Origin of the sequence: Acinetobacter sp. B51(2017), assembly GCF_003711395.1 — a bacterium.
Classification (GTDB): Bacteria; Pseudomonadota; Gammaproteobacteria; order Pseudomonadales; family Moraxellaceae; genus Acinetobacter.
Genome location: NZ_PJRJ01000021.1, coordinates 1 through 47,780, shown reverse-complemented (window position 1 = coordinate 47,780; position 47,780 = coordinate 1). Strand labels below are relative to the sequence as shown.

Below are 47,780 nucleotides of genomic sequence, written 5' to 3'. Positions count from 1 at the left end.
CATCGTTCTATTTCAGGTTATTTCGCAGGGATTTATGCATCACTCTGTGCTTATCAAATCTGTCATGAAAATAAGCCTCAATTTATAAAGATGTAAAATCAGGCTTATCCATGATTCGGGTTATTTATTAAAAAAACAGCCAATCAATATCATCAAATTAAATAAATACTTATGCTATTTTATATAAAAAAAAGTACTTCTATTTTAGATTAAAAGTTATACATCAGCCAACCAAAGCGCGATATTTCGTGCATTTTTTAATCTTTTTTTAAATACTGATCAGCTACTTTTTAGCCAAACGATTTAATTTTCAAAATTGGCTTAGTGCTTTTTGTGATGAGAAAATTTGCCAATGATTGAGTGGCACATTCAACCTAAGTTATGAAAACTCTACTATTTTACCGCATTATTCATTTCACCTATGCTGTGATAGCTAGAGCTTTTGACAATTAAAAATCGTCCAAATTTAAGCCATTAGACTTATTTTTTTCTGCACAAGCATAGTTTTTGACTTATTATATCGCGTCGGTGTAAATCGCCTGTTTTGTCATATGCATAATTTTTGACTCAATCAACTATAGAGAAGTCATTTTTATCCATAAGTATAATTGACAAAACTTGCACACCCTCTAATCTTATAGCAATTTTTTGACCGGTCTGATTCTACTATTAATTAAAAATGTTGATGAATCAGACCTAACATTCACCAGGACAGGAGATCAATTGAATGTCTGAAGTAACTGGCAAGAAAGCCGTATTACAGCTTGATGGCAAAGAAATTGAATTACCGATTTACAGCGGCACTTTAGGCCCTGACGTAATCGACGTTAAAGATGTATTGGCTGCAGGTCATTTTACTTTTGATCCTGGTTTTGTCTCTACAGCTGCTTGTGAGTCTAAAATCACGTTCATTGATGGTGGTAAAGGCGTACTTTTACACCGTGGTTACCCAATTGACCAATTGGCAACTAAAGCTGACTACTTAGAAACTTGCTACTTACTTTTAAATGGTGAGCTTCCAACTGCTGAACAAAAAGCTGAATTCGACGCTAAAGTTCGTAACCACACAATGGTTCACGATCAAGTAGGTCGCTTCTTCAACGGTTTCCGTCGTGACGCGCACCCTATGGCGATCATGTGTGGTGTTGTTGGTGCGCTTTCTGCGTTCTATCACAACAGCCTTGATATCGAAAATATCGACCACCGTGAAATCACTGCAATTCGCTTAATTGCAAAAGTACCAACACTTGCTGCTTGGACTTACAAGTACACTGTGGGTCAGCCATTCGTTTACCCACGTAACGACTTAAGCTACGCGGAAAACTTCTTGTACATGATGTTTGCTACTCCTGCAGACCGTGACTACAAAGTTGATCCTATCCTTGCTAAAGCAATGGACCGTATCTTCACACTTCATGCTGACCACGAACAAAATGCGTCTACGTCTACAGTACGTTTAGCTGGTTCTACTGGTGCTAACCCGTATGCATGTATCGCTGCTGGTATCGCTGCACTTTGGGGCCCTGCGCACGGTGGTGCAAACGAAGCGGTTCTTACAATGCTTGACGAAATCGGCTCTGTAGAAAACGTGGCTGGCTTCATGGAAAAAGTGAAGACTAAAGAAGTTAAACTCATGGGCTTCGGTCACCGTGTTTACAAAAACTTCGATCCACGCGCGAAAGTAATGAAAGAGACTTGTGACGAAGTGTTAACTGCACTTGGTATCAACGATCCACAACTTGAGCTTGCGATGGAACTTGAACGTATTGCGTTATCTGACGAATACTTCATCAAACGTAACTTATACCCTAACGTAGATTTCTACTCAGGTATCATCCTTAAAGCGATTGGTATCCCAACAGAAATGTTTACGGTAATCTTCGCTCTTGCACGTACAGTAGGTTGGATCAGCCACTGGTTAGAAATGCACAGCGCACCTTACAAAATCGGTCGTCCTCGTCAGCTTTACACTGGCGAAACTCAACGCGACATCCAAGGTCGTTAATTCTTTAAGAATTAAAGATTCTGAAAAACCGCCCCTTCGGGCGGTTTTTTTTATGCCAACTTTGCGCGTGTTAAAAAAGGAATACAGGCTTCATAAGCAGCACATTCTTGTCCTTTGGCACGTCTTAAAAAATAGTCTTGCACCATTTGCGCTTGTTGTTCAATGCCGTATTTAAAAAATAGTTTGCCTTCTTGCAGTACATAACTGTATTTACGATTAAACAGGGCGCGCAATAATACTTGCATCCCCTGTTGCACTTGCCATACATGGGTTAATTCATGGATTAACCAGCTTTGCTGCGCCAGTGATTGGCTGGAAAAATCTGCACACCAATTGGCAACATTAAAATAAATCTTACCATTGGGACTCACAGCATAATTTTTAAGCACTAGGCGATGTGCGATAATTTCTACGCGCTCTAAATTAAGACTCTCGCCAAATACCGACTGTGCCAACACTTTCTCACCTAAAGTTTAACCTCGACGTTTGAGAATCAACCACTGTCCCAATTTGGCCTGTGTCATATTGCACCTACACATTATTAACTCTGACTAACAATACCTATTATGCAAAGAAAGACGCGCTTTTTTTGTGGGATTGGGCTTTTTTTTACGATTTCATTACGCAGCGTGCAGCAATTCGTATATAGTAGAACCCGCAAATTACTTATTTTAAGACTTTATTTTGCTGTTCAACACTTCTACATAACCTTGGACTTATAGCAATAACAAACTCAAGTTATGTACATATCCTGATAGGTATAGGATTTTATTGGAATGAAAAATTTTAACATTGCCCTTGCACAGTTCTCTCCGCATATTGGCAATATCGAAGCCAATACTCAAAAAATGCTGGAACAAATTCATGCTGCGAAACAACAACAAGCTGATCTCATTGTTTTTCCTGAGTTAGCAATTATTGGTTATTCAGCCGAAGACTTATTATTACGTCCAAGCTTAAGTAAGCGTACCGAGCAAGCTTTTGCTGCCTTAAGCGCAGTTAAAGACATCGTGTTGGTGTTTGGTTTTGTCCATCAAGCAGAAGATGGTCAACGCTATAACTCCGCAGCGGTGATGAAAGATGGTCAAGTGCTTGGCATCTACAACAAACAGAATCTACCTAACTACAGCGTATTTGATGAAAAACGTTATTTTAACGAAGGTCATCAACATTTAGTGTTTGAATATTTAGGTCACAAGTTTGGCGTACTGATTTGTGAAGACGTGTGGGCATTGCCAACCGTACAACAAATCGCTCAGCTCAATGTTGAAACTGTCTTGGTACTCAATGCGTCACCGTATGAAGTGGGTAAACCGCAACATCGCGTGATCACCATGCAAGAGTTAGCCAAGCAATTGCAGCTTAATCTGGTGTATGTCAACCAAGTCGGTGGTCAAGATGACATTATCTTTGACGGTACCAGCTTCGTCATTAATAAAGATGGCTCGGTTGCGCTACAAGCAGCAACTTACCAAGAAAAGCTTTATATCGCTGGATACGATGCCAATCAGCAGCGCTATAACCAAGGTGAAATTGTTGCCCCATTAGACACTATGGCAGAGATCTATCAAGGTCTGGTGATGGCTACGCGTGACTATGTACAACGCTCAGGTTTTCCAGGTGTGATCTTAGGTTTATCAGGTGGGATTGACTCAGCTTTAACCTTAGCCATTGCTGTAGATGCCATTGGTGCAGATAAAGTCCAAGCGGTGATGATGCCTTATACCTATACTGCGCAAATCAGCGTCGAAGATGCCGCAGCACAAGCCAAAACCATGGGTGTTACCTTTGGTATTGCCGAAATCAACCCAATCGTGAATAGCTTTATGCAAACCCTATTCCCATTCTTTGGTGAAGCAAAAGCGGATACCACAGAAGAGAACTTACAAGCGCGTTCACGCGGTACCTTATTAATGGCACTGTCGAATAAGTTTGGTAATTTAGTGCTGTCTACAGGCAATAAATCTGAATTGTCTGTTGGCTACTGTACGCTTTATGGTGACATGGTCGGTGGTTATGCAGTACTCAAAGACGTGTATAAAACCATTGTCTTTGAACTGGCCAAATACCGTAATACACTCAGCGAGACACCTGTGATTCCTGAGCGTGTGATTACTCGTCCACCTTCAGCAGAACTTAGTCCTGATCAAAAAGACCAAGACTCATTACCTCCTTATGAAGTACTTGATGCAATTTTGTATGCTTACATTGAAGAAGATTTAAGCCAAGACGATATTATTGCGAAAGGCTTTGACAAAGATGTGGTCGAAAAAGTGATTCGACTTACTGACCGTAGCGAATATAAGCGTCGTCAAGGCGCGATAGGCCCACGTATTTCATCGCGTGCTTATAGCCGTGAACGTCGTTATCCAATTGTGAATGGTTGGAAGCCTGGTATTTAAGCGCTTGCAGGCCTAAAAAAACCCAAACTTCGGTTTGGGTTTTTTTATATCTGTGTATGCTCAATTGTTTAATTTTTCTAATACACAAAAAAAAGAGACCAAGCTGAGAGCTTGGTCTTTAAAATGGTGGCTATGACGAGACTTGAACTTGTGACCCCCGCATTATGAGTGCGGTGCTCTAACCAACTGAGCTACATAGCCGTAAACTGTGAGCGCATTATGTAAATATTTTACCTCTACGTCAAGCAGTTTTACTTACAAATGTTCACAATTCAAACAAATCGATAGAATTTGTGATGTTTTTGTGCAAAAACTCGTAAAAGGATGCTATTTCATTTAAATCATTGAATAAAAATGGATGCTATTGGGATATGAAATTTTTAATCTTGACGAACGTGTGTTTAATTTTACTAACAGGTTGCCAATTGATCTCACCGATTTTAACCAATTACAATGGCGTCCGTATGGATGTCGCATCTTATATTAATCACGCATGGCGCTTTAGCTTAAAAGAGCGTGAGGTCTTAGTCGCTTATGCCAAGCAGCAGCAAAAAATTAGCAGCTGGCACAATTTGAATAGCGCTAAACAACACAGCTTAGCAGAGCATCGTTTGATAGGACGCTACTGTGCAGAGCAAAAAATCAGTGCTAAAAAACTCGACTTAATCGATCAACAAATTTTTTCAACAATCGAGCTACAGACAAAATTACAGGCGATGTATGCACGACAACAACACATACAGCTCGATTACAGCAGCTTAAATTGTGAAGCTAAATTTTAAATAAAAAAAGACCACATTAGTGAATGTGGTCTTAAAAATGGTGGCTATGACGAGACTTGAACTTGTGACCCCCGCATTATGAGTGCGGTGCTCTAACCAACTGAGCTACATAGCCGTAAACTGTGGGCGTATTATGTACCTGATTAAAATATTCGTCAAGTACTTTTTTCACAATTTTGTAAAAAATTTTTGAAGTGAGCCGATAAGCCGGGTTCTGTCGTGAACGATCATTCCTCTAGGCGCACAATCACTCATGCGCTCAAGCGACCTACCCGAATCCAGCATGGGCCATGCCTAATGGATTCCTATTTGGTCTTGCTTCCGGTGGGGTTTACCTCGCCATGAACTGTTACCAGCCATGCGGTGCGCTCTTACCGCACCCTTTCACCCTTACCTTCGATTCTAATTGCTTAGAAACATATTGAAGGCGGTCTTCTCTCTGCTGCACTTGCCGTCGGTTTACACCGCCCAGGCGTTACCTGGCACCTTGCCCTATGAAGCCCGGACTTTCCTCCCCTGCTTCAATCACGGAGATTTCCACAGCAGCGATCGTCTGGCTCACTTCGAGCGGCATTCTAACAAACTTTGCAATTAATTGCTTGCGCTTTTTTGAGCAGTTAGTCGTTTATATTTATCCATGAGCTCATCATTGCTTTCTACATGATTGGGATCATGCGGAATACAATCCACTGGACAAAATAATTGACACTGCGGTTTATCATGATGTCCAACACATTCGGTACATAGGTCAGGGTGAATCTCATAGATCACCTCACCCATAAAAATCGCCTCATTGGGACATACAGGCTCACACACGTCGCAGTTAATGCATTCATCGGTAATATATAGGGACACGCTACCAACCTTGTTGTAGTTTGCGTTCAAAGGCCTCGACCACCACTGGCGGTACAAATCTGGTCACATCACCTTGTAAACGCGCAATTTCACGCACCAACGTCGAAGAAATAAATGAATATTGCTCCGACGGGGTTAAAAACACTGCTTCAAATTTAGAGTCCAACTGGCGATTCATATTGGCCAATTGAAACTCATATTCAAAATCGGAAACAGCACGTAAACCACGCAGTACCGCAGTTGCCTGTTGCTCACGGAAAAAATTTACCAATAAACCATCAAAACCAACAAATTCTACGTTAGATAAATGACTTAAAGATGCCTGTGCTAAAGCTACACGCTCGTCTAAGGTAAACACTGGGTTTTTATGATGACCAATTGCAATCGCCACCACTACCTCATCAAACATTCTTGCTGCACGAGTCACAAGATCGATATGCCCATTGGTAATCGGATCAAATGTGCCTGGGTAAATCACGCGAGTTTTAGACATCCATTGTACTCTAGTTTATTTTGTTCGAGCCTTATTCTAGCAAAAAGCGGCTTTTTTAGTGAACCAAAAGTTAAGCCACATAATTTTTTTCAAACATTTATGAATTGTCAGCATGGCGCGCTTGGGGCACAATAGTCTTTAAGTTGGGAAGTGTCTTATTATGGCAAAAGTATCGGTAGTGAAAAAAAATAATGGCGGGACCATTGCACAGAATAAACGTGCACGTCACGACTATTTTATTGAAGAAAAATTTGAAGCAGGTTTGTCGCTACAAGGTTGGGAAGTGAAATCTTTACGTGCAGGCCGTATGACCTTGAGCGAAAGCTATGTGACCTTTAAAAATGGCGAAGCTTATCTGTTTGGTGCACAAATTCAGCCACTATTATCTGCATCGACGCATGTAGTGCCTGAAGCGACGCGTACCCGTAAGCTGTTACTTAGTCGTCGTGAATTAGATAAGCTGTTAGGTGCAGTCAATCAAAAAGGTTACTCCTGTGTACCTTTAGCCTGTTATTGGAAAGGCCCTTTAGCTAAGCTAGAAATTGCTTTGGTGAAAGGTAAGCAATTACATGATAAACGTGCCACGGAAAAAGACCGTGATTGGCAACGTGATAAAGCCCGCATTATGCATAAATAATAAAAAACCTCCATTTTGGAGGTTTTTTAGTTTTAAGCGCATTAAAAGCTTAAGTTTTAGAGGCTAAACGCGCTAATGTTAAGGCAATATATTCACCAAACCAAATCGCAGTGTCTAAATCGCCTTGTGGTGGTGTGATTTCTACAGGTGCATTGTCGGATTGAGTCATTAAACCTAAACAGCTCGATAGGCGGTTTAAATCGGTTTCACTTGAACCGGTTGCCATTAAAGGTAAACCACACCACAACATGCCATGCTGCATGGCAAATAAGTTGATTTGCTGTAATACCATCAATTTATCGCCACTTAAGCCACCTGAATTGGTAAAACCTGCCGCGAGTTTGCCCTGCCAACTACGTTTTTGCCAACGTTTTGATGAACCATCCATAAAGGCTTTAAATGCAGCAGGTGCACTGCCCATATAAGTTGGGCAACCAAAGATAATGGCATCGGCTGCATCTAAAGCATCCCAATCTAAATGCTCAATTGACATACTAACGACATGAATACCCGTTTCTGCAGCCCCTTTAGCAATATAGCTCGCCACTTTAGCGGTATGTCCATAGGGACTGTGATAGACAATTGCGAGTGATTTATTAGATAAAGACATAGCCATCAATGCAGATTATTTTGCTCAAGTTTAACAGTTTTTAGCCATAAACACGAATGTTGCCATACGGCCAGTTTTGGCTTCACGGCGATAAGAAAAATACTCATCCGCCTGACGATAGGTACATTGATCACCGCCATAAACCTGAGTTACACCATGCTTGGCTAAAATATAGCGCGCAATGGCATATAAGTCCGCATAGAACTTATCTGCTTGTTTGCCAGGCATAAACGCTGTTTCCAAAGCGGGATATTTATCGCAAAATGCCGCTTTTACTTCCGCACCAATTTCAAAATTGGCTTGGCTAATTGCAGCCCCGAGCCATGCCCAAGTCGGTTTAGTGTGCATAGCAGCAATGGTGTTTTCTACAATTCCATGGGCTAAACCTTTCCAGCCGGCATGTAAATTCGCCACTTCTGTACCCGCAGCATTACCTAACACTACGGGTAGGCAATCGGCCGTCATCATCATCAAAGCATGGCCTTGGGTGTTGGTGACTAAAGCATCGCCCTCTTGTGCCACTAATGTGGCTTCATCTTCAACACGATGACACAAAGTACTATGGGTTTGATTCATCCACGTAATTTTGGTCACGCCAAAAGGATGCAGTTGATTCAGCAATTGCATACGGTGCTGTTGCACACGCTTGGCATCATCACCGACATGAAGGGCTAAGTTAAAGCCACTTAGGCTTGGATTATCTGTAGGTATAACCGCTGCATGCGCAATGCGCGTTTGTGCTACATAAACGCCCTGAGGCAAACCCGATACAAATTGCATGTTTTTAATCCTTGCGACAAAAATGGCTATCCGAAGATAGCCAACTTTTTATTAATATGCTTTATTTTCGCTACGCAACACTTCAACCAAAGCATTGAAGTCTTCTGGCCACGGCGCTTCAAACATCATTTCTTCACCGCTACGTGGGTGAATTAGACCCAATTTCGCTGCGTGTAGTGCTTGACGTCTAAAACCACGTAAAGTCGCATTGAGTAATTCAGATGCACCGGCAGGGACACGTACACGCGGCATATAGACTTGATCACCGACTAAACCAAAACCGATGTAGCTAAAGTGCACACGGATTTGATGGGTACGACCTGTTTCTAAGCGCGCTTGTACACGGGTAAAGTGTTGGAAGCGTTCTTTCACGTTATAGTGCGTGACTGCATCTTTACCGCCCGGTAATACGGTCATTTTGACACGATCTACAGGATGGCGTTTAATTGGCTCATCTACCGTACCGCCTGCAATCATGTTGCCATACACAATCAAATCATAAACACGGTACACTGACTTTTTGGCAAGCTGTTTACTTAACGCAAATTGCGCTTCTAAGTTTTTCGCCACGACCAACAAACCAGAGGTATCTTTATCAATACGATGCACTAAACCGGCACGGGTGAGTTCGGCAGATTTTGGATAGTGATGCAATAAGGCATTGACTAACGTACCTGAACTATTACCAGCACCCGGGTGTACCACCATACCCACTGGTTTATTCACGACTAAAATATCATCATCTTCATAGACGATATCGAGTGGAATATCTTCTGGTAGGCTACGTGTTTGCGCTTCAAGCTCAACATCTAAGCTTAAAACTTCATTGCCTTCACATTTGTATTTTGGTTTAACTACTTGGCCATTGACCAATAAATGGCCTTCTTTGAGCCATTGTTTCAGTTTTTCGCGGGAGAAATCGTTCCAAACTAAAGCGGCTACTTGATCAATACGCTGACCCAAATAGCTCTCATCTAGTTGAACTTGCAACGTTAAACGTGTTGCAGTTGTTTCTGAAGTATGGTTATCTGCATCCTCTGAATCTTCAAGCAAATTGAAATCAGTTTCAGGGATATTAGAATCGGAAGATTGTACTTGGGTCATTTGCTCATTCAGACAAAAGTGATTTAATAGTGCAATTGTAGCTTATTGCCCGTATTAACAGAGGAATTTTTATGTCGCTGCCACGTTATAAAATTACAATGCTTGCGCTTACGCTTGGCGCTGCATCTGCAATCGTGGGTTGTAGCAGTAATCCAAAAAAACAAGTGGTCGATACTGGGCCACAATCGAGTGAACAAGTTTATATTCAAAAAGCTGAAAAAGCACTTGAACGCGGTCAATATGTCGAAGCTGCAAAAAATTTAGAAGCGATTGATACATACTTCCCGACGGGCGATTATGCCACTCAGGCGCAGCTTGAGTTGATGTATGTCAAGTTCCAGCAAAAAGACTATGAAGGCGTTGTGGCACTTTCAGAGCGTTTTATTCGCAGTAACCCTGAGCATCCACAAGCAGAATATGCGTACTATGTGCGTGGCGTGGCCAACATGGAACAAAATTATCACACCATGTTGCGTTATACCTCACTTAAACAAGCGCATCGTGATGTCAGCTATTTAAAAGTGGCCTATCAGAACTTTGTTGATTTTATTCGTCGCTATCCATCGAGCACGTATGCAGTCGATGCAGCGCAGCGCATGCAGTTTATTGGGCAAGAGCTAGCAGAAGCGGAAATGAATGCGGCACGTTTTAACTTAAAACGTAAAGCATGGGTTGCAGCATTAGAGCGCGGTCAATGGGTGGTTGAGCACTATCCAAAAACCCCGCAAATTCCTGAAGCGCTGGCGACCATTGCTTATAGCTATGGCAAATTAGGTGATCAAGCTTCGGCACAGCAATATATTGAGGTGTTAAAGCTGAATTACCCACATTTGGTTAAGGCCAATGGTGAGGTGAATTTACGTGCGGCACGTTCTGAAGAAAGCTTCTTAAATCGTGCCACATTGGGGATTTTTGGTCGTGAAGCCAAAACCAATTTAGACCAAGATACAGCAACGCAAGAGGCGCCAAAACGTAGCTTAAGCAATCGTTTAAGCTTTGGTTTACTTGATCGCCCAAGCCAAGACTAATCTTAAGGTTCGCATTTTTGTCTAGGGCAAGTTATCATACTTGCCCTTTTCGTCTGAATCGACATTGATTGGACGCACAAATTGGTTTAGTTTTTAAACGCATCTTTTTTCTTGTTTGGTTAAATGGCACTGACACACGATGGCAATTCCTCAGCATATTATTGATCAAGTCGTGGATCGCACTGACATTGTCGATTTAATTAGTCAACGGGTAAAACTGAAAAAAACTGGCCGTACTTATTCGGGCTGTTGTCCATTCCACCAAGAAAAAAGCCCATCTTTTCACGTTTATCGTGACAAACAGTATTTCCACTGCTTTGGCTGTCAGGCCAACGGCAATGCCATTCGCTTTTTAATGGACATCGACAATCGTAATTTTGTTGATGTGATGAAAGATTTAGCCTCACAAGCCGGTATTGAGCTGCCTAAAGACGATATCGACAATAAAAAACGCATTGCCTATAAACGTGAAATTAAAGCACCAGCACCGATTGCCAAGGCAGCTACGCCAGCGGCAAATGTGGCGGCAGCAGCGTCTGAAGAAGCCAGTTATTTTGACTATCCACCCTCAGATGATGAGATTGATTATTCAGCGCAATTTGCGGACTTTGACCCCTTTAGTGCCCAAGCACAAGTAGAACAAGAAGGCGACTTATACACCCTACTTGAAAATATTGCCCAGTTTTATCAAGCCCAATTACCGCATAGTCAAACTGCGCAAAACTACTTTAAACAACGTGGATTAAGCCAAGAGACCATCGCCTATTGGCGTTTGGGGTATGCCCCTGAAGATTGGCAACATCTTGAAAAAGCCTTTCCCCAAGATGTTGAAGGCTTACGTTTACTCGGTTTAATTCGTACCAGTGACAAAGGTCGTGATTTTGATTTACTGCGTGATCGGGTAATTTTCCCCATTCGCGATGCCAAAGGTCGGGTGGTAGGTTTTGGTGGCCGTGCCTTAAATGACGAGATCAAGCCGAAATATATCAACTCGCCAGATTCTGAAGTGTTCCATAAAAACCAATTGCTTTACGGCTTATATGAAGGTCGTAAGCAAAAAGCCCATGATTGGCTGATGGTGGAAGGCTATATGGATGTCATTGCGCTACAGCAATATGGCATCTATGGCGCTGTGGCGACCTTAGGTACGGCAAGTAATACTGAACACCTGAATATTTTATTTAAGCAAAACTCGTGTATTACCATTGCCTTTGATGGTGATGCTGCTGGACAAAAAGCCGCACGGCGCACCCTTGAAATTGCTTTACCGCTGCTCAATGATGGGCGTGAACTTAAGTTCTTTGTGTTGCCTAATAACCATGACCCTGACTCGCTCATTCGTCGTGAAGGGATTGAGAATTTTCAGCGCTTACTGAAACAAGCGCCCCTATTATCTGATTTTGTCTTTGCGCATCTGACGCAAAATCATGACGTTAATACGCCGGAAGGTAAAAGTCAGGTGATGGCAGAATTACGTCAACTGACAGACCTTTTGCCAAAACATGGCTCATTCCGTTATTTGCTCAGTCAATCCTTTAAAGAAAAGCTTGGTTTTGGGCGTAAATGGACACCTAAGCTCAATAATGATGCTTCCTTGTCATTTAATATTCATACCCGTGATGAAGACTTTGCCGTTGCAATATTAATGCATCATCCGTTTTTATATATTCATTTTGAAACCTTACGTGCCTTCATGCAGCAAGATGAATTATTATCACGAATTTTAGATCGCTTAGATGCCATTTTTGATCAGCTGCCCGATGATCAAGAACTCGCAACCTATTATGTGTTAGGTGCGTGTAGCAGCTATGCCCATGAAATTGCCGATATTATGCAACGCACCAATATTGAAGCTTTAACCGAAGCACCCGAGATGGCCGATAAATTAGCGGCAGAATATGCATTATCACTGCAAGAAAAGTATTTAAAGCAAAAATTGAAATCACCAAAATCTTTGGTGGAATCAAGCAATTTACGTCAGCAACTGAATGAACTGACCAAAAAAATCAGCTTAAGATTAGTGTCTTAAGCTGATCATGTTAACGCTTGGGCTTACGTAGATGCTGTATGCTGTCATCCAAGCTGTCGCGAATAAAACTAAAATGCGCAGGATCATCCGCTTTGGCTGCATCACGCAATAAAATTGAGGTGGGATGCAGTAATTTTTGCGCCAAACGATGCGAGAAATCCTGCATCACCGTGGCAGCATCTTCACCTTTGGCAATCCGCGCTAAAGCCAAATCTAATTCTTGCTGACGCAAACTTTCGCCATGTTCACGATAAGCATGAATACTACTGCCGGCTTCTTTGACTTTTTGCTGGGTCATTAACTCTGTTGCCAGCTGATTGACCATCACTTCCGCTTCAACTGCCGCTTGACGACGCTGCGCTAAGTTTTCATCAATCACTGTTTGTAGGTCATCAACACCATACAAATATACGCCATCTAAGCTTTCTACTTTCGGGTCAATATCACGCGGTACGGCTAAATCCACCAATAACAGCGGTTGATAACGACGCTTCTTTAAAGCAGCTTTGACTTCAGCAAACTGAATCACTTGATGCAAACTGCCAGTACAGCTTGAAATCACATCAGCACGATGTAAATGTTCGGCTAAATCTGCAAAATCAATAATTTCAACTTCAACGCGATGTGCAATTTCTTGGGCAAGGGTTTCAGCACGGCTGCGAGTACGGTTACAAATGATGATTTTACCCACGCCCATTTCAGCCAAATGCTTCGCGACTAGGCTATTCATTTCACCAGCAGCCACCACCATCACGGTGAGTTTTTCAGGGTGACTAAACACCTGTAATGCAAGCTGCGCCACAGCATAGCCCATCGACACGGCATGACTACCCACCGCAGTTTCTGAGCGTACCCGTTTGGCTGCGTAAAACGCATATTCAAAAATACGGTTTAAATTTTTAGATACAGTCGCGCAGTCTTTGGCTAAAGATAGCGCAGTTTTAACCTGACCTAAAATCTGTGGCTCACCCAACATTAAGGAATCAAGACCGCTCGCGACACGCATTAAATGCGTTACCGCTTGCGCATTTTCATGGCGATAAACGTGGTTTTGTAGCTGTTTGACCTCTAAACCATTCACTTGTGCCAACCAATTGAGTACCACGTCTGCATTTTCAGACATGGCATACACTTCGGTACGGTTACAGGTCGACACCACCACCAGATCGTTTAAATGCGGGTCGTGACTTTGCCCTGCCAAGAGCTGGCTTAACTTTTCAGGGTTAAACGCAATTTGCTCACGCAGTTCTACAGAGGCGGTTTGATGGTTGACACCCAATGCAAAGAAAGACATATCAGATCATCATTTCGCTAAATTTATGCTATTGTGCAACATCGGTGTCATAAAAAGCATTACTTGGATTAAGAAAAATTGCGTCAAATAAATGGCCAAAACAGCACTTCGACAATAAAGCAATATTCTAGCACATTGTTACTCATGGGTAGCATGCTATGCAGCACCCATCTTTTGGCGACTACTACAGCTACAGCCTATAATGCCAACAATTACAATGCAATCCAACAAACAATGCTCGCTGAATTTGCTTTGGCCTATGCTGACACTGCCACCGCCCTACATAACTATACCGTTTTAGCCATTAAGAGCAATTCCACCACCGTTAAGCAACGCGCACTCAATGTGGCACTCGAACAACATGATTTCAAGGCCGCGCTGGATATTGCCACGCATTGGGTGGTACAAGAGCCAAGCGATGTACCCGCTTTATTTTATCTGGCGCATATTGCCTTACAAGCGCATGAGTATGAACTTGCCGCAGAAAGCATTGATAAAATTTTAAGCCATGACCCAAGTGCCGACCTTGAGAAAATTTTGGCGGGTATTGCCCCAGAATCTAAAGAAGATCAAACGGTATTGGTCGATGCCCTGCAAAACAGCCAAGCCAAAGACAATCCATCGATTTTAGTGATTATTGCCGCTTTAGAAGCGCAAACTGGACAATTTGAGCAAGCGCTTGCCACCATTAACCGTGCTTTAAAAAAACGTCCCAATGCCAGCAATTTCATCTTAATGAAAGCTAATTTACTCAGCGCCTTAGGCGATGAGGAGCAAACCCGCAAGTGGTATAGTAAAGCGTCACGCCAACACAAGTCCAATTTAGAAATACGTTTAGCAGAAGTGAAATATCTGATTAAGGTCAACGATTCAATGTTAGCCTTAGAAAAATTAGAAAAAATCCTACAAAAATGGCCCAAAGCCGAAGAAGCCTTGTTTATTGCTGGCTTAACCAGTATTGACTTAAAACAATATGAACGTGCCGAACGCTATTTGGTGGAGCTGCGTAACTCCAGTCAATATCAAAACGATGCCTATTACTATTTGGCTTTAAATGCCGAACGTAAAGGTCATTATGAAACGGCTAAAGCCTATTATCGTTTGGTTGATGGCAGCCTATATGCTGTATCACGACAAAATTTAATTAATATTTACACTGAGCAACAACGCCTGAACGATGCACTGCGTTTTTTAACTCAAGAAAGAGTCAATTACCCGCAACATGCGAGTTTTTTATATCAAGCACAGGCGGAAATTCTTAAAAAAATGGGCAATAAGCGCGCGGCAATTGGTTTACTTGAAGAAGCCATTCAACATTTAAGCGACGACCCTGAGCTGATTTATGCCGAAGTTTTGCTGTTAGATCCTTTTGTACAACGCGACCGTTTAGATCAATTACTTACCCTATTGCTGGATTTAGAGCCTAATCATCCTGCTTATTTAAATGCTTATGCCTATACCCTAGCACTGCAAAATCGTCGTTTAGATGAAGCGCGTGACTATGCAGAGCGAGCCTTAGAAATGGCACCTGACCAAGCCTCAATTATGGATACCTTGGGCTTTGTGGCTTATTTACAAAATGATTTTAGCACAGCAGCCAAAGTGCTCGAACAGGCTTATCTACTCAATGACAGCGTCAGTATTGGAGTACGTTATGCCCGTGCCCTCTATATGCAAGGCGATTTAGGGCGTTTTGCTCAAATTTTAAAACAATTACAACAAAAGCATCCTAACGATCCGCAGTTAGCGCCTTTAAATTCATTATTAATCCCCCCACCCATGCCAAAGAGTTCTTAATTTATGTTACAGCTCCCACATTTTGCTTTAATAAGCAGTTTAGCTGCCAGTTTAGCGCTCACAGCTTGTCAGCCTTTTAGCCAACCTCAACTTAAGCCCACCCCACAATTACAAGATAGCCAAAATTTTAGTTTGCAAGGCAAAATTGGCGTACGCACCCCACAGCAATCAGGCAGTGCTTTTTATACGTGGGTACAGCAACATAATCAGTTTGAGATTGAACTCAGCGGTATTTTAGGTATCGGTAAAACCCAAATTAGTGGACAAAAACACGGTCCAGTCAGCTTAAATAGCAACCAAACAGGTTTAATTAGCGCATCAAGTCCAGAAGAATTACTCAAACGTGCTACAGGTTGGGATGCGCCTATCACTTATTTAATGGATTGGATTCAGGCTAAACCCGCCACGCAAAACGCACAAATTAGTAGAGATGATCAGCAACGAATTCGCCAAATTAGTGAAGTGGGCTGGGTTGTCGATTTAAGTTATAACCAAAGTCAGCTACCAAATCGGTTAATTTTAAAGCAAGCGCTTGAAAATGGTCAGGAAAACCGTATTACTATGCTGATTCAAGATCGTTAAGTGAAAGTTATGTTACGTGTTCCTTCTCCTGCCAAACTGAATTTGTTTTTACATATTACTGGTCGTCGTGCTGATGGCTATCACGAACTGCAAACCATTTTTCAGCTGATTGATTTATATGATTGGCTCACTTTCGAGCAAACAGAACATTTAGACATTCGCATTGAGGGTTTAAACAATGTTGATCTTGAGCAAAACTTAATTTTTAAAGCCACGCAAATCCTCAAGCCCTTTGCAAAAACGCCAACTGGTTTAAAAATCAGCATCGAAAAACATATTCCGATGGGTGCAGGCTTGGGGGGTGGCTCATCCAATGCCGCCACAACGCTGATCGTGCTCAATCAATTATGGCAATGTGGATTAACAATTGAACAATTAGCAGAGCTTGGACTCAAACTGGGTGCCGATGTGCCTGTCTTTGTGCATGGTAAAAATGCATGGGCCGAAGGGATTGGAGAACGCTTAACTTGGGTAAATTTAGCTCAAAAACAGTACATTGTGCTCAAACCTGATTGTTTTATCAGCACCCAATTACTTTTTTCACAAAAAACGTTGACAAGAAACGAAAAGGCCTTTAAATTCTGCGCCTATCAGCAAACGCTATCTGATTTTAAGAATAACTTTGAGCCTCTGGCACGAAGCTTATACAAAGAAGTCGATGAAGCGATGCAATACTTAGATCAGTTCGGTGTTGCAAAACTTACAGGTACAGGTGCTTGTGTTTTTGTTGAAGCGACTTTAGACATGCCAATTGATGACATTCTAGCGAACGCACCATGTAAAGCTTACTTGGTGAATAGCTTAAACGAATCGCCATTGATTGATTTTAAAGTAGATTAGGGGTATCGCCAAGTGGTAAGGCACCGGGTTTTGATCTCGGCATCCGTTGGTTCGAATCCAGCTACCCCTGCCATTTTCACCTGTAACATAGATGTACTGTATTAGGGGTATCGCCAAGTGGTAAGGCACCGGGTTTTGATCTCGGCATCCGTTGGTTCGAATCCAGCTACCCCTGCCATCTTACAGTCATCAAATTAGGGGTATCGCCAAGTGGTAAGGCACCGGGTTTTGATCTCGGCATCCGTTGGTTCGAATCCAGCTACCCCTGCCATTTTCTCGAAAAAGACAGAACAGTCTTTATTGCTTAACAGTTAAAACTGCTTGACATTAAGCAATAAAAATATTAAAGTTCTGCCGCATTAGGGGTATCGCCAAGTGGTAAGGCACCGGGTTTTGATCTCGGCATCCGTTGGTTCGAATCCAGCTACCCCTGCCATCTATTCCCATATATTCTAACCGCCAAGGGTGCTTCATGCCCAATCTTGTCGTTTTTAGTGGAACTGCGCATCCACAATTCGCTCAAAAAGTCGTAAGCCATTTACACATTCCTCTAGGTGCTGCATCTGTTTCTACCTTCTCTGATGGTGAAATTGCTGTAGAAATCACTGAGAACGTGCGTGGTAAAGACGTATTTATCGTACAACCTACTTGTGCCCCAACCAACAATAACCTCATGGAAATTTTGGTTATGGCGGACGCGCTTCGCCGTGCAAGTGCTGGTCGTATTACTGCCGTTATCCCTTACTTCGGTTATGCTCGTCAAGACCGTCGTCCTCGTTCAAGCCGTGTGCCAATTACTGCTAAAGTTGTTGCAGATATGCTAACAACTGTAGGGATTGACCGTGTGGTGATGATCGACTTACACGCTGACCAAATCCAAGGTTTCTTCGATATCCCTGTAGACAACATCTACGGTACGCCAGCACTCCTTGCTGATCTTCGTCAACAGTCACATGACAACTTAATGGTTGTTTCTCCTGACGTTGGTGGTGTCGTACGTGCCCGCGCTGTTGCAAAACAAATGGGTGATATTGATCTTGCGATCATCGATAAACGTCGTCAAAAAGCGAATGAATCACAAGTGATGCATTTGATTGGTGATGTTAAAGATCGTGATTGTGTGATTGTCGATGATATGGTGGATACAGCAGGTACCTTATGTAAAGCTGCTGATGCACTGAAAAACTTTGGTGCTCGCCGTGTTGTTGCTTATGCAACGCATCCAGTTTTATCTGGTAAAGCAATCGAAAACTTGAAAAATTCAGTGATCGATGAATTGGTTGTTACAGACACGATTCCGCTTTCAGAAGAAGCTTTAGCGCTTGGTAAGATTCGCCAAGTTTCAGTAGCAAGCATGGTTGCTGAAACAATTCGTCGTATTAACAACGAAGAATCTATTAGCGCAATGTTCGATTCTTATTTATAATCGTCCATTCGAATTTCAAAGCCCTGCCTTTTGGCGGGGCTTTCTATCAACTAGACTGGTCGCAAGTCTAGTCCATTAACTTAAATAGGATGTCTATCATGGCAAACTTCGTATTAAATGCAGTAGCACGTGAAGAAGCAGTTCAAGGGAAAGGTGCGAGCCGCCGCCTTCGTCTTCAAAACCAAGTTCCTGCAATCATCTACGGTGGCGAAGCTGCTCCTGTAGCTGTTACTTTAGAACTTCGTGAGCTTGTTAAAGCTTTAGAAAGCAACGAATTCTTCGCTGAAGTTGTTGAAATCAACATCGACGGTAAAACTGAAAGCGTTAAAATCCAAGCGCTTCAACGTCACCCAGCGAAAAACACACCTATGCACGCTGACTTCAAACGCGCATAAGTGTTTATTGGTGTAATTAGTGGCTAATCTTTCGCTAATTGTTGGTTTGGGCAATCCCGGTCGGGAATACGCCCAAACCCGCCATAATGCAGGCTTCTGGTTTGTGGAACGCCTTGCAGAACGTTATGGTATCAATTTAAAAAACGACCCCAAATTTAACGGCATTAGCGGCCGTGGTACGATCGAAGGTCAAGACGTTCGATTGCTATTGCCGACGACTTTTATGAACCTATCTGGTAAAAGTGTCGTGCCTTACGCTAAATTCTATAATATTGCGCCTGAAAGTATGCTCATCGCCCATGATGAACTGGATATGAACCCCGGTATTATTCGCCTGAAAACAGGTGGTGGTCATGGCGGTCATAACGGTTTACGCGATATCGTGCCGCATACAGGTCCAAATTTCCATCGTCTACGTATTGGGATCGGTCATCCTGGTGCCAAAGATAAAGTGTCTGGTCATGTCTTGGGTAAAGCCCCAAGCAGTGAACAAAACTTAATGGACGATGCGATTCATCATGCCCTCGCGCAAATCAAATTATTGGTGAATGGCGATATTCAGCCAGCCATGAATCAAATTAACGCTTATAAGCCTTAAATTTATCCTGTTGCGCATTGTGTATTTTACAAGCACAATGCGGTGCGCTGGTGCGCATCAAAATTAATGGATGAATTGGGAGCTGATATGCTGTCTCGTTTACTCAAATGCAAAATTCACCGTGCAGTGGTGACTCATGCAGAACTACATTACGAAGGCTCATGTGCGATTGACGGCACGTTAATGGATTTGGCCGGCATTCGTGAATACGAAGAAATTCACGTCTGGAATGTTACCAATGGCAAACGCTTCACCACCTATGCGATTCGTGGTGAAAATGATTCAGGTATGATTTCTGTCAATGGCGGCGCTGCGCATCAAGCAGATGTGGGTGACTTAGTGATTATTGCCACTTTTGGTGACTTTAACGAAGTCGAAGCGGCTCTACATCAACCACGTTTGGTTTATGCTAACCCAGACAATACTGTGAATCACACCGCAAATTGTATTCCGGTACAAGTGGCTTAAATTTTTTAAGCACTAAAAAAAGCTCGCAATTGGCGAGCTTTTTTTGTGGGCAACGGGTTTAAATCTTTTCAATTTCGATTTTGCCTTGCAACAAATGATAACGAATGCCCTTAGCACGTACAAAAGCCAGATCATAAGAGGCATTGGCCAGTGCCAAAACGCGGCGCTCAAACTCATCCCACAACGGACGTACCTGCTTATAATGAATACCTAAACCGCTATCATCGGTAAAATGGCGGTTTTTCTCACACAGCTTTAGCGCATGATATAACTTACGTCCACGGCTCGCATTAGGGCGTAAACGCACCCGTTTCGACTGTATAAAGCCCTCAACGTGCACTAAATTTGCATGCGGCAACATCGGCACTAAAATCTGGTCTAATTGCGCATCTAAGCGATTCCAAACAGCAGCATGCTGCTCAGCACTATATTGATTCCAATGAATCACTTCATGGCTAAAACGTCGGCATCCGCGACAAACTAAATCACCAAATACCGTAGAACAACGTCCTGCACACGGGGTTAAAGAGGCAATTCGACGCTCATTGCTCAAAATAAAAACTCCACATTTTGCCTTAAGATTTAGCGCGCCTAGCATAGCCTGAGCGAGCAACTTTAAAAAGGCATATTTTTTGTATGGAAATTTTGAATCTAGGCCAAATTTCAGTTAAAATGCGCGCTTTAGAATTTACTAGCTACATTTGGAGTCTCCATGAACGCTACTGTAGAACAGCTTGCACCTGTAGAACAGCAAGCGACCGTTAATTGGGTTGTTGCAGCACTTTACCAATTTAAAGAAGTTCAAGATCCGGCTGATCTGCAACAACGTCTTTTAGACTTGGTAAAAACCATCAATCTTTGCGGTACTCTGATTGTAGCTAGCGAAGGCATCAACGGTACAGTTGCCGGTGATCGCGCAGCCATTGACACGATTCATCAATTCCTTTTAAACGAAGGTTTTAACGAAATGGAATACAAAGAGTCTGACAGCTCTGAAAAACCATTCCGTAAAATGAAAATTAAATTGAAAAAAGAAATCGTGACCTTGGGTGTGCCGGTTAAGCCGCGTGACTTGGTCGGTCATTATCTTGATCCAAAAGAATGGAACGAATTAATTGCCCGTGACGACGTTATTTTGGTCGATACACGTAACGATTATGAATATAAAGCGGGTACCTTTAAAGGCGCGATTGATCCAAAAACTGAATCATTCCGTGAATTCCCAGAATATGTAAAAAACAACCTTGAACAGCACAAAGACAAGAAAATTGCCATGTTCTGTACAGGTGGTATTCGCTGTGAAAAATCAACTTCATTGCTGTTACAAGAAGGCTTCACTGAGGTTTATCACCTTAAAGGCGGTATTTTAAAATACTTAGAAGAAACCCCACCTGAAGAAAGTATGTGGGAAGGCGAATGCTTCGTATTTGACGGTCGTACCGCAGTTACACACGGTGTCGAAGAAGGTCAAAATACCAAGTGTCACGCGTGTGGTTGGCCGTTACTGCCTGAAGAAGTGGCATTACCAAGCTATGAACACGGTGTTTCTTGCGTGTATTGCATCGACAAAACCTCTGAGAAGCAAAAAGAAGGTTTCCGTATGCGTCAATCACAAATTGCCGCAGCAAAACGTAAACGCCTCTAAGTGGTATTTAAAAAAAGCCCGCATCTTGCGGGCTTTTTTATTTACTTAATCAGGCTTTATCTCAGCGCAAAAGCTGCCTAATATAGATCGACTGTCTATTTCTCTCTATATTTTATGAATTTGACTGCTTGGATTATTGGCATTATGGAACGCTTGGGCTATTTGGGCATTGCCCTTTTGATGTTCCTAGACAATGTCTTCCCCCCCATTCCTTCTGAAATTATTATGCCTTCTGCGGGTTACTCAGCATCACAAGGTAGCCTGACACTGATTGGGGTAATTTTGGCAGGTAGCTTAGGTTCTATGCTGGCAGCAGCACTTTTATATTGGATCGGCTATCAATTTAGTCATGCTGCAATTTTCCGTTTTGTTGATCGTTATGGTAAATATTTATTTATTAAATCTGATGATGTTAAAAAATCATTAGCATGGTTTGAACAATACGGTCATCGCATTGTATTTTTTGGACGTATGGTGCCCGCGGTACGCTCTTTAATTAGTGTTCCTGCGGGTATGAGTCGCATGCCATTTTGGAAATTCATGCTATTTAGCAGCTTAGGTACGATTATTTGGACGACTTTTTTAGCCTGTGTCGGATTTTACTTTGGCGAAAACCAAGCACTGATGCAGCAAATTTTTAATCAAGTCGGTTATGTCATCCTCGGCATTGTGCTACTGATTATTGCAGTGATTTTTTATCGTCGTTGGCAACGTAAACATAAAACTTGAGCCAAAAAACCAACACAATATACCTGCTGTAACCAGTTGCTACCTTTCTACCTTCATCTATTGCTACAAATTGCTTTAGTGTAAAGCATACAAAATAACCAAGGTAGGTAACCCTCATGACAGACCAACACCGTCCAGATGTGAATGAAATCAACCAAAATTTAAGCCCAGAACAACGCCAGAAATTGGCCGCTGATGCCATCCAAGCGCAGTCGCTAAACACAGATATACCTACAGGAGATGGTATTGTAGAAACCCATCCTCTGCATGCTAATGTCGATCAAGGCATTGAAAATAATTTAAATGATCAACAAAGCCAGCATTTAAATGCCGACCCGCTCAGTGGTGAACCTGGAGCTCATCCCATTGGTACAGGCGTGGGTGCAGCAGGTGGTGCTGCTGCTGGGGCGGCTATCGGTGCAGTCGGTGGTCCTGTAGGCGCAGTGGTTGGCGGTGTGGTCGGTGCAGTGGTCGGTGGACTGGCGGGCAAAGGTGCCGCTGAAGCCATCAATCCGACCGAAGAAGACCATTATTGGCGCGAGCAAAGCGTAAATATGCCTTATTACCAACAGACCTTAAATCAATATCCAGATATAAGCTACCAACGTGATTATCAACAGGCCTATCGTTTAGGTTATGAAGAAAGGCGCTTGCACCCTGCGGATACTTCATTTAGTCAAGTAGAAGCGCAGCTAGAGCACAAATGGCAACAAGTTAAAGGCGAATCACGTTTAACTTGGCAACAAGCCAAACACGCCAGCCAAGATGCTTGGCAACGGCTTAAATAGGCAATAAAAAAAGCACCCTGAGGTGCTTTTTTTAGGCTCAAACTTAGTTTGGTGTGTGATACATCAAATAAATTTCATTTAAGTTATCTGGAATTTCTTCCGCTAACTCATCCATCAACTGGCCATTACGGCGGAATGATTCCATTTGTGGATCTTCTTCATCAATGCCACTGAACACCATAATCGGTAAAGTTAAGTCAACCAATTGTTCTTCAAACTCATCGGTAAACCATGCTTCTTCATTTAAGAACATTGCGTCAACAAAGCCAACGCTCCAGTCACCTAAACTTGATTCAGTATCTGCTTCTTCAATTTCAAAAGGAAACTCAATGCCTTCTTCATTGGCCAAGCTTTGGCGAATTGACTCTAACCATGCCTTAACCTGTGCGATGATTTCTGCTGGAACCTTTTTCTGATTGCCTTCAAACAGCTCATCTAACCATTTGTCAAACTGAGGGCCAACTGCAATGGCACATAAAAAACCATGTGTTGCAGCAAAATCTAGACCGTATTCATTTTGGTCACCATCTAGATATTCACTTAACTGGTCTAAATCAAAAGCACTCATCTAATATCCAAACTTAGAAATATCGAAAGGTTTAGCATAGCATTTATTTAAGCCATGCCACATTGAAATTGATTAATCTTCATCGTCAAAGTCATCATCATCGTCGATGTCGTAATCAAATTCTTTAAGTTCACGTTCTAAACGACGTTGCGCGAGTAATTCATCGATGAGGCGGCGTTTTTCCAACGACTCTTTAGCACTCAGCTTAGTTGAGGCCTCTTCAAAACTAACATCATCATCACCGTAGCTATCATCTAGTTCAAAATCTGTCGAAGACACTAAAACTACCTCTAATGAAAAAATGTAATGGGTCTAGGCGCTATTTATCTGCCTTTTTTTATATTGTCAAGTTTTATTATACAACCTAATTTAAATTTACCATTTTACACTTGTTTTTAGGCTATTTTTTTGTGTATTTTTTGCACACAGAATGCATCCGTGCTAAACATGCTAATATACATATAGATTTACAGTCATACAGCATTTTAAGCTTGTAATTTAAACAAGCATCCCCATATTGTACTGTAACTATATATTTATAAATCATGCCTGAGCGATCAATTCAAAAACTATTTTTGAGAATTGTGCTATCATGCACGGTTTTTTACTGCCACAGATTCAATGAAGAGTAAGCAAAGATGAGCGATATGACTTCCCCTACTTCTCAAGTAGCGGCGCTGATTAGCCGAGGCAAAGAGCAAGGTTACTTAACGTACGCTGAGGTTAACGATCATCTCCCAGACTCAATCACGGAAAGTGAACAGATTGAAGACATTATTCAAATGCTTCAAGACGTCGGTATTCCAGTGCATGAACGTGCGCCTGAATCTGATGACACCATGTTCGATTCGAACAATGCTGATGCAGCCGATGAAGTGGCTGAAGAAGAAGCGGCTGCGGTACTCGCCTCGGTAGAAAATGAGCCCGGCCGTACCACTGACCCTGTACGTATGTATATGCGTGAAATGGGTACAGTTGAGCTTTTAACGCGTGAAGGCGAGATCAGCATTGCCAAACGTATTGAAGAAGGGATTCGCGACGTTCTCAATTCAATTGCTTATTGGCCAAATGCAGTTGAAGTTGTACTCCAAGAATATAATGACTATGTTGCAGGCGAACGTCGTCTTGCTGACATTTTATCTGGTTATTTAGACCCAGAAACTGATGAAGATATTCCTGAAGTTTTAGAAGACGATGCGGACTTAGACGATGATGAAGAAACATCTACGACTAAGCCAACCAAAGATGTCAAACTTGACGATGATGACGAAGAAGAAGAATCTGAAAGCGATGATGATTCTGAAGCCGATTCAGGTCCTGATCCTGAGATTGCTAAAGCACGTTTTGCTGAGTTGTCTGACGCGTGGAAAAACACCAAGAGCGTGATTGAAAAACATGGTCGTAACAGCGCTGAAGCTAATGAAGCTTTAGAAGCACTTGCAACTGTGTTTATGATGTTTAAATTTACCCCGCGTCTTTTTGATTTAATTTCAGAAATGATTCGTGGTACGCATGATTCAATCCGTGCCTCTGAACGTGAAGTGATGCGTTATGCGATCCGCCGTGGTCGTATGGACCGTACTCAGTTCCGTACCTCTTTCCCAGGTCAAGAGTCAAACTTTGCATGGTTAGATGAGCAAATTGCCAAAGCCAGCCCAGATCAAAAAGGCTATCTTGAAAAAGTTCGCCCTGATATTTTAGCGTTCCAACAAAAGATTGCGGATATCGAAAAAGAACTGGGCTTAAGCGTTAAAGACATCAAAGACATTTCCAAACGTATGGCGGTTGGCGAAGCCAAAGCGCGCCGTGCCAAAAAAGAAATGGTCGAAGCCAACTTACGTTTGGTGATTTCGATTGCCAAGAAATATACCAACCGTGGTCTTCAATTCTTGGATTTAATTCAAGAAGGTAACATCGGCTTGATGAAAGCGGTAGATAAGTTTGAATACCGCCGTGGTTATAAGTTCTCAACTTATGCAACATGGTGGATTCGTCAGGCAATTACCCGCTCGATTGCTGACCAAGCGCGTACTATCCGTATTCCAGTGCATATGATCGAAACCATTAACAAAATTAACCGTGTTTCGCGTCAATTGTTACAAGAAATGGGTCGTGAACCAACACCTGAAGAACTCGGTGAACGTTTAGAAATGGACGAAGTGAAAGTACGTAAAGTACTGAAAATCGCCAAAGAGCCGATTTCGATGGAAACCCCAATTGGTGATGATGAAGATTCACATTTAGGTGACTTCATTGAAGACAGCAACATTACTTCTCCAATTGATGCGGCAACGTCTGAAGGCTTAAAAGAAGCAACTCGTGAAGTGTTAGAAAACTTAACTGAACGTGAAGCGAAAGTCTTAAAAATGCGTTTTGGTATTGATATGCCAACTGACCATACATTAGAAGAAGTGGGTAAACAGTTTGACGTGACGCGTGAACGTATCCGTCAGATTGAAGCGAAAGCATTACGTAAATTACGTCATCCTTCACGCTCAGAACATCTGCGTTCATTCCTTGAGAATGACTAATCTATCGCTAAGACAATACGCTCTTGAATATGGGGCAAACTGCCCCATAATATGAGTATTAGCGCATACATCAAAATACCTGCTTAGTGCAGGTATTTTTAATCTAGAGGTATCCCATGATTGACATGACCAATCGTACTCCATCACGCGAACTGCAAGAAGATCTATGGGTCTTCCCTATGGACTATCCAATTAAATTGATTGGTCTTGCAGGTGCCGAGTTACACGTAGCTGTAACTGAGATTTTCGTAAAACATTTTCCAGATTTTGATGGCAGCAGCATGACCATAACGCCTTCACGCACAGGTAAGTATCATTCTCTAACTGCCCAGCTGCGTTTTGAAGAGCTAGAACAAGTACATGCGGTCTATGCAGACCTTGCAGCTTGCCCACTGATTAAAACAGCGCTATAACCCCTAAAGAACACGCCTACGGGCGTGTTCTTTTATGCGCTTTTCTACCCTCACCTTTTTAAGTCAATTCGTCTTATAATCAGCAACACTTGTTAGCTGTATAGGACACACGCTGTGACAGATGTTGCTGCCAAACCTGTTTTAATTATTCGTCATTATCGTGAGTTAACCCCTTACCAAGATCGCTTTTTAGAAATGAAAAGCTTGACCGAACAACGTGATGCAAACACGCCCGATGAACTGTGGATCTTACAGCATCATGATGTATTGACGCAGGGTCAGGCGGGTAAGCCTGAGCATGTGTTAATGCCTAGCCATATTCCTTTGGTGCAAAGTGACCGTGGTGGTCAAGTGACTTGGCATGGCCCTGGTCAATTGGTGGCGTATTTTATGTTTGACTTAAACCGTTTGGGTTGGAATGTGCGCACTTTAGTGACCTACGCAGAAAACTTGATGATTGAACTGCTCAATCAATATGGGATTCAAGCCTATGCCAAACCAGATGCACCAGGGGTTTATGTTTCCGAGCGTAAAATTGGTTCACTGGGTTTTAAAATTCGTAAAGGGCGTAGTTATCACGGCTTAGCGTTAAATATTGACTGCGACTTATTTGGTTTTCATACCATTAATCCTTGTGGTTATGCAGGCTTAGAAATGGTACGAGTCATGGACTTGGTGCCAAACTATCCACGTTTTGACGACTTATGCCTGGATATGATTGCAAGTTTACGCGCCAGCGGTTACTTTAGTGACATTCAAGTGATTGAAGCCTAAATTAAAAAAATCGGAGGCTTCGGCCTCCAACTAAAAAATATATCTTTATAAAAAAGGATTCACCTGTGATTGCAGCAAGCGCCGTCAAACCGGCATTACAGCAGATCTACGTTAAATTGATGATGGATGTCATTGGCCGTGGTCTGGTTATGGCCAGCCAAGTCGATCAAGAAATTCAGTCTGAGATAAGCAAATTTCCATCAGGTTTTGTCCTGTCAATGAGTGTCTTTCCACAAGGTCCGGCTTTTGTTGCCCGCGTAACCCAAAGCACTGAGCTTGAGCTATTAACAGATTATGCCGCAAAGCCTGATTTGACCATTCAATTTAAACATTTAAGCCATGCCTTTTTAGTGTTTTCTTTTCAAGAAAGTACAGCGCAAGCCTTTGCGAATGATCGTATGGTGGCAGATGGTGATTTAAGCTATGCAATTCGTTTGGTGCGTTGTTTAAATAAAATGGAAGCACTGATTTTGCCTAAATTACTGGCGGAACTGGCCGTTAAGCAATACCCACAATCGTTATCTTTAAAACAAAAACTTTCTGGTGCCGCGCATATTTACTTAAAAGTTGCGCAATCTTATTTAAAACGGAGTAAAACACATGGCTAAACCTTATTATGAATTTTTCTGTCCAGTAAAAGTCATTGCGGGTCATGCAGCCCTTGAACATATTCCGTTTGAACTCGCCACTTTAGGTGCCAAACGTGTGCTCATCATCACCGATAAAGGCGTACGTGGCAATAAATTATTGGCTCCAATTGAAGCTGCATTTGCCAGCACAGACACGGTAATTGCAGCTATTTTTGACGATGTACCCCCAGATTCAAGCTTAGACACTGTGCGTCAAGCCGCCAAACTCTACCGTGAACAACACTGTGATGCTATTATTGCTGTTGGTGGCGGTTCGGTCATTGACACCTCAAAAGCCACCAATATTTTAGTTTCTGAGGGCGGTGATGACTTACTCAAATACTCAGGCGCTCATAACCTACCAAAAGCGTTAAAACCATTTTTTGTGATTCCAACCACCTCTGGTACAGGTTCAGAAGTGACCATGGTGGCGGTGGTTTCGGATCTCGAAAAAAATGTCAAAATGGCCTTTGCTTCGTATTATCTAATGCCACATGCTGCGATTTTAGATCCACGTATGACCAAGACCTTGCCAGCGCATTTAACCGCCATGACCGCTATGGATGCCATGACCCATGCCATTGAAGCGTATACAGGTTTGGCAGCCAATCCGATCTCGGATGCCTATGCCACTGCAGCGATTAAAAAAGTCAGCGAAAACTTATTTAAAGTCTTAGATGACCCTGAAGATCAGCATGCCCGTTTAGAATTGGCACAGGCCTCCACAATGGCTGGCATTGCCTTTTCTAACTCTATGGTGGCTTTAGTGCACTCATTAGGGCATGCGCTGGGTGCAGTGGCACACTTACCACATGGGCTGTGCATGAACTTGTTCTTGCCTTACGTACTTGAATACAACAAAGAGGTCAATGCTGACAAAATCGCTGAGTTATTGCTGCCTTTAGCAGGCGCTGAAATTTATGCGCAAACCCCAGCGCATTTACGCGCTGACAAAACCATTAGTAGCATTATGACCATGCGTGACCGCCTGTATAGCTTGACTAAATTGCCACGTACCCTACGTGAAACGCATAAAGTGAGTGAGGCACAGCTCGATGAAATTGCCGAAAAAGCCTTAAATGATGGCTCTATCATTTATAATCCTAAAGAAGCCAGCTTAAAAGATTTAAAACAGATCTTAGAAAAAGCTTGGTAATTTGTGCGTTTTAAGCCAATATAACCTCAAATAGGCCTGATGCTTTTTTAAGCATCAGGCTTTTATTATGAATACATGCTAAGTGATCAACATGGCACATTTTCTGCTAATAGCAAAGAAAGTTGCTGACAAGTGCGGACATTTCAAGTAGATTGGCGCACTTTTATTTTATCTCTGGGGGGATCGTTCGTCTCAAACGATCCTTATACACAATGACTGATCCTTGATCAACGATTAAGAGGATAACGCCGTTGACTAATGTTTCTGGGACTCAATCGGCAGCGAAACTGCAAAAAACGCTAGGACTCTGGCACATCATTATTATTGGTTTGGCCTACATCCAACCCATGACTTTGTTTGATACCTTTGGTTTGGTATCCGAAGAAAGTAACTTTCATGTTCCGACCTCGTATATTTTTGCCTTAGTGGCAATTTTATTAACCTCTCTAAGTTATGGGCATATGATCCGTCGTTACCCATCATCGGGTTCGGCTTATACCTATGCACAAAAATCAATTCACCCCAATGTTGGCTTTATGGTGGGCTGGTCGTCTTGGCTAGATTACCTGTTGTCGCCAATGGTGAATATCATCTTGGCAGTGATCTATTTAGAGGCGCTGTTCCCATCGGTCAATCATTGGGTGTGGGTCGTGGTCCTCACTGCATTTATGACGGGGATCAACTTACGCGGTGCGCGTTTTGTGGCCAACTTTAACAGCTTAATTGTCTTTGTACAGTTGATTGTCATTGCGGTATTTACCTATTTGGTCTACAGCAAATTACAAGCTGGCTTTAATGCAGATGGCCCAATTGCAGCAGATGCACGTTATCAACTATGGAGCCTTGAACCATTTTGGAACGAGCTGACCTCTGTTGGTGCATTGATTACCGGTGCAACCTTACTGTGTTTCTCATTTACAGGCTTTGACTCTCTCAGCTCCCTAGCAGAAGAAACCAAAGACACGGAAAAAACGCTCCCTAAAGCCATTTTCTTAACTGCACTGTTTGCAGGTGTGATCTTTATTGTCAGCACCTACTTTATGCAAATTTACTTCCCAAATACACCGGGTAGTTATTTTGAAAATATTGCGGAAACACAACCAGAAATTCTGCTATTGGTTGGTGGTTCGCTATTCCAAGCCTATGTTCTTGGTTTTGCGATTATTACCGTGATGGCATCAGGTATTTCAGCACATGCAGGTGTGTCACGTTTAATGTATGTGATGGGTCGTGATGGTGTCATTAACAAAAAAATCTTTGGTCATATTAGCCCGAAAAACTTCACTCCTTCATACAACATCTTAATTGTAGGTGCGGTGGCGTTAACGGCTGGCTTTATGGACTTAGACATGGTGATTTCACTGATTAGTTTTGGTGCTTTGACCGCCTTTACTTTCGTGAACTTATCAGTCATTTCACGCTATGCTTTACGTGATGGTCGAACCAAGAATTTCAAAGACATTGTGAATTTTGTCCTTGTCCCTTTATTCGGTTTTATCAGCGTATTTGCACTATGGCTTGAAATTGAAGAAGACTCTTTAAAATATGGTCTATGGTGGGCCATGATTGGTATTTTATACTTAGGTTATAAAACCAAAGGCTTTAAACAGCCAGCCCCTCAACATAACGAATTTGATGATCGTTAATTGAGACCCATAAAAAAGGCGCTTCAAGCGCCTTTTTTTATGCCTTAACGTAAGCGACAGTTAAAGCCCAATTGGGTATCTACAAGATTATTTTTAAAGCCTAAACTTTGGATAAACTGGTTACGATCTTCTAATAACTGCTGTGCATCTGCAGTCAAACGCGCCTTGTTGTCATATGCCAGTCGATAAGTATCATTGACCACACTTTGGTAAATGCCACACACCTCTTGGCGTTTAGCTTTTTTAAGCTGACGCCCGTGCCAAGTCCGCTCAAAATCATTTGGGCTTAAGCTTTTGCCCCATGTTTCAATACGCTGCTGCATTTTAAGCTGCATATCTTGCAAGGCTTGTTTAATTTCTGCTTGGCTAAAGGGTTGTATCGCACTGGTCTCTAAATCGAGCGCTACTGGCGCACTACTGCTCAGTTCTGAAGCCTGTGCAATGCTTAAATTTGTCATGAGCCCTAAACCGCATGCCAATGAAATCAAAAATTTTACACTATAATTTTTTTTCAAGATTGCTACTCTGTTGTTATCACTCGGTTGTGGTTATACCCAAAATTGCCCTCGTTAAACAGTCTTAAGCTAAAAAAACCACCCGAAGGTGGTATTTTTTATAGTGCTTTAAAGCCTTGCTGACGCCATGCTTCATAGACAATCACGGCCGTGGCATTAGACAGGTTTAAGCTGCGTGAGTTTTCGGCCATTGGCAAACGAATCCACTGCTGCTCTGGGAACATCATACGCACGTTTTCTGGTAAACCACGCGTTTCAGGGCCCATTAACAACGCCACAGGACGGTTTAAATTCGAAGTATGCGGTGTTTCAAAACCTTTGGTGGTCAGTGGATACACCGCATCTAAACCAATACCTTGACGGGCCAAATCCGCTAAACATGCTTCGATATTGTCCCAAATTTGCATATTGGCATATTCGTGATAATCCAAACCAGCACGCTTAAGCTTTTTGTCATCTAACTCAAAGCCAAGTGGTTTTACTAAATGCAGCTGTGCGCCTGTATTGGCACATAAACGAATGATATTGCCTGTGTTTGCAGGAATTTCAGGTTCGTATAACACAACATGAATCACGGGGTTTTCTACCTATTTCACGAGCAAGACCTTAGCCTTGCCACTGTAATTGTTCACGTAAACGCACCACTTCACCAATAATGGTTAAAGTTGGCGCTTGAATATGATGTTCACTGACTTGACTAGCGATATCCGCTAAAGTGCCCACCACCACCTTTTGCTCAGGTGTCGTACCTTTAGAAACTAATGCCACTGGCATATCTGCACGTTGACCATGTTCTATCAAACGCTGACAGATTTTCTCTAAGCCAACCAAGCCCATATACAGCACTAAAGTTTGGTTTTCATAGACCAACTCTTGCCATGGCAGCTCAGGTGAACCTTCTTTTAAATGTCCCGTTAAAAAACGAACACTTTGCGCATAATCACGATGAGTCAGCGGAATACCTGCATAAGCTGAACAGCCCGAAGCTGCCGTAATACCCGGCACCACCTGAAACGGTACGCCCGCCGCAAATAGCTCTTCGATTTCTTCGCCACCACGACCAAAGATAAATGGATCACCACCTTTTAAGCGGCACACGCGTTTACCTTGCTTGGCATAGTTAACCAATAACGCATTAATGCCCTCTTGCGGTACGGCATGATTCGAGCGCGCTTTACCCACATAGATTTTTTCGGCATCACGGCGGCATAAGTCCATAATTGGCTCAGACACCAAACGGTCGTAAATCACCACATCGGCTTGTTGCATTAAACGCAATGCTTTTAACGTCAGTAGTTCAGGATCACCCGGCCCTGCGCCCACCAAATACACTTCGCCTTTTGGCGTTTTCCACTCGCTTAAGGCTAGCTCAATAAGACGCTCCGCTTCAGCCAAATTGTCATTAAACACCTGTTCTTTGAATGGACTTGCATATAAGTCTTCCCAAAAAATACGGCGCTCATCTGGATTGACAATTTTCGCTTTGACGGTACTTCGCCATTTGCCCGAAAATGCAGCCAATTTACCCATACCATGAGGAATTGTGCTTTCTAACTGCGTACGAATTTGGCGTGACAACACTGGTGACGTACCATTGCTGGCCACAGAAATCACCAAGGGTGAGCGGTCAATCATCGCAGGTACCATAAAGCGGCAGTGCGGCGGATCATCTACACTATTGACTAAAATATTCTGCGCTTCACAGGTTTCAAATACTGCTTGATTGACCTGTGCTTGATCGGTTGCAGCAATGACTAAACGATAATGTTTAAGTGGAAAATCTGTAGAAAAAGCTGCAGCCACATATTGCCCTTGGCTGGTCTGAACCAGTTTAAGCAAATTGGCGTCGATTTCAGGGGCAAGTACATCAACAATTGCACCTGCTTTGGCAAGGAGTAGTGCTTTGCGATACGCGATGTGTCCACCACCCACAAGAAGACAAGGTTGCTGCTGCAACTTTAAAGAGATGGGAAAGATTTCCACGGTTGACCTCTATAGATTGGTCTTAGACTGTTTAAAGCAATTGCGATGCCATAGCAGCACCGCAATTGTCATATCTCAAAATTTAGTCAATAAATTCTAAGCCGCCCATATATGGACGTAATACTGCTGGAATTTCAATTGAACCATCGGCACGTTGATAGTTTTCCATCACCGCCAATAAGGTACGCCCTACAGCTAAACCTGAACCATTTAGGGTATGTACAAATTCTGTTTTCTTTTGGTCGGCACGGTAACGCGCTTTCATACGACGTGCTTGGAAGTCACCCATGCATGAACATGAAGAAATTTCACGGTAGGTATTTTGGCTTGGTACCCACACTTCTAAATCGTAAGTTTTGATTGCACCAAAGCCCATATCACCACCACACAGCACCACTTTACGGTACGGTAAGCCAAGTGCTTGTAAGATGCCTTCTGCATGACCGGTTAATTCTTCTAATGCTTCCATTGAAGTTTCAGGTTTAACGATTTGCACCATCTCAACTTTGTCAAATTGGTGCTGACGGATTAAACCACGCGTGTCACGACCGTAAGAACCTGCTTCACTACGGAAACATGGCGTATGTGCTGCATATTTGAGAGGTAAACGTTCAGGATCGATGATCTCGTCACGGACAAAGTTAGTCACAGGAACTTCAGCGGTTGGAATTAAATAGAATTCTTTTTCGCCTTGTAATTTGAATAAGTCTTCTTCAAATTTAGGTAACTGACCTGTACCACGTAATGAATCTGCATTCACTAGATACGGCACATAGGCTTCGGTATAACCATTTTTAAGCGTGTGCGTATCTAACATAAACTGGGTTAAAGCACGTTGCAGACGCGCTAATGGACCTTTTAAAACGCTAAAGCGTGAACCTGTCAATTTGGTTGCCGTTTCAAATTCTAAACCGCCCATCCACTCGCCAAGGTCAGTATGATCTTTAATTTCAAAATCAAATTGACGTGGTGTGCCCCATTTTAATACTTCCACATTGTCGTTTTCGTCACGACCTTCGGGTACAGATTCATGCGGTAAGTTTGGAATCGTCAGTGATTTTGCTTCAAGTTCAGCTTGCAGTTCGGCAAGTGCGACTTCTGCTGCTTTGATTTCATCGCCAATCGCCGACATACGTGCCATAATTTCTGAGGCATCGCCGCCTGCTTTTTTAATTTGACCGACTTGTTTGGCACCCGCGTTACGCTCTGCTTGTAGACTTTCTGTTTTGGATTGAATGTCTTTACGGCGTGCTTCTAAGTCTGCCCATTCTGCAGCATCAAGCTGTACACCACGTTTTGCCAAGGCTAAATTTACAGCCTCAATATTATTTCTGAGTAATTTCGGGTCGATCATAGCCAATCTTTTTGAAGAAAAAAACTGGCTATAGTGTAAGCTGTTCAAAGCAAAAAATACAGTAATCGCCCTTGCTTGCTGTGTCTTATTACAGCAATTACCCTATTTTTGCGCTTTGGCGTAATTTGGCAAACTTGGTAAGTATTCTGGCTTTAAGATTTTCGCCAACAAGGTATAGGACACCGTCAGTTCAGTCATTCCATCGACATAGCTGCCCAGCTCATAAACTGGATACACCAAGGTCAGACCTTTGGCAGAAAAATAAAAGTTGTCGCTGAGTTTGAGTTGCTCAAGCTCAATATTACGCTGCTTTAACCAAGCATAGTTTTTGTCATATAACAATTTTAACAAAGCAACTTCTTGGCCTTTGATGACAATATCTTGCAGACTTAACCGCTTTTCTAAGGTTAAATCAAAATTGACATATTCGTGATGCGACATACTTTGCGGCAATTGCCCGCCATAGCTATAGCTTTGTATCGCAAACATGGCGATATTGTTACGCTGGCCAATATAATGCACAAATTGATTGTTCTGTTCTAAAACGACTTTTTCACTCTCAACATCAGGCACCACCACATCGGTACTGCTTGCAAAAGCGTCTGGCTCTAATTCTGCCAACCGCGTTAAGAAATAATCATCAATCCACGGTAAATTGGTTTGTACACTTTGCATGTCATATAAGGTACAGCCTTTTTCGGTGCACACTTCGTTACGTGCTAATTTCACTTCCATGGCTTGGCTGTCTAGTAACACCACTTTTGGCTGAGGTGTTTGCGGCTCACTGGAACGCGGTGCATGTTGTGGTTGGCAAGCTATAAGTCCAAATGTTAAAGCCAATACGATCCACACGGCAGACTGTTGCATGACACCTTTTACCTCAAGCCAAAATGAAGCCACACTATAGCGCTACCAAAAAATTCTGCATGTTAAAAATTTAACAAAAAGTATGTTTTTTAAACAAATAAAAAGCAGCCCTTAGGCTGCTTGAGTGGCGGTATGTATTATTGGTCAATAATATCTGTGCCTTTAGGCGGGGTAAAGTTAAAAGTCGATGCTGGAATCTTGGCATTCACTTTGGTATTGCTAAAACGTACATGCGTGGTTTGACCTAATGAGTCTTCTAGAATCATTAGAGTAGGTGCATTTTTGGCACCAAAGCTAATGGTTAAACTCTGAAATGCACCCTCTTTATTTTTTGGGTACAAAGTGTAATAAGTTTTGGTTTTGTCGGGCTGTGAAATACGGTATGCCTGCTGAATTTGTGCCGTATTACCAGATAACAATAGAGCTGGAGTATTGGCGACCTGTTCATCTAAGTTTTGACGTACTGCTTGTTGTAAATCTGGATCATAAATCCATACCGTACGTCCAGTACTCACAATAGTTTGTTTGACAGGGCTATTAATCTGCCAATGGAATTTACCCGGACGCTGCACATGCATCACCCCTTTAAAACTTTGGTTCATATGCTGTGCAGTTAAAGCTTTATTGTTTTTAGCTTTAGATGTAGCTTTGGTGGTCTGTTCAAAATTTGCTGTTAGGCTTTGAATACCACTCAGTTGCTTGACTAAGTTTTGAGTTGCAACTTGCTCTGTTGCAGGCGCGGCATAGGTACTTGTGACCATCAGCGGTGTCAGGCTTGCTGCACCGATTGCCATTGCACTAAGTGTTTTACCTAACATATTCATGTGATCACCTAAGTTATGAGTTATTGATTGAATTTATGTTAAACCAAATCGAAGCGCAAATATGGGAGAAAATTGGCAGTTTTGTTGTTTTATTTCAAATAAATGTAGAATTTTATCCATCATTATGAAGCTCAGACTTTATCAAGCCCATAAAAAAACCCGCAACAAGTGCGGGCTTTTTTCTATTAAAACTTACGCTTCAACAGATACGTAGCGACGGCCAAATTGACCTTTCACTTCGAATTTTACTACGCCATCAGCAGTAGCAAATAAAGTATGGTCACGGCCCATACCTACGTTTACACCAGCGTGGAACTCAGTACCACGTTGACGAACGATGATGTTACCAGCTGTAACTGATTGACCACCGTAGATTTTTACGCCTAACATTTTAGGATTCGAGTCGCGACCGTTTTTAGTCGAACCACCGGCTTTTTTAGATGCCATCTCTATATTCTCCTAGAATTAGCCTGCGATCGCAGTAATTTTCAACTCAGTAAACCATTGACGGTGACCTTGTTGTTTACGATAGTGCTTACGACGACGCATTTTGATGATGCGGATTTTGTCGTGGCGACCGTGGCTAACTACTTCAGCAGTTACAGTAGCGCCAGCTACAACTGGAGCACCGATTTGAATGCTTTCGCCGTTAACAAGCATTAATACGTCATCAAACGTAATAGATGCGCCAACTTCAGCTTTCAATAATTCAACTTTAAGGGTTTCACCCTCAACAACACGGTGTTGTTTACCACCGGTTTGGATTACTGCGTACATAGTGTACTCCAAAATACCCGTGTGTTCGTGCCAATACAACAACATATTGAACTTCAAACGAACGCCACTGGGGGTTATACGAAGCGAGGAATTTTAAGTGATTCTCGGCTAAACAACAAGCCATTTTACATAAAATATTGTCGGTAGAAAAAAGCAGCAAATATTAAAATTACTGTTAATATTTGACCTGTATGACTAATTTTGTGTAACTTTTAAAAAATGCACTCGATATTTGATACTAAGGCTGAAGCTACTAGGCTTAGTCCTAGCATCAAACTGGGTTTTAATTGCACAAAAAGCCTACTTTTCGCAAATTGCTAAAAACAACAAGGCATTTGGATATGCCTAAGCTTGCGATAAATTGTTACACTCTCTTTGCAATTTTACTTTTATAGAGGTTTGTCTTTCATGGCCATCGACTTTAAGCAAGATATTCTCGCTCCTGTTGCTCAAGACTTTGCTGCGATGGACACATTTATCAATGAAGGCATTACCTCCAAAGTCGCCTTAGTGATGGCTGTAAGCAAGCATGTTGTGGAAGCTGGCGGCAAACGTATGCGCCCAATTATGTGTTTATTAGCTGCAAAAGCGTGCGGCGTGACCGATTTAGAGGCACATCGTCGTTTGGCTGCCATTATCGAAATGCTACATACCGCCACTTTAGTCCATGATGATGTGGTCGATGAGTCAGGCTTGCGTCGTGGTCGTCCAACTGCCAATGCCACTTGGAACAACCCTACCGCTGTTTTAGTCGGTGATTTTTTAATTTCTCGCGCTTTTGACTTATTGGTTGACTTAGACGATTTAAAATTACTCAAAAACTTTTCCACAGGTACCTGTGAAATTGCCGAAGGCGAAGTGTTACAGTTACAGTCACAGCATCAACCTGACACCAGCGAACAAACTTATCTCGCCATTATTCATGGCAAAACCTCACGCCTATTTGAAATGGCAACAGAAGGTGCAGCCATTTTAGCCAAAAAGCCTGAGTTTGCTTTGCCACTGAAAAAATTTGCGGGTCACTTTGGTAATGCCTTTCAAATTATTGACGATATTTTAGATTACACCTCAGATGCCGAAACTTTAGGTAAAAACATTGGTGATGATTTAATGGAAGGTAAACCCACATTGCCACTGATTGCCGCGCTCAAAAATACCCAAGGCGACGAGCACGATATTATTCGTAAAAGCATTGCCACAGGCGGCACAGAACATTTAGAACAAGTGATTGCGATTGTGCAGCAATCTGGTGCTTTAGACTATTGCCGTAAACGTGCCACCGAAGAAACCGAAGCTGCCATTGCCGCTTTACTCGAATTACCTGAATCTGAATCACGCCAAGCCTTAATGAACCTTGCGCATTTAGCCTTACATCGTATTCAATAAGTTGCGTATGCAAATAAAATTTAACGACCTTCTACTTCAAATGCAGCAGCAGCTCGAATCAAGAGCGCCGCTGCATGATCAAACCCTTGTGCAACTGGTCGAGCGTTTACGACCAAGTGACCCGCAGCTACAACAAGAAATTCATGATAATTTACAAGCTTTGATCGAATGTTTAATTCGAGTGCCTTATGCCGTCAGCACCCTACAAAGCTTTATCTTAAGGCTGATTAGCCAATACAAACAAAGTAGTTTGTACGCCGATACTGGTATTTTGTCGCAAGATGGCTTTTGGAATCAGCTATTTAAACGTTTAGGCGCGCATTTTTTACCTTTAATTCCAGATGAAAGCCAACTGCAACAATTACTACGCCGTGTATTTAATCAACGTAGCGACAAAGATTGGCTAGAAAACATTAGCGATCAAGATTGGCAACAACTGTTTATTTTACTGTCACAAGGTCACAGTAACCAAAACCATAAATTGCAAATCAAAAGCGAGCTGATTAAAGCCATTACCGTGTTGTCTTATCGGATTAGTGGGATTGGTTTATATCCTGAATTTATTAATGCCTATCCTGAACTGACTGAATACGAGTCACCTTTTTTAGTTCAAAACCGCGAAATTATTGACTTTATACGAAATTACAAAGAATTACATCGCAATAGCGAGCACATGATGGTGGTCGCACCACCTGATGCAGCGCAAGCCTTAGTTATGATTGAGCAATGTCATGACGTGGTACAAAAAATTCGGCGTTCAACTAAACGTATTGGTGTAAGCGTTAGTCTGACCTATCTGTTGACTTTGCTTGAGCAATGTTTAGAGCGGTTGGAACTGCTGCTGAATTTAATGATTCAAGAAGACAATAGCCGCTTTAACATTCTCAAAGAATTGTTAATTGATGTTACTGCTACCAGTTATGATGAACTCAGTGTCCGCTCCCTGTTGACCACCAACAGTGAATTGATTGCCTTACAAGTGACCGAAAATGCCAGTAAAACTGGTGAGCATTATGTCAGTAGTGACAAAAAAGGCTTTTTTGGTATGTATAAGTCCGCAGCAGGTGCGGGATTAATTATTGCCGTTATGGCCACCTTCAAAACTTTAATGGCACGCGTGTCTATGGCGCCCCTCATGCAAGCTTTTGCTTATAGCATGAATTATGCGCTTGGTTTTATGCTGATTCATGTGCTGCATTTTACCGTTGCCACCAAACAGCCCGCCATGACTGCCGCTGCCCTTGCCTCTACCGTACAACGCGGCAAAGGCTCAAAAATGGCGCAACTGGCGGAGGTCGCTGCCTTAATTGTTAATATTATCCGCACTCAATTTATTGCGATTTTGGGTAATATCTCGATTGCTATTCCAACTGCTGCATGTATTGCTTTTTTCTGGGATGCAGCGCTGCATGAACCCTTAATGACCCATGCCAAAGCTGCAAAAACGCTGCATGATTTAAATCCATTTACCTCATTAGCAGTGCCACATGCCGCTATCGCTGGCGTGTGTCTGTTTTTCTCGGGTTTATTGGCCGGTTATTTTGACAACATGGCAGTCTATCGCAAAATAGGCCCGCGCCTAAAAGCCCATCAACGCTTAACACAATGGTTAGGCACAGAGCGTTTGCAGCGTTTTGCTGACTATATCGAACGTAACTTTGGAGCGTTAGCGGGTAATTTCTTATTTGGTATTATGCTCGGTAGTATGGGCACCATTGGCTTTTTATTAGGTCTTCCGCTGGATATCCGTCATATTGCCTTTGCCTCAGCCAACTTTATTCAAGGTCTCATGAATATTAACCAACCTGATGTGGGTTTAGTGATTGTGTCCTTCTTAGGGGTATTACTGATTGGTTTAACCAACCTTTTTGTCAGTTTTACTTTAACGATTATTGTGGCACTACGCGCTCGTCGGGTACGCTTTGAACAGTGGCAACCTTTGGCGAAGCTGGTATTAACTCACTTTTTAACGCGGCCAAGCGACTTTTTTTGGCCACCAAAGCAAGCTATTGCTATAGAACAAGAATTGCAGAAAAAATCAGGTACCTCATAATTTCTATACAGAAAAATTAAATGAAAACCTATAAATTTGCATAATTTACACACGCTTGAAAAGAAGTGTACTGACAAGTACACTTTAACACTAAGGATTAACCGCGCTGTAATCGGTTGTCATATATAGGGGTCATTGATGCCTTATCGCCTGCTGCTCTTAGGTTGTTTGTTGTTATTTTTCAGTATATTGATTCTAAATATCACCGCGTTAAATCACCTCGATTTAGCTGCAGTGCTGTATTTAAGTCAGCAACGTAATGAAACGCTCAATCAACTCTCAAGCAGTTTATCCTTGCTTGGCGGCATGCCTTTTGTATTATTTTTCACCACACTATGGTGTTTTGCCTTAGCTTGGTATAAAAAATATTCAAAAATACTTTTGATTAGTCTAGGACTCATTGGAAGTATCGCCTGTGCTTGGCTACTTAAATATTGGATTGCCAGACCACGCCCACCTGAAATCTATCATCTTGTAGAAAGCTACGGATCATCGTTTCCAAGTGCGCACAGTTTCTATGCAGCAACACTTGCTGCTTTAGTGATTTTGGTTAGTCAACAGCATCGTTTACATCGCCTGTTGGCTGTAATGGCATGGCTTTGGCTGTTAGGCATGGGCATATCGCGAGTATATTTAGGCGTCCATTACCCTTCTGATGTGATCTCCGGTTGGGGCATTAGTTTTATATGGATCAGCTTGCTGTATTTGCTTGGCAAATCTCAGTGTCATCCTAAAAACAAATTTTAAATAAACATCTTAATTGAGGTGGAATAATGATGTCTGCAAAGCTTTGGGCACCTGCCCTGACTGCTTGCGCATTAGCAACAAGTCTGGTGCTTGTTGGTTGTAGCAAAGACCAAGACCAACCGGCAGCTGCTCAGCAGCAAATGCCGCCAACGGAAGTTGGTGTTTTGGTGGCTCAGCCACAAAGTGTCGAGCAATCAGTAGAACTTTCTGGTCGTACCACAGCCTTTGAAGTGTCTGAAGTACGTCCTCAAACCAATGGCGTGATCTTAAAACGTCTGTTCGCTGAAGGCAGCTATGTGCGTGAAGGCCAAGCCCTATATGAAATTGACTCACGTACCAATCGTGCCAATTTGGATAGCGTACGTGCCAATTTAGCTCGTCAACAAGCCAACTTAAACGTGCTACGCGTTAAAGAAGGTCGTTATCGTCAATTGGTCAATTCGAATGCTGTTTCTAAACAAGAATATGATGATGCGCTAGCGCAAGTAAAACTTGCCGAAGCAGATTTGGCTGCCACTCAAGCGGAACTACGTAATGCAGAAATTAACTTAGGTTATTCTATTGTACGTGCACCAATTTCAGGTCAGTCAAATCGCTCAACCGTGACTGCGGGTGCTTTAGTCACCGCTAATCAAGCTGAGCCTTTAGTGACCATTCAACGTCTTGACCCGATTTATGTTGATATCAACCAATCAAGTGCCGAGCTATTGCGTTTACGTCAGCGTCTATCTCAAGGTAGCTTAAATAGCTCAAACAACACCACGGTGAAGTTAAAGCTTGAAGATGGTAGCTACTATCCTGTGGAAGGTCGTTTGGCATTTTCTGATGCGAGCGTCAACCCTGATACAGGTACAGTGACCTTGCGTGCTGTGTTCCCAAATCCAAACTATTTATTGCTGCCTGGTATGTTTGCCACTGCAAAAATTGTACAGGGTGAAGTGCCAAATGCTTACCTAATTCCACAAGCGGCCATTAGCCGTACCCCAACGGGTCAAGCCATGGCGATGTTGGTTGATGCCAACGGTAAAGTTGCAGCGCGTCCAGTAACAACCAGTGGTACACAAGGTACCGATTGGATTGTGACCGAAGGTTTAAACCCAGGTGATAAAGTGATCGTTGATGGTGTTGCTAAAGTGAAACCTGAACAGCAGGTCGTTGCTAAACCGTATCAACCTAAAGCGGCAGTGCCTCAAGCTCAAACCCCAAGTGCGGATCAACAGCCTGCCAGCGAAGCAAAATCAGCACCTGAACAAAAAGCGCAAGCTTAAGAGGTAAGGATGGCTCAATTTTTTATTCATCGCCCAATCTTTGCTTGGGTGATCGCATTGGTGATTATGCTGGCGGGTGTACTCACCTTAAGCAAAATGCCCATTGCGCAGTACCCAACCATCGCACCACCGACAGTGACGATTTCTGCGACTTATCCTGGTGCTTCTGCTGATACAGTAGAAAATACCGTGACGCAGCTGATCGAGCAACAAATGAATGGTCTCGATGGTCTACGCTATATTTCTTCCAACAGTGCGGGTAATGGTCAAGCATCGATTACCTTAAACTTTGAACAAGGCATTGATCCCGACATTGCACAGGTTCAAGTCCAGAACAAACTGCAATCGGCAACTGCTTTATTACCAGAAGATGTACAACGTCAAGGTGTACGTGTCACCAAGTCAGGTGCCAGCTTCTTACAAGTATTAAGCTTCTACTCACCAGATGGTTCACTGACTGGTAACGACATTAAAGACTATGTTAACTCCAACATCTCTGAACCATTAAGTCGTGTGGCAGGTGTAGGTGAGGTACAAGTCTTTGGTGGCTCATACGCGATGCGTATTTGGTTAGATCCGGCTAAAATGGCCAGTCTACAAGTGACGCCAAGTGATGTATCTGCTGCGATTCGTACCCAAAACGCGCAAGTTGCCGTGGGTCAATTAGGTGGTGCACCTGCAATTGAAGGTACGGTTTTAAACGCGACCGTCACCGCGCAAAGCTTACTGCAAACGCCTGAACAGTTTGCCAACATCTTCTTAAAAAATACCTCTAACGGTGCGCAAGTCCGTTTAGGTGATGTGGCAAAAGTTGAACTCGGTGCAGACAACTATCAGTTTGATTCTAAATATAATGGTCAACCATCGGGCGGTGTCGCCATTAAACTTGCCACCGGTGCCAATGCCTTAGACACTGCGCAAGCGGTTGAAGCCCGTTTAAAAGAATTACGTCCTAACTATCCTGCGGGCTTAAAAGACGAACTGGCTTTTGATACCACACCTTTTATTGAACTCTCGATTAAAAGTGTAGTCAAAACCCTAATCGAAGCGATTATCCTAGTTTTCATCGTGATGTTCTTGTTCTTACAGAACTGGCGCGCCACGATTATTCCAACCATGGCAGTGCCTGTGGTGGTACTGGGAACTTTCGCAGTCATCAACATGTTTGGCTTCTCGATTAACACCTTAACCATGTTTGCGATGGTGCTGGCGATTGGTCTTCTGGTCGATGATGCCATTGTCGTGGTGGAAAACGTGGAACGCGTTATGGTCGAGGAACATCTAGATCCTGTGACCGCAACAGAAATCTCGATGAAGCAAATCTCAGGCGCTTTAATCGGGATTACCTCTGTATTGTCTGCGGTATTCGTACCGATGGCATTCTTTGGTGGTACGACAGGGGTCATTTATCGTCAGTTCTCGATTACCCTTGTGACCGCAATGGTGTTATCACTGATTGTTGCGCTAACCTTTACTCCAGCACTATGTGCCACCATTTTAAAACAGCACGATCCAAACAAAGTCCCAAGCAACAATATCTTTGCTCGCTTCTTCCGTTGGTTTAATACTAGCTTTGACAAAATGTCAGAGAAATACCAAGGCGGTGTTAACCGCATGACCCACAACAAGATTTTCTCTGGCGTGATCTATGCGGTGGTGTTGGTTGGTATTGTGTTCTTATTCCAAAAACTGCCGTCTTCGTTCTTACCCGATGAAGACCAAGGTGTGGTGATGACACTGGTACAACTGCCACCAAACGCAAGTTTGGAACGTACTGGTGAAACTATGGATGCCATGACAGGCTTCTTCTTGGAGAATGAAAAAGACCACGTTGAATCTGTGTTTAGTGTGGCAGGTTTCTCCTTTGCCGGTGTGGGTCAAAACGCAGGTATGGCGTTTATTAAACTCAAAGACTGGTCAGAACGTACCACACCTGAATCGCAAGTGGGTGCAATTATTGGCCGTGGGATGGCACTTAATATGATCGTGAAAGACGCGACTTATATTATGCCTTTACAGCTGCCTGCTATGCCAGAACTGGGTACTAGCTCAGGCTTTAACTTACAGCTTAAAGATGCTGCTGGTAATGGTCATGCTAAATTAATCGAAGCACGTAACATGATCCTAGGCATGGCCGCACAAGACTCACGTCTTGCAGGGGTACGTCCAAACGGTCAAGAAGATACACCTCAGTACAAAGTGATTGTTGACCATGCACAAGCTGGTGCTATGGGCGTCAGCATTGCTGAAATTAACAGCACCATGGGTATCGCTTGGGGTGGTTCATACGTCAACGACTTTATCGACCGTGGTCGTGTTAAGAAAGTCTATGTCCAAGGTCAATCTGATTCACGCATGATGCCAGAAGACTTAGATAAGTGGTATGTACGAAATAACAAAGGCGAGATGATTCCATTCTCAGCATTTGCAACAGGCGAATGGACCTATGGTTCACCACGTCTAGAACGTTATAACGGCTTATCATCAGTCAACATTCAAGGTACACCAGCACCAGGCGTCAGCTCAGGTGATGCGATGCTGGCCATGGAAGAAATCGTGGCCAAGCTACCACAAATGGGCGCAACTGGTTATGACTTTGAATGGACAGGTTTATCACTCGAAGAACGTGAGTCAGGCGATCAAGCACCCTTCTTATATGCACTATCGTTACTCATTGTATTCTTATGTTTAGCGGCCTTATATGAAAGTTGGTCAATTCCATTTTCAGTCTTGTTGGTGGTGCCATTAGGGATTATTGGTGCATTAGGCTTAACCTTTGGCGGTATGCTGTTATTCCAAAATCCAAACCTGTCTAACAACATTTACTTCCAAGTCGCGATTATTGCCGTGATTGGTTTGTCGGCAAAAAATGCGATCTTAATTGTAGAGTTTGCCAAAGAGTTGCAAGAAAAAGGCGAAGAGCTATTTGATGCAACTTTACATGCAGCCAAAATGCGTTTACGTCCAATTATTATGACCACTTTAGCTTTTGGTTTTGGTGTACTGCCACTTGCCCTTTCTTCTGGCGCGGGTGCGGGTAGTCAACACTCGGTTGGCTATGGTGTATTAGGTGGTGTAATTAGTTCAACATTACTGGGCATTTTCTTTATTCCTGTGTTTTATGTATGGATTCGTAGCATCTTTAAATACAAACCAAAGCCACCACGTACGGAGAATATGTCCTAATGCAAACCCTATGGTCTAAAACTGGCCGTGGTCTTGCACTTTCTGCGCTTACGCTTGCTTTGACAGCCTGTCAAAGCATGCGTGGCCCAGAACCTCAAGTGCAAGCGACCACTTTACCTGTGGCTTATGTTGCGCCTGCAACAGGTCCTTCAGTGGCAGAGCAAGGCTATAAAGATTTCTTTGCCGATCAACGTTTGGCACAAGTGATTGACCTTGCCTTAACCAATAACCGTGACTTACGTATTGCTGCACTCAATATTCAACGTGCGCAGCAAACTTACCAAATCACCGAAAATAACCAATTACCAAGTATTGGGGTCAGCGGTAGCGTATTACGTCAAGATACGGTCAATAGCAAACCTATGACCAGCTATAATGTAGGTCTAGGGGTAACTGCCTATGAGCTTGATTTTTGGGGTCGAGTACGTAGCTTAAAGGACAATGCTTTAGACACTTACCTTGCTACTGCAAGTGCGCGTGATGCCACGCAAATTGCCTTAGTGGGTCAAGTCGCGCAAGCATGGCTGAGCTATTCCTTTGCCTCTGCCAATTTAAACTTGGCTGAGCAAACTTTAAAAGCGCAGCAAGAAGCCTACAACTTAAATAGAAAACGTTTTGAGGTGGGGATTGATAGCGAAGTTCCAGTACGTCAAGCGCAAATTTCAGTAGAAACTGCAAAGAGTGATGTGGCCAACTACAAAACCCAAATCACCCAAGCGCAAAACCTACTGAACTTATTGGTGGGTGAACAAGTCCCAAGCACGTTACTGCCTAAACAACGTATTACCCGTATTACTGGCAATAACAGCATTCGCCCTGGCTTGCCAAGTGATTTACTTAACAATCGTCCAGATATTCGTGCGGCAGAGTATCGTTTATCTGCGGCAGGTGCCAACATTGGCGCCGCCAAAGCACTTATGTTCCCAACGATTAGTTTGACAGGTTCTGCAGGGTTAGGTTCGCGTGAACTCACTGATTTATTCAAATCAGGTTCCTTTGTTTGGTCTTTAGGCCCAAGCCTTGATATTCCGCTTTGGGATTGGGGCACACGCAAAGCCAATATCCAAATTTCAGAAACTGACCAGCAAATTGCAGTGTCAGACTATGAAAAAGCCATTCAAAATGCCTTCCGTGAAGTCAATGATGCCTTGGCGGTACGTCAAAATATTGGTGATCGTTTAACAGCACAGCGCCGTTTGGTTGAAGCGACGAATAAAACGTATGAGCTGTCGCAAGCGCGTTTCCGTGCCGGCATTGATGGTTATTTAACCGTACTTGATGCACAGCGTACCAACTACAGTGCCCAGCAAGGTTTATTACTGCTCGAACAAGCCAACTTAAACAACCAAGTTGAATTGTATAAAGCATTAGGTGGTGGTTTAAAAACCTACGCCAGCGATACAGTGGTGAATCCTGCTTCCTCAGCTGAACAAGCAGAACTGCGTAACAACCCATAATTTAAGCCATTCAAAAAGCTCACCTTGTGTGGGCTTTTTTATTGCTTTTTGAGTACTTTTTTCCTATGGTCAAGGCATAGCACAAGGGAAAAAATAGATGTTATTAAGTAATTTAGAAAGTATGCCGGGCTATCGTAAGCATCCGCTGAACCCCATACCTATTTTTTAATTTTGGTCGGGTTGCCACCGGTGTGGCAGTAATTCTTCAATTTGGGTCACTTTGTGTGTCGGCAGCCTTTTCAGCACATCACTTAAATAGGCATACGGATCCAGCCCATTGAGCTTTGCTGACTGGATTAAAGTCATGATATTGGCAGCTCGTTGGCCACTGCGCAGCGAACCTGCAAATAGCCAGTTCT

General features: G+C 42.8%; 47 protein-coding genes, 6 tRNA genes, 1 other RNA gene and 1 pseudogene. 33 read left to right on the top strand and 22 right to left on the bottom strand.

Translation table 11 applies throughout. The annotated features are described in order from the left end of the window. A pseudogene (locus CYK47_RS15895) lies at nt 1-96 on the top strand (IS982 family transposase); the annotation flags it as partial. 631 nt (nt 97-727) lie between these two features. Beyond that, on the top strand, nt 728-2,005 hold the full coding sequence (gltA, locus tag CYK47_RS10850) for a citrate synthase (protein WP_122901643.1): 1,278 nt from the start codon (nt 728-730) through the stop codon (nt 2,003-2,005). Nucleotides 2,006-2,055: 50 nt separating this feature from the next. Here gltA and CYK47_RS10845 read toward each other — a convergent pair whose 3' ends face one another. Further along, nucleotides 2,056-2,463 carry a type IV secretion protein Rhs gene (locus CYK47_RS10845; protein ID WP_252150274.1) on the bottom strand — a complete coding sequence of 136 codons (408 nt, stop codon included), beginning with the start codon at nt 2,461-2,463 and terminating at the stop codon, nt 2,056-2,058. Between the two features lie 318 nt (nt 2,464-2,781). On the opposite strand from CYK47_RS10845, the gene CYK47_RS10840 reads away from it, so the two are divergent. Then, nucleotides 2,782-4,407 carry an NAD+ synthase gene (locus CYK47_RS10840; RefSeq protein ID WP_122901641.1) on the top strand — a complete coding sequence of 542 codons (1,626 nt, stop codon included), beginning with the start codon at nt 2,782-2,784 and terminating at the stop codon, nt 4,405-4,407. A 124-nt stretch (nt 4,408-4,531) separates the two neighbouring features. Here the strand turns inward: CYK47_RS10840 and CYK47_RS10835 are convergent. Next, a tRNA-Met gene (locus tag CYK47_RS10835) sits at nt 4,532-4,608 on the bottom strand. 170 nt (nt 4,609-4,778) lie between these two features. Here CYK47_RS10835 and CYK47_RS10830 point away from each other — a divergent pair. Next, nucleotides 4,779-5,189, top strand: a complete 411-nt coding sequence (locus CYK47_RS10830; RefSeq protein WP_122901639.1) for a hypothetical protein — start codon at nt 4,779-4,781, stop codon at nt 5,187-5,189. A 38-nt stretch (nt 5,190-5,227) separates the two neighbouring features. Here CYK47_RS10830 and CYK47_RS10825 read toward each other — a convergent pair. From CYK47_RS10825 to coaD, 4 genes are all read right to left on the bottom strand, one after another. Next, nucleotides 5,228-5,304, bottom strand: a tRNA-Met gene (locus CYK47_RS10825). Between the two features lie 72 nt (nt 5,305-5,376). Continuing rightward, nucleotides 5,377-5,754: RNase P RNA component class A (gene rnpB / locus CYK47_RS10820), an RNA gene on the bottom strand. Between the two features lie 26 nt (nt 5,755-5,780). Continuing rightward, the gene (locus CYK47_RS10815; RefSeq protein WP_122901637.1) at nt 5,781-6,044 is read right to left on the bottom strand and encodes a YfhL family 4Fe-4S dicluster ferredoxin; all 264 of its coding nucleotides are present in this window, start codon (nt 6,042-6,044) and stop codon (nt 5,781-5,783) included. A 1-nt stretch (nt 6,045) separates the two neighbouring features. Continuing rightward, nucleotides 6,046-6,537 carry a pantetheine-phosphate adenylyltransferase gene (gene coaD / locus CYK47_RS10810; protein WP_122901635.1) on the bottom strand — a complete coding sequence of 164 codons (492 nt, stop codon included), beginning with the start codon at nt 6,535-6,537 and terminating at the stop codon, nt 6,046-6,048. A 160-nt stretch (nt 6,538-6,697) separates the two neighbouring features. Between coaD and smpB the strand changes: the two genes are divergently transcribed. Further along, the gene (gene smpB, locus CYK47_RS10805) at nt 6,698-7,174 is read left to right on the top strand and encodes an SsrA-binding protein SmpB (RefSeq protein WP_122901633.1); all 477 of its coding nucleotides are present in this window, start codon (nt 6,698-6,700) and stop codon (nt 7,172-7,174) included. Between the two features lie 49 nt (nt 7,175-7,223). Here smpB and CYK47_RS10800 read toward each other — a convergent pair whose 3' ends face one another. The 3 genes from CYK47_RS10800 to rluD are packed head-to-tail and all read right to left on the bottom strand — an operon-like array spanning nt 7,224 to nt 9,668. Beyond that, entirely contained in the window at nt 7,224-7,784 is a 561-nt protein-coding gene (locus tag CYK47_RS10800) for a flavodoxin family protein (RefSeq protein WP_122901655.1), read from the bottom strand. Nucleotides 7,785-7,814: 30 nt separating this feature from the next. Next, complete coding sequence (gene pgeF / locus CYK47_RS10795; RefSeq protein ID WP_122901631.1) at nt 7,815-8,564, bottom strand: peptidoglycan editing factor PgeF; 750 nt, start codon at nt 8,562-8,564, stop codon at nt 7,815-7,817. Nucleotides 8,565-8,615: 51 nt separating this feature from the next. Further along, a complete protein-coding gene (gene rluD / locus CYK47_RS10790; protein WP_122901629.1) occupies nt 8,616-9,668 on the bottom strand; it encodes a 23S rRNA pseudouridine(1911/1915/1917) synthase RluD in 1,053 nt (350 codons plus the stop codon). 71 nt (nt 9,669-9,739) lie between these two features. On the opposite strand from rluD, the gene CYK47_RS10785 reads away from it, so the two are divergent. Then, on the top strand, nt 9,740-10,696 hold the full coding sequence (locus CYK47_RS10785; RefSeq protein ID WP_122901627.1) for an outer membrane protein assembly factor BamD: 957 nt from the start codon (nt 9,740-9,742) through the stop codon (nt 10,694-10,696). 139 nt (nt 10,697-10,835) lie between these two features. Beyond that, nucleotides 10,836-12,725 carry a DNA primase gene (locus tag CYK47_RS10780; protein ID WP_122901624.1) on the top strand — a complete coding sequence of 630 codons (1,890 nt, stop codon included), beginning with the start codon at nt 10,836-10,838 and terminating at the stop codon, nt 12,723-12,725. 10 nt (nt 12,726-12,735) lie between these two features. Here the strand turns inward: CYK47_RS10780 and hemA are convergent, their stop codons facing one another. Continuing rightward, entirely contained in the window at nt 12,736-14,019 is a 1,284-nt protein-coding gene (hemA, locus tag CYK47_RS10775) for a glutamyl-tRNA reductase (RefSeq protein ID WP_122901622.1), read from the bottom strand. Between the two features lie 78 nt (nt 14,020-14,097). Here hemA and CYK47_RS10770 point away from each other — a divergent pair, with 78 nt between their 5' ends. The 11 genes from CYK47_RS10770 (at nt 14,098) to panD (ending at nt 20,125) form a co-directional block, all read left to right on the top strand. Continuing rightward, a complete protein-coding gene (locus CYK47_RS10770; protein WP_164709188.1) occupies nt 14,098-15,816 on the top strand; it encodes a tetratricopeptide repeat protein in 1,719 nt (572 codons plus the stop codon). Nucleotides 15,817-15,819: 3 nt separating this feature from the next. Continuing rightward, nucleotides 15,820-16,398, top strand: coding sequence for a lipoprotein insertase outer membrane protein LolB (lolB, locus tag CYK47_RS10765; RefSeq protein ID WP_122901618.1), 579 nt, complete (start codon nt 15,820-15,822; stop codon nt 16,396-16,398). 9 nt (nt 16,399-16,407) lie between these two features. Beyond that, a complete protein-coding gene (gene ispE, locus CYK47_RS10760) occupies nt 16,408-17,238 on the top strand; it encodes a 4-(cytidine 5'-diphospho)-2-C-methyl-D-erythritol kinase (protein ID WP_122901653.1) in 831 nt (276 codons plus the stop codon). Then, nucleotides 17,237-17,311: transfer RNA gene (locus CYK47_RS10755), tRNA-Gln, on the top strand. The genes ispE and CYK47_RS10755 overlap by 2 nt, the downstream gene beginning before the upstream one ends. Before the next feature lie 30 nt (nt 17,312-17,341). Further along, nucleotides 17,342-17,416 (top strand) — tRNA-Gln (locus CYK47_RS10750). Nucleotides 17,417-17,434: 18 nt separating this feature from the next. Then, nucleotides 17,435-17,509: transfer RNA gene (locus CYK47_RS10745), tRNA-Gln, on the top strand. Between the two features lie 90 nt (nt 17,510-17,599). Beyond that, nucleotides 17,600-17,674: transfer RNA gene (locus tag CYK47_RS10740), tRNA-Gln, on the top strand. A 36-nt stretch (nt 17,675-17,710) separates the two neighbouring features. Then, the gene (locus CYK47_RS10735) at nt 17,711-18,664 is read left to right on the top strand and encodes a ribose-phosphate pyrophosphokinase (RefSeq protein WP_122901617.1); all 954 of its coding nucleotides are present in this window, start codon (nt 17,711-17,713) and stop codon (nt 18,662-18,664) included. A gap of 98 nt (nt 18,665-18,762) precedes the next feature. Beyond that, a complete protein-coding gene (rplY, locus tag CYK47_RS10730) occupies nt 18,763-19,059 on the top strand; it encodes a 50S ribosomal protein L25 (RefSeq protein WP_122901615.1) in 297 nt (98 codons plus the stop codon). Nucleotides 19,060-19,078: 19 nt separating this feature from the next. Then, nucleotides 19,079-19,657 carry an aminoacyl-tRNA hydrolase gene (pth, locus tag CYK47_RS10725; protein WP_122901613.1) on the top strand — a complete coding sequence of 193 codons (579 nt, stop codon included), beginning with the start codon at nt 19,079-19,081 and terminating at the stop codon, nt 19,655-19,657. A gap of 87 nt (nt 19,658-19,744) precedes the next feature. Beyond that, nucleotides 19,745-20,125 (top strand): aspartate 1-decarboxylase, encoded by a 381-nt coding sequence (gene panD, locus CYK47_RS10720; protein ID WP_122901651.1) that lies wholly within the window; start codon nt 19,745-19,747, stop codon nt 20,123-20,125. Between the two features lie 58 nt (nt 20,126-20,183). On the opposite strand, the gene CYK47_RS10715 is transcribed toward panD, so the two are convergent. Further along, entirely contained in the window at nt 20,184-20,678 is a 495-nt protein-coding gene (locus CYK47_RS10715) for a DUF1289 domain-containing protein (RefSeq protein ID WP_122901611.1), read from the bottom strand. 159 nt (nt 20,679-20,837) lie between these two features. Here CYK47_RS10715 and trhO point away from each other — a divergent pair, with 159 nt between their 5' ends. The 3 genes from trhO to CYK47_RS10700 all read left to right on the top strand — a co-directional run bounded on the left by trhO (nt 20,838) and on the right by CYK47_RS10700 (nt 23,287). Beyond that, nucleotides 20,838-21,770 (top strand): oxygen-dependent tRNA uridine(34) hydroxylase TrhO, encoded by a 933-nt coding sequence (gene trhO / locus CYK47_RS10710; protein ID WP_122901609.1) that lies wholly within the window; start codon nt 20,838-20,840, stop codon nt 21,768-21,770. A gap of 114 nt (nt 21,771-21,884) precedes the next feature. Beyond that, the gene (locus CYK47_RS10705) at nt 21,885-22,499 is read left to right on the top strand and encodes a DedA family protein (protein ID WP_122901607.1); all 615 of its coding nucleotides are present in this window, start codon (nt 21,885-21,887) and stop codon (nt 22,497-22,499) included. Between the two features lie 263 nt (nt 22,500-22,762). After that, entirely contained in the window at nt 22,763-23,287 is a 525-nt protein-coding gene (locus CYK47_RS10700) for a hypothetical protein (protein WP_122901649.1), read from the top strand. A 43-nt stretch (nt 23,288-23,330) separates the two neighbouring features. Here CYK47_RS10700 and CYK47_RS10695 read toward each other — a convergent pair whose 3' ends face one another. Together CYK47_RS10695 and CYK47_RS10690 are read right to left on the bottom strand one after the other, a co-directional pair. Beyond that, nucleotides 23,331-23,855 carry a YecA/YgfB family protein gene (locus CYK47_RS10695; protein WP_122901605.1) on the bottom strand — a complete coding sequence of 175 codons (525 nt, stop codon included), beginning with the start codon at nt 23,853-23,855 and terminating at the stop codon, nt 23,331-23,333. A gap of 72 nt (nt 23,856-23,927) precedes the next feature. Continuing rightward, the gene (locus tag CYK47_RS10690) at nt 23,928-24,134 is read right to left on the bottom strand and encodes a PA3496 family putative envelope integrity protein (RefSeq protein WP_122901603.1); all 207 of its coding nucleotides are present in this window, start codon (nt 24,132-24,134) and stop codon (nt 23,928-23,930) included. A 359-nt stretch (nt 24,135-24,493) separates the two neighbouring features. Between CYK47_RS10690 and rpoD the strand changes: the two genes are divergently transcribed. The 6 genes from rpoD to CYK47_RS10660 all read left to right on the top strand — a co-directional run bounded on the left by rpoD (nt 24,494) and on the right by CYK47_RS10660 (nt 31,004). Continuing rightward, a complete protein-coding gene (rpoD, locus tag CYK47_RS10685) occupies nt 24,494-26,386 on the top strand; it encodes an RNA polymerase sigma factor RpoD (RefSeq protein WP_122901601.1) in 1,893 nt (630 codons plus the stop codon). 125 nt (nt 26,387-26,511) lie between these two features. Next, the gene (locus tag CYK47_RS10680) at nt 26,512-26,799 is read left to right on the top strand and encodes a YbeD family protein (RefSeq protein ID WP_122901647.1); all 288 of its coding nucleotides are present in this window, start codon (nt 26,512-26,514) and stop codon (nt 26,797-26,799) included. Nucleotides 26,800-26,913: 114 nt separating this feature from the next. Continuing rightward, nucleotides 26,914-27,573 (top strand): lipoyl(octanoyl) transferase LipB, encoded by a 660-nt coding sequence (lipB, locus tag CYK47_RS10675; protein ID WP_122901599.1) that lies wholly within the window; start codon nt 26,914-26,916, stop codon nt 27,571-27,573. Between the two features lie 65 nt (nt 27,574-27,638). Beyond that, nucleotides 27,639-28,181, top strand: a complete 543-nt coding sequence (locus CYK47_RS10670) for a hypothetical protein (protein WP_122901597.1) — start codon at nt 27,639-27,641, stop codon at nt 28,179-28,181. Further along, nucleotides 28,174-29,358 (top strand): iron-containing alcohol dehydrogenase, encoded by a 1,185-nt coding sequence (locus CYK47_RS10665; RefSeq protein WP_122901595.1) that lies wholly within the window; start codon nt 28,174-28,176, stop codon nt 29,356-29,358. The genes CYK47_RS10670 and CYK47_RS10665 overlap by 8 nt, the downstream gene beginning before the upstream one ends. A gap of 251 nt (nt 29,359-29,609) precedes the next feature. Continuing rightward, nucleotides 29,610-31,004: an APC family permease gene (locus tag CYK47_RS10660; RefSeq protein ID WP_122901593.1), complete on the top strand. Its 1,395-nt coding sequence runs from the start codon at nt 29,610-29,612 to the stop codon at nt 31,002-31,004. A 44-nt stretch (nt 31,005-31,048) separates the two neighbouring features. Here the strand turns inward: CYK47_RS10660 and CYK47_RS10655 are convergent, their stop codons facing one another. From CYK47_RS10655 to rplU, 8 genes are all read right to left on the bottom strand, one after another. Further along, nucleotides 31,049-31,462, bottom strand: coding sequence for a hypothetical protein (locus tag CYK47_RS10655; protein WP_228722433.1), 414 nt, complete (start codon nt 31,460-31,462; stop codon nt 31,049-31,051). A gap of 155 nt (nt 31,463-31,617) precedes the next feature. Then, entirely contained in the window at nt 31,618-32,094 is a 477-nt protein-coding gene (locus tag CYK47_RS10650) for a tRNA (cytidine(34)-2'-O)-methyltransferase (RefSeq protein ID WP_122901591.1), read from the bottom strand. A 31-nt stretch (nt 32,095-32,125) separates the two neighbouring features. Beyond that, on the bottom strand, nt 32,126-33,502 hold the full coding sequence (gene cysG, locus CYK47_RS10645; RefSeq protein ID WP_122901589.1) for a siroheme synthase CysG: 1,377 nt from the start codon (nt 33,500-33,502) through the stop codon (nt 32,126-32,128). 82 nt (nt 33,503-33,584) lie between these two features. Next, the gene (gene serS, locus CYK47_RS10640) at nt 33,585-34,856 is read right to left on the bottom strand and encodes a serine--tRNA ligase (RefSeq protein ID WP_122901587.1); all 1,272 of its coding nucleotides are present in this window, start codon (nt 34,854-34,856) and stop codon (nt 33,585-33,587) included. 102 nt (nt 34,857-34,958) lie between these two features. Continuing rightward, the gene (locus CYK47_RS10635; protein WP_164709187.1) at nt 34,959-35,723 is read right to left on the bottom strand and encodes an RsiV family protein; all 765 of its coding nucleotides are present in this window, start codon (nt 35,721-35,723) and stop codon (nt 34,959-34,961) included. 137 nt (nt 35,724-35,860) lie between these two features. Continuing rightward, complete coding sequence (lolA, locus tag CYK47_RS10630) at nt 35,861-36,547, bottom strand: outer membrane lipoprotein periplasmic chaperone LolA (RefSeq protein ID WP_122901583.1); 687 nt, start codon at nt 36,545-36,547, stop codon at nt 35,861-35,863. Nucleotides 36,548-36,739: 192 nt separating this feature from the next. Then, nucleotides 36,740-36,994 (bottom strand): 50S ribosomal protein L27, encoded by a 255-nt coding sequence (gene rpmA / locus CYK47_RS10625; RefSeq protein ID WP_122901581.1) that lies wholly within the window; start codon nt 36,992-36,994, stop codon nt 36,740-36,742. An 18-nt stretch (nt 36,995-37,012) separates the two neighbouring features. Continuing rightward, nucleotides 37,013-37,324 (bottom strand): 50S ribosomal protein L21, encoded by a 312-nt coding sequence (gene rplU, locus CYK47_RS10620; RefSeq protein WP_122901579.1) that lies wholly within the window; start codon nt 37,322-37,324, stop codon nt 37,013-37,015. Nucleotides 37,325-37,732: 408 nt separating this feature from the next. Between rplU and sdsA the strand changes: the two genes are divergently transcribed. The 6 genes from sdsA to adeK all read left to right on the top strand — a co-directional run bounded on the left by sdsA (nt 37,733) and on the right by adeK (nt 47,421). Beyond that, nucleotides 37,733-38,710 (top strand): All-trans-nonaprenyl-diphosphate synthase, encoded by a 978-nt coding sequence (sdsA, locus tag CYK47_RS10615; protein ID WP_122901577.1) that lies wholly within the window; start codon nt 37,733-37,735, stop codon nt 38,708-38,710. A gap of 7 nt (nt 38,711-38,717) precedes the next feature. Then, entirely contained in the window at nt 38,718-40,763 is a 2,046-nt protein-coding gene (locus tag CYK47_RS10610) for a site-specific recombinase (protein ID WP_122901575.1), read from the top strand. A gap of 138 nt (nt 40,764-40,901) precedes the next feature. Then, nucleotides 40,902-41,510, top strand: coding sequence for a phosphatase PAP2 family protein (locus CYK47_RS10605; protein WP_122901573.1), 609 nt, complete (start codon nt 40,902-40,904; stop codon nt 41,508-41,510). A 26-nt stretch (nt 41,511-41,536) separates the two neighbouring features. After that, nucleotides 41,537-42,778 carry an efflux RND transporter periplasmic adaptor subunit gene (locus tag CYK47_RS10600; protein WP_122901571.1) on the top strand — a complete coding sequence of 414 codons (1,242 nt, stop codon included), beginning with the start codon at nt 41,537-41,539 and terminating at the stop codon, nt 42,776-42,778. 9 nt (nt 42,779-42,787) lie between these two features. After that, nucleotides 42,788-45,964 (top strand): efflux RND transporter permease subunit, encoded by a 3,177-nt coding sequence (locus CYK47_RS10595; RefSeq protein ID WP_122901569.1) that lies wholly within the window; start codon nt 42,788-42,790, stop codon nt 45,962-45,964. Then, the gene (gene adeK / locus CYK47_RS10590; protein WP_122901567.1) at nt 45,964-47,421 is read left to right on the top strand and encodes a multidrug efflux RND transporter AdeIJK outer membrane channel subunit AdeK; all 1,458 of its coding nucleotides are present in this window, start codon (nt 45,964-45,966) and stop codon (nt 47,419-47,421) included. Before CYK47_RS10595 ends, adeK begins: the two co-directional genes overlap by 1 nt. Nucleotides 47,422-47,586: 165 nt before the next feature. Here adeK and CYK47_RS10585 read toward each other — a convergent pair. After that, nucleotides 47,587-47,780, bottom strand: a 194-nt coding sequence (locus CYK47_RS10585; RefSeq protein ID WP_164709117.1) for a transposase domain-containing protein, incomplete at its 5' end; no start/stop codon positions are given.

What these genes read in the sequence shown, in the direction of transcription:
- gltA (WP_122901643.1), top strand. Translation starts at nt 728, where the DNA reads ATGTCTGAAGTAACTGGCAAGAAAGCCGTATTACAGCTTGATGGCAAA.
- CYK47_RS10840 (WP_122901641.1), top strand. Translation starts at nt 2,782, where the DNA reads ATGAAAAATTTTAACATTGCCCTTGCACAGTTCTCTCCGCATATTGGC.
- CYK47_RS10830 (WP_122901639.1), top strand. Translation starts at nt 4,779, where the DNA reads ATGAAATTTTTAATCTTGACGAACGTGTGTTTAATTTTACTAACAGGT.
- coaD (WP_122901635.1), bottom strand. Translation starts at nt 6,537, where the DNA reads ATGTCTAAAACTCGCGTGATTTACCCAGGCACATTTGATCCGATTACC.
- smpB (WP_122901633.1), top strand. Translation starts at nt 6,698, where the DNA reads ATGGCAAAAGTATCGGTAGTGAAAAAAAATAATGGCGGGACCATTGCA.
- CYK47_RS10800 (WP_122901655.1), bottom strand. Translation starts at nt 7,784, where the DNA reads ATGTCTTTATCTAATAAATCACTCGCAATTGTCTATCACAGTCCCTAT.
- pgeF (WP_122901631.1), bottom strand. Translation starts at nt 8,564, where the DNA reads ATGCAATTTGTATCGGGTTTGCCTCAGGGCGTTTATGTAGCACAAACG.
- rluD (WP_122901629.1), bottom strand. Translation starts at nt 9,668, where the DNA reads ATGACCCAAGTACAATCTTCCGATTCTAATATCCCTGAAACTGATTTC.
- CYK47_RS10785 (WP_122901627.1), top strand. Translation starts at nt 9,740, where the DNA reads ATGTCGCTGCCACGTTATAAAATTACAATGCTTGCGCTTACGCTTGGC.
- CYK47_RS10780 (WP_122901624.1), top strand. Translation starts at nt 10,836, where the DNA reads ATGGCAATTCCTCAGCATATTATTGATCAAGTCGTGGATCGCACTGAC.
- hemA (WP_122901622.1), bottom strand. Translation starts at nt 14,019, where the DNA reads ATGTCTTTCTTTGCATTGGGTGTCAACCATCAAACCGCCTCTGTAGAA.
- lolB (WP_122901618.1), top strand. Translation starts at nt 15,820, where the DNA reads ATGTTACAGCTCCCACATTTTGCTTTAATAAGCAGTTTAGCTGCCAGT.
- ispE (WP_122901653.1), top strand. Translation starts at nt 16,408, where the DNA reads ATGTTACGTGTTCCTTCTCCTGCCAAACTGAATTTGTTTTTACATATT.
- CYK47_RS10735 (WP_122901617.1), top strand. Translation starts at nt 17,711, where the DNA reads ATGCCCAATCTTGTCGTTTTTAGTGGAACTGCGCATCCACAATTCGCT.
- rplY (WP_122901615.1), top strand. Translation starts at nt 18,763, where the DNA reads ATGGCAAACTTCGTATTAAATGCAGTAGCACGTGAAGAAGCAGTTCAA.
- panD (WP_122901651.1), top strand. Translation starts at nt 19,745, where the DNA reads ATGCTGTCTCGTTTACTCAAATGCAAAATTCACCGTGCAGTGGTGACT.
- trhO (WP_122901609.1), top strand. Translation starts at nt 20,838, where the DNA reads ATGAACGCTACTGTAGAACAGCTTGCACCTGTAGAACAGCAAGCGACC.
- CYK47_RS10705 (WP_122901607.1), top strand. Translation starts at nt 21,885, where the DNA reads ATGAATTTGACTGCTTGGATTATTGGCATTATGGAACGCTTGGGCTAT.
- CYK47_RS10695 (WP_122901605.1), bottom strand. Translation starts at nt 23,855, where the DNA reads ATGAGTGCTTTTGATTTAGACCAGTTAAGTGAATATCTAGATGGTGAC.
- rpoD (WP_122901601.1), top strand. Translation starts at nt 24,494, where the DNA reads ATGAGCGATATGACTTCCCCTACTTCTCAAGTAGCGGCGCTGATTAGC.
- CYK47_RS10680 (WP_122901647.1), top strand. Translation starts at nt 26,512, where the DNA reads ATGACCAATCGTACTCCATCACGCGAACTGCAAGAAGATCTATGGGTC.
- CYK47_RS10665 (WP_122901595.1), top strand. Translation starts at nt 28,174, where the DNA reads ATGGCTAAACCTTATTATGAATTTTTCTGTCCAGTAAAAGTCATTGCG.
- CYK47_RS10655 (WP_228722433.1), bottom strand. Translation starts at nt 31,462, where the DNA reads ATGACAAATTTAAGCATTGCACAGGCTTCAGAACTGAGCAGTAGTGCG.
- serS (WP_122901587.1), bottom strand. Translation starts at nt 34,856, where the DNA reads ATGATCGACCCGAAATTACTCAGAAATAATATTGAGGCTGTAAATTTA.
- CYK47_RS10635 (WP_164709187.1), bottom strand. Translation starts at nt 35,723, where the DNA reads ATGCAACAGTCTGCCGTGTGGATCGTATTGGCTTTAACATTTGGACTT.
- lolA (WP_122901583.1), bottom strand. Translation starts at nt 36,547, where the DNA reads ATGAATATGTTAGGTAAAACACTTAGTGCAATGGCAATCGGTGCAGCA.
- rpmA (WP_122901581.1), bottom strand. Translation starts at nt 36,994, where the DNA reads ATGGCATCTAAAAAAGCCGGTGGTTCGACTAAAAACGGTCGCGACTCG.
- rplU (WP_122901579.1), bottom strand. Translation starts at nt 37,324, where the DNA reads ATGTACGCAGTAATCCAAACCGGTGGTAAACAACACCGTGTTGTTGAG.
- sdsA (WP_122901577.1), top strand. Translation starts at nt 37,733, where the DNA reads ATGGCCATCGACTTTAAGCAAGATATTCTCGCTCCTGTTGCTCAAGAC.
- CYK47_RS10610 (WP_122901575.1), top strand. Translation starts at nt 38,718, where the DNA reads ATGCAAATAAAATTTAACGACCTTCTACTTCAAATGCAGCAGCAGCTC.
- CYK47_RS10605 (WP_122901573.1), top strand. Translation starts at nt 40,902, where the DNA reads ATGCCTTATCGCCTGCTGCTCTTAGGTTGTTTGTTGTTATTTTTCAGT.
- CYK47_RS10600 (WP_122901571.1), top strand. Translation starts at nt 41,537, where the DNA reads ATGATGTCTGCAAAGCTTTGGGCACCTGCCCTGACTGCTTGCGCATTA.
- CYK47_RS10595 (WP_122901569.1), top strand. Translation starts at nt 42,788, where the DNA reads ATGGCTCAATTTTTTATTCATCGCCCAATCTTTGCTTGGGTGATCGCA.
- adeK (WP_122901567.1), top strand. Translation starts at nt 45,964, where the DNA reads ATGCAAACCCTATGGTCTAAAACTGGCCGTGGTCTTGCACTTTCTGCG.